44 protein-coding genes (1 of these 44 only partly in view) are annotated in these 51410 nt (G+C 72.0%); 24 read left to right on the top strand and 20 right to left on the bottom strand.

Annotation, left to right across the window (positions count from 1 at the left end; genetic code table 11):
* Positions 1–571 precede the first annotated feature (571 nt).
* From IEJ02_RS33510 to IEJ02_RS33480, 7 genes are all read right to left on the bottom strand, one after another.
* Positions 572–1237 (bottom strand): CBS domain-containing protein, encoded by a 666-nt coding sequence (locus IEJ02_RS33510; protein WP_191068280.1) that lies wholly within the window; start codon positions 1235–1237, stop codon positions 572–574.
* A 36-nt stretch (positions 1238–1273) separates the two neighbouring features.
* On the bottom strand, positions 1274–2632 hold the full coding sequence (locus IEJ02_RS33505; protein WP_191068272.1) for a nicotinate phosphoribosyltransferase: 1359 nt from the start codon (positions 2630–2632) through the stop codon (positions 1274–1276).
* A gap of 106 nt (positions 2633–2738) precedes the next feature.
* Positions 2739–3557 (bottom strand): universal stress protein, encoded by an 819-nt coding sequence (locus IEJ02_RS33500; protein ID WP_191068271.1) that lies wholly within the window; start codon positions 3555–3557, stop codon positions 2739–2741.
* A 17-nt stretch (positions 3558–3574) separates the two neighbouring features.
* A complete protein-coding gene (locus tag IEJ02_RS33495) occupies positions 3575–4642 on the bottom strand; it encodes a zinc-dependent alcohol dehydrogenase family protein (protein ID WP_191068270.1) in 1068 nt (355 codons plus the stop codon).
* A 157-nt stretch (positions 4643–4799) separates the two neighbouring features.
* The gene (locus tag IEJ02_RS33490; RefSeq protein ID WP_191068269.1) at positions 4800–5654 is read right to left on the bottom strand and encodes a universal stress protein; all 855 of its coding nucleotides are present in this window, start codon (positions 5652–5654) and stop codon (positions 4800–4802) included.
* 365 nt (positions 5655–6019) lie between these two features.
* Positions 6020–6925, bottom strand: a complete 906-nt coding sequence (locus tag IEJ02_RS33485; RefSeq protein ID WP_191068268.1) for a universal stress protein — start codon at positions 6923–6925, stop codon at positions 6020–6022.
* The gene (locus IEJ02_RS33480; RefSeq protein ID WP_191068267.1) at positions 6922–7524 is read right to left on the bottom strand and encodes a CBS domain-containing protein; all 603 of its coding nucleotides are present in this window, start codon (positions 7522–7524) and stop codon (positions 6922–6924) included. Before IEJ02_RS33480 ends, IEJ02_RS33485 begins: the two co-directional genes overlap by 4 nt.
* 213 nt (positions 7525–7737) lie before the next feature.
* Here IEJ02_RS33480 and IEJ02_RS33475 point away from each other — a divergent pair, with 213 nt between their 5' ends.
* Together IEJ02_RS33475 and IEJ02_RS33470 are read left to right on the top strand one after the other, a co-directional pair.
* Positions 7738–8625 carry a universal stress protein gene (locus IEJ02_RS33475; RefSeq protein WP_191068266.1) on the top strand — a complete coding sequence of 296 codons (888 nt, stop codon included), beginning with the start codon at positions 7738–7740 and terminating at the stop codon, positions 8623–8625.
* 88 nt (positions 8626–8713) lie between these two features.
* The gene (locus tag IEJ02_RS33470; RefSeq protein ID WP_191068265.1) at positions 8714–11107 is read left to right on the top strand and encodes a phosphoketolase family protein; all 2394 of its coding nucleotides are present in this window, start codon (positions 8714–8716) and stop codon (positions 11105–11107) included.
* 19 nt (positions 11108–11126) lie between these two features.
* On the opposite strand, the gene IEJ02_RS33465 is transcribed toward IEJ02_RS33470, so the two are convergent.
* Positions 11127–12398, bottom strand: coding sequence for an FAD-binding protein (locus IEJ02_RS33465; protein ID WP_191068264.1), 1272 nt, complete (start codon positions 12396–12398; stop codon positions 11127–11129).
* Between the two features lie 172 nt (positions 12399–12570).
* On the opposite strand from IEJ02_RS33465, the gene IEJ02_RS33460 reads away from it, so the two are divergent.
* The 14 genes from IEJ02_RS33460 to IEJ02_RS33395 all read left to right on the top strand — a co-directional run bounded on the left by IEJ02_RS33460 (position 12571) and on the right by IEJ02_RS33395 (position 22934).
* Positions 12571–13413 carry an MIP/aquaporin family protein gene (locus IEJ02_RS33460; protein ID WP_191068263.1) on the top strand — a complete coding sequence of 281 codons (843 nt, stop codon included), beginning with the start codon at positions 12571–12573 and terminating at the stop codon, positions 13411–13413.
* A 38-nt stretch (positions 13414–13451) separates the two neighbouring features.
* On the top strand, positions 13452–14969 hold the full coding sequence (glpK, locus tag IEJ02_RS33455; protein WP_191068262.1) for a glycerol kinase GlpK: 1518 nt from the start codon (positions 13452–13454) through the stop codon (positions 14967–14969).
* Positions 14970–15130: 161 nt separating this feature from the next.
* Positions 15131–16276 carry a glutathione-independent formaldehyde dehydrogenase gene (locus IEJ02_RS33450; protein ID WP_191068261.1) on the top strand — a complete coding sequence of 382 codons (1146 nt, stop codon included), beginning with the start codon at positions 15131–15133 and terminating at the stop codon, positions 16274–16276.
* Positions 16277–16419: 143 nt separating this feature from the next.
* Entirely contained in the window at positions 16420–16950 is a 531-nt protein-coding gene (locus tag IEJ02_RS33445) for a hypothetical protein (RefSeq protein WP_191068260.1), read from the top strand.
* Positions 16951–16955: 5 nt separating this feature from the next.
* Entirely contained in the window at positions 16956–17996 is a 1041-nt protein-coding gene (locus tag IEJ02_RS33440) for an SRPBCC family protein (RefSeq protein WP_191068259.1), read from the top strand.
* Between the two features lie 30 nt (positions 17997–18026).
* Complete coding sequence (gvpJ, locus tag IEJ02_RS33435; protein WP_137981312.1) at positions 18027–18470, top strand: gas vesicle protein GvpJ; 444 nt, start codon at positions 18027–18029, stop codon at positions 18468–18470.
* Positions 18470–19255, top strand: coding sequence for a GvpL/GvpF family gas vesicle protein (locus IEJ02_RS33430; protein ID WP_137981313.1), 786 nt, complete (start codon positions 18470–18472; stop codon positions 19253–19255). The genes gvpJ and IEJ02_RS33430 overlap by 1 nt, the downstream gene beginning before the upstream one ends.
* Positions 19256–19257: 2 nt before the next feature.
* Positions 19258–19509 carry a gas vesicle protein GvpG gene (locus IEJ02_RS33425; RefSeq protein WP_191068258.1) on the top strand — a complete coding sequence of 84 codons (252 nt, stop codon included), beginning with the start codon at positions 19258–19260 and terminating at the stop codon, positions 19507–19509.
* A 3-nt stretch (positions 19510–19512) separates the two neighbouring features.
* On the top strand, positions 19513–19980 hold the full coding sequence (locus IEJ02_RS50545; protein ID WP_191068257.1) for a gas vesicle protein GvpO: 468 nt from the start codon (positions 19513–19515) through the stop codon (positions 19978–19980).
* Entirely contained in the window at positions 19977–20369 is a 393-nt protein-coding gene (locus IEJ02_RS33415) for a gas vesicle protein (protein ID WP_191068256.1), read from the top strand. Before IEJ02_RS50545 ends, IEJ02_RS33415 begins: the two co-directional genes overlap by 4 nt.
* Positions 20366–21205, top strand: coding sequence for a GvpL/GvpF family gas vesicle protein (locus tag IEJ02_RS33410; RefSeq protein WP_317985987.1), 840 nt, complete (start codon positions 20366–20368; stop codon positions 21203–21205). Before IEJ02_RS33415 ends, IEJ02_RS33410 begins: the two co-directional genes overlap by 4 nt.
* On the top strand, positions 21202–21420 hold the full coding sequence (locus tag IEJ02_RS33405) for a gas vesicle protein (RefSeq protein WP_191068255.1): 219 nt from the start codon (positions 21202–21204) through the stop codon (positions 21418–21420). The genes IEJ02_RS33410 and IEJ02_RS33405 overlap by 4 nt, the downstream gene beginning before the upstream one ends.
* On the top strand, positions 21417–21722 hold the full coding sequence (locus IEJ02_RS33400) for a gas vesicle protein K (RefSeq protein WP_020866465.1): 306 nt from the start codon (positions 21417–21419) through the stop codon (positions 21720–21722). The genes IEJ02_RS33405 and IEJ02_RS33400 overlap by 4 nt, the downstream gene beginning before the upstream one ends.
* A 120-nt stretch (positions 21723–21842) precedes the next feature.
* Positions 21843–22934: a DUF5937 family protein gene (locus tag IEJ02_RS33395; RefSeq protein WP_191068254.1), complete on the top strand. Its 1092-nt coding sequence runs from the start codon at positions 21843–21845 to the stop codon at positions 22932–22934.
* Positions 22935–22955: 21 nt separating this feature from the next.
* Here IEJ02_RS33395 and IEJ02_RS33390 read toward each other — a convergent pair whose 3' ends face one another.
* The 9 genes from IEJ02_RS33390 to IEJ02_RS33350 all read right to left on the bottom strand — a co-directional run bounded on the left by IEJ02_RS33390 (position 22956) and on the right by IEJ02_RS33350 (position 34650).
* Positions 22956–24857 carry a CocE/NonD family hydrolase gene (locus IEJ02_RS33390; RefSeq protein WP_223864894.1) on the bottom strand — a complete coding sequence of 634 codons (1902 nt, stop codon included), beginning with the start codon at positions 24855–24857 and terminating at the stop codon, positions 22956–22958.
* Positions 24858–24865: 8 nt separating this feature from the next.
* On the bottom strand, positions 24866–25810 hold the full coding sequence (locus tag IEJ02_RS33385) for a transporter substrate-binding domain-containing protein (RefSeq protein WP_191068253.1): 945 nt from the start codon (positions 25808–25810) through the stop codon (positions 24866–24868).
* A gap of 53 nt (positions 25811–25863) precedes the next feature.
* Positions 25864–27117 carry a dipeptidase gene (locus IEJ02_RS33380; protein ID WP_191068252.1) on the bottom strand — a complete coding sequence of 418 codons (1254 nt, stop codon included), beginning with the start codon at positions 27115–27117 and terminating at the stop codon, positions 25864–25866.
* Complete coding sequence (locus IEJ02_RS33375) at positions 27114–27884, bottom strand: amino acid ABC transporter ATP-binding protein (RefSeq protein WP_165556363.1); 771 nt, start codon at positions 27882–27884, stop codon at positions 27114–27116. The genes IEJ02_RS33380 and IEJ02_RS33375 overlap by 4 nt, the downstream gene beginning before the upstream one ends.
* A 14-nt stretch (positions 27885–27898) precedes the next feature.
* Positions 27899–28807, bottom strand: a complete 909-nt coding sequence (locus IEJ02_RS33370; RefSeq protein WP_191068251.1) for an amino acid ABC transporter permease — start codon at positions 28805–28807, stop codon at positions 27899–27901.
* A 177-nt stretch (positions 28808–28984) separates the two neighbouring features.
* Entirely contained in the window at positions 28985–29503 is a 519-nt protein-coding gene (locus tag IEJ02_RS33365; protein WP_191068250.1) for a GNAT family N-acetyltransferase, read from the bottom strand.
* Positions 29503–30636: an LLM class flavin-dependent oxidoreductase gene (locus IEJ02_RS33360; protein ID WP_191068249.1), complete on the bottom strand. Its 1134-nt coding sequence runs from the start codon at positions 30634–30636 to the stop codon at positions 29503–29505. The genes IEJ02_RS33365 and IEJ02_RS33360 overlap by 1 nt, the downstream gene beginning before the upstream one ends.
* Positions 30637–31481: 845 nt before the next feature.
* The gene (locus IEJ02_RS33355; protein ID WP_191068277.1) at positions 31482–32924 is read right to left on the bottom strand and encodes an MFS transporter; all 1443 of its coding nucleotides are present in this window, start codon (positions 32922–32924) and stop codon (positions 31482–31484) included.
* 118 nt (positions 32925–33042) lie between these two features.
* Positions 33043–34650 (bottom strand): fatty acyl-CoA synthetase, encoded by a 1608-nt coding sequence (locus IEJ02_RS33350; RefSeq protein ID WP_191068248.1) that lies wholly within the window; start codon positions 34648–34650, stop codon positions 33043–33045.
* Between the two features lie 254 nt (positions 34651–34904).
* Here IEJ02_RS33350 and IEJ02_RS33345 point away from each other — a divergent pair, with 254 nt between their 5' ends.
* Positions 34905–35570 (top strand): TetR/AcrR family transcriptional regulator, encoded by a 666-nt coding sequence (locus IEJ02_RS33345; protein WP_191068247.1) that lies wholly within the window; start codon positions 34905–34907, stop codon positions 35568–35570.
* Between the two features lie 57 nt (positions 35571–35627).
* Here the strand turns inward: IEJ02_RS33345 and IEJ02_RS33340 are convergent, their stop codons facing one another.
* Entirely contained in the window at positions 35628–38294 is a 2667-nt protein-coding gene (locus tag IEJ02_RS33340) for a PA14 domain-containing protein (protein ID WP_223864893.1), read from the bottom strand.
* A 150-nt stretch (positions 38295–38444) separates the two neighbouring features.
* Between IEJ02_RS33340 and IEJ02_RS33335 the strand changes: the two genes are divergently transcribed.
* From IEJ02_RS33335 to IEJ02_RS33325, 3 genes are all read left to right on the top strand, one after another.
* The gene (locus IEJ02_RS33335) at positions 38445–39188 is read left to right on the top strand and encodes an SDR family NAD(P)-dependent oxidoreductase (RefSeq protein ID WP_137981322.1); all 744 of its coding nucleotides are present in this window, start codon (positions 38445–38447) and stop codon (positions 39186–39188) included.
* Positions 39189–39436: 248 nt separating this feature from the next.
* On the top strand, positions 39437–39892 hold the full coding sequence (locus IEJ02_RS33330; protein WP_191068245.1) for a lamin tail domain-containing protein: 456 nt from the start codon (positions 39437–39439) through the stop codon (positions 39890–39892).
* Positions 39893–39993: 101 nt separating this feature from the next.
* Positions 39994–42411 (top strand): glycoside hydrolase family 65 protein, encoded by a 2418-nt coding sequence (locus IEJ02_RS33325; RefSeq protein WP_191068244.1) that lies wholly within the window; start codon positions 39994–39996, stop codon positions 42409–42411.
* 75 nt (positions 42412–42486) lie between these two features.
* Here the strand turns inward: IEJ02_RS33325 and IEJ02_RS33320 are convergent, their stop codons facing one another.
* Complete coding sequence (locus IEJ02_RS33320) at positions 42487–43761, bottom strand: SLC13 family permease (RefSeq protein ID WP_191068243.1); 1275 nt, start codon at positions 43759–43761, stop codon at positions 42487–42489.
* A 232-nt stretch (positions 43762–43993) separates the two neighbouring features.
* On the opposite strand from IEJ02_RS33320, the gene IEJ02_RS33315 reads away from it, so the two are divergent.
* Together IEJ02_RS33315 and IEJ02_RS33310 are read left to right on the top strand one after the other, a co-directional pair.
* Positions 43994–44704 (top strand): FadR/GntR family transcriptional regulator, encoded by a 711-nt coding sequence (locus IEJ02_RS33315; RefSeq protein ID WP_191068242.1) that lies wholly within the window; start codon positions 43994–43996, stop codon positions 44702–44704.
* A gap of 143 nt (positions 44705–44847) precedes the next feature.
* Positions 44848–46041 (top strand): S1 family peptidase, encoded by a 1194-nt coding sequence (locus IEJ02_RS33310; protein WP_191068241.1) that lies wholly within the window; start codon positions 44848–44850, stop codon positions 46039–46041.
* Positions 46042–46109: 68 nt separating this feature from the next.
* On the opposite strand, the gene IEJ02_RS33305 is transcribed toward IEJ02_RS33310, so the two are convergent.
* Entirely contained in the window at positions 46110–47114 is a 1005-nt protein-coding gene (locus IEJ02_RS33305; protein ID WP_191068240.1) for a multicopper oxidase domain-containing protein, read from the bottom strand.
* Between the two features lie 223 nt (positions 47115–47337).
* Between IEJ02_RS33305 and IEJ02_RS33300 the strand changes: the two genes are divergently transcribed.
* Positions 47338–49815, top strand: a complete 2478-nt coding sequence (locus IEJ02_RS33300) for a ThuA domain-containing protein (RefSeq protein ID WP_370467168.1) — start codon at positions 47338–47340, stop codon at positions 49813–49815.
* A 62-nt stretch (positions 49816–49877) separates the two neighbouring features.
* Positions 49878–51410, top strand: partial view of an OmpL47-type beta-barrel domain-containing protein gene (locus IEJ02_RS33295; protein WP_223864904.1) — the 5' portion only. 621 nt of this gene lie beyond the right edge of the window; only the first 1533 of its 2154 coding nucleotides appear in the window; its start codon is at positions 49878–49880; its stop codon lies off the right edge, out of view.

The following is a 51410-nucleotide window of genomic DNA, read 5'->3' as shown; positions in this document are numbered from 1 at the left end:
GGGCGCTGGGGCCGTCCCCGGACGGGTCCCGGCCACGCGGGGAGTCCTGGCGAGGGCGGGGCGCGCCGTGTCGGGCGTCCGGCGCCGGGCGCGTCTCTTGGCGGTGGCCGGGGCACGTGGTCGCGCTCGCCTACTCGCGAATCGCCGTCGCGGTGCGCGCGGCGGCGGGGCGCTGCGGGTCCCGGCCACGCGGGGCGTCCCGGCGAGGGCGGGGCGCGCCGTGTCGGGCGGGCCGGGGCCGGGTGTGTCTCTGGGCGGTGGCCGGGGCACGTGGTCGCGCTCGCCTACCCGCGAATCGCCGTCGCGGGGCGCGTCTTCGTCGTCCCGGCTCGGGTCCTGGGTCTCCCGGCAGCGACGGCCGGGACGTGCCCGCTGCCGCCGCCCGGGCCCCTTCGTCCCCGAGAAGGTGGCGCCCGGGCTGTCGGGCCGTGCTCGGGCGCCCAGGGCCCCGGCGCGGCGCGTGCTGTTGGGCGTCCCGACCGGTCGTGGCTACGGGCGGTGGCTGGTCGGGTGGGCCCGCCGTGCCGGGCCCGCGCCGGGGTGTCCCGGCAGGGGGCGCCGGACGGCGCTCCTAGCGCCGCTGGGTCGTATGGGGCGCGGCCGTGAGTTGGTTGTCGAAGTCGACCACGCCCTCGATCGCGCGGATGAGGCGGGCCGCCGCCGGGATGAGGACGGCCTCCTTGACCCGTCCGGTCAGGGTGACCACACCCTCGTTCACGCTCACCCGGACGGTCTCCCCCTGGGCCGGGAAGAGATGGGTCACCACCTCGCGGCGCACCTCGTCCTCGATGTCGTCGTCCGGCCGCAGGAACACCTTCAGCAGGTCGGCGCGGCTGACGATGCCCTCCAGGCGGCCCTCCTCGTCCACCACCGGGAGCCGCTTGACCCGCTTGTGGGTCATGATCCGCGCGGCCTCGGCGAGCGTGGCGCCCGCGTGCACGGTGATGGCGGGGGACGTCATCAGCTCATCGGCCGTCACCGCGCCCGCCTTGGCGACGCCGGGGAGGTCGGGCAGCTGCGCCACCCGCGCGGGGTCGCTGTCGCGGAACTCCTCCTTGGGCAGCAGATCCGCCTCGGAGACCACGCCGATGACCCGGCCCTCGCCCTCCAGCACCGGCAGGGCGCTCACCCTCCACTGCTCCAGCGTTCTGACGATCTCCTTGAACGGCGCTTCGCGGCCGACGGCGACGACGGTATGGGTCATCACATCGCTCACGATGTGCGCACTCCGGGGCACGGCATCCTCCTTGGTCACGCCTTGGTCATGCCTTGGTCACGCTGCCTGCCTTCCGCTCGCCTCGCCGCCGGCCGCCAGCCGGACCTCGATCCGGCGGCGCACCCGCCCCGCGAGCCGGGCCAGCCCGGCCGAAGTGGCGGGTCGGGGCGGGGCCGGGCGGCGGATCCGCCGGGCGTGCGGCGGCAGCCCCGCGAGATCGGTGTCGAACCGCCGCCGGGCGCGGTCGAGGGTGTCGGGGGCTCCGGTCCGCAACCCCTCCCGCATCACGGTCTCCAGCAGGGGCGCCCCGCCGTGGGGCGGAAGCTCGTCGCGCTCGCCGATCACATCGGCGAAGCCGGAGCGCCGCCACACCTGCTTGGTCCCGGGGGCCGTGGCCTTGGCCGAGGACAGTTTCATCACCGGCCGCCCGTCGTAGGCGACCAGCTTGTACGCGGTGTCGAGGGAGGCGGCGTCGGCGGACACACCCATCCGGGTGCCCACGGCGTAGACATCGATCGGCGCGCCCGAGCGGATCAGCTCCTCGATGGCGTACTCGTCGAGCCCGCCGCTCGCCACGATCCGCACCTCCGGCAGCCCGGCCGCGTCGAGGATCTCCCGGGCCCGCGCCGCCTCTTCGCCCAGGTCGCCGCTGTCCAGCCGGATCGAGCCGAGGGGCCCGGAGTCCAGCTCGCGCAGCACCCGCGCCGCGGTGGCCACGCCGGTCGCCGTGTCATAGGTGTCCACCAGGAAGGTGACCGGGCCGGGATGGGTACGGGCGAACGCGCGGAACGCGGTCTCCTCGTCCGGGAACGCCTCGATGTACGCGTGCGCCATCGTCCCGGTGGCCTCGATCCCGTAGGCCGCGGCCGCCGCCACATTGCTGGTCGCCGTGAACCCGGTCATCGCGCTCAGCCGCGCCGACTGCAGCCCGGACCACGGGCCGTGGGTGCGGCGCAGCGAGAAGTCCACCACCGGGCGCCCCTCCGCCGCGACCACGCACCGGGCCGCCTTGGAGGCGATGGTGGTCTGGTGGCTCAGCTGCCCCAGCAGATACGTCTCGACCAGCTGGGCCTGCGGCAGCGGCGCGGTCAGCTCCAGCAGCGGCTCCCCGGCGAGGACGATCCGCCCCTCGGGCACCGCCCGCACCTCGCCGTCGAAGCCGAGCCCGAGCAGCGGTTCGAGGTCCTCGTACGGACGGCGCGCCGCCGCGGCGTACGCCGCCACGTCCTCGGGCCCCACGCGGAAGCCGGACAGGAAGTCCAGCGCCGGCTCCAGGCCCGCGGCGACCAGGAAGCCCCGCTCGGGCGGCAGGTCGCGGACGTAGAGGTCGAAGGTGGCCGGGGCGGTCATGCCCTCGCGCACATACGACAGGGCCATCGTCACCTCGTAGAGGTCGGTGGTCATCGCCTCCGACACGTCACTCTCGCCTCCCTCCGGCACGTCGCTCTCGCCTCCCTCCGGCACGTCGCTCTCGCCTCCCTCCGGACATCGCTCGCTTCCCCGTGGGCCCTCCCTCCGGGCATCAGCCGCGCGGGACGACCGCCACCGGGCACGGCGCGTGGTGCACCGCCGCCTGGATCACCGAGCCCAGGTGGGGAGCGGGGCCCGGCTCCGTCTCGTCGCGGCCCAGCACGAGCAGTCCCGAGCCCGGTGCGGTGTGCACCACGCCGAGCGCCGGGCGCTCCGTGGTGAACGCCTCCGCCACCGGCACCCCGGGGTACTTCTCCCGCCAGGGGCGCAGCGCCGCGTCCAGCGCGCCCTCCGCCCCCGCCACCGCCTCCTCGTCCCCGGGCCCATTCGCGCCCGCGTGCACGGCCCGCAGCACACCGCCGCGCCGGGCTGCGGCGTCGAAGGCGAACCGCAGCGCCTCCTCGTTCGGCCGCCGCAGGGACACCGCGACGGTGACATCGGCGGTCAGCGGCTTGTCGTCGGCGTGCACCATGATCACCGGGTGATCCGCGTGCGCGAGGACCTGGCGGCCGGTCGATCCGAGGAGGAAGCCGTCGGGGGTGCCGCGGCCGCGCGAGCCCAGCACCAGCATCTCGGCGTCCCGGGCCGCGTCCAGCAGGGCGGGCACGGTCTCGCGCGGCACCAGCTCGGCCGAGACCCGCAGCCCCGGGTGGGCGTCGCGCAACTCGCCCACCAGGTCGGTCAGCAGCCGCTGCGACCAGTAGCCCTGGTCGTCCTCGTGGGGGAGGACCGGGGCCGGGGGCGACGGCGGGTTCCAGGCGTGGATCAGCCGCAGCCGCAGATCGCGCAGCAGCGCCTCGCGCGCCGCCCAGTGCGCGGCCGGCGGGCTCTCGGCGAAACCGTCGATCCCGACGGTGATGGGCGCTCCCATGCGCATCGCCTCCCCGCTCACGTCCGCCGGGCCACCAGCGGTCGGGCGGCCTCGCCGAGCACGATCTTGATCGCGCCGGTGTCGGTGGCGCGGGCGAAGACGTCGTACGCCTCCTCCATCTGGTCCAGCTCGAACAGATGGGTGATCAGCGTGGACGCGGGCAGCCGCCCGGCGCACAGCAGGGAGAGCAGGGTGGGGGTCGAGTAGGTGTCGACCAGCCCGGTGGTGATCGTCACGTTCTTGATCCACAGCTCTTCGAGATGCAGCGTCGCGGGCCGGGCGTGCACACCGACGTTGGCGATCCGGCCGCCCGGCCGCACCATCCGGGTGCAGGTCTCGAAGGACCGCGGGCTCCCCACGGCCTCGATCACCACATCGGCGCCGAGCCCGTCGGTGAGATCGTCGACCAGCCGCTCCGGGTCCTCCGCGGAGTCCGCCACCGCGTCGGCGCCGACCCGCTTGGCGGCGTCCAGCCGGGCCGTGTCCGGATCGACGGCGATGATCCGGCCGGGGGAGAAGAGCTGCGCCGTGGCGATCGAGGCCAGCCCGACGGGCCCGGCGCCCACCACAGCGACCGTATCGCCCGGCCCCACCCGGCCGTTGAGGACGCCCACCTCGTAGGCGGTGGGGAAGACATCCGCCAGCAGCACGGCGTCATGGCCCTCGGCCGACCCGGTCAGCGGATGCGTGGACAGATCGGCGAAGGGCACCCGCACATACTCGGCCTGGGTGCCGTCGACCGTACGGCCCAGGATCCAGCCCCCGCCGTCACGGCACTGTCCGTAGCCGCGCTCCCGGCAGAAGCGGCAGTGGCCGCAGGCCGAGATGCAGGAGATCAGCACCCGGTCGCCGGGACGGATCCCGCGGACGTCGGCACCGGTCTCGACGACCTCGCCGACCCCCTCGTGACCCAGCACCCGGCCGGGCTCGACGTCCGGCACCTCGCCGCGGAGGATGTGCAGATCGGTGCCGCAGATGGTCGTGGTGTCGATCCGGACGATCGCGTCGGTGGCGGCCTCGAGTTCGGGGTCTGGCACCTCCTGCCAGGAGGACCGCTCCGGCCCGTGGAAGACGAGTGCTTTCATGGCCGTTTCCCTTTCCTCCGGTTTCCTCCGATTGCCTTGGGTTGCCTTGAGTTGCCTTGGGCCTTGGGTTGCTTTCGGTTTACGCCGCTGTTCTCCGTCGCCTCGTCACGCCGCCCGTCGCCTCGTGACGAGCCGGGGCGGGGGCGGGCGCGGGGGCTCATCGCTGCGGCACGACCGCGACCGGGCAGGCGGCGTGGTGCGCCACGGCCTGGGTGACCGGCCCCAGCCGGGGGCCGAACCCCACCCGGCGCGGACCGCGGCCCACGACCATCAGCGCCGTGCCCGCCGCCGCGGTCACCAGCCGCCGGGCCGGGCTGTCCGACGCGACCTCCTCGAAGACCCGCACCTCGGGGAACTTGTCCCGCCACGGCGCCAGCACCTCGCCCAGCGCGTGCTCGGCCTCCTTGCGCGCGTCGCTCAGCCCCACGTCCACCACCCAGGGGGCGTCGCCCCGGATGGCGGGGACCCGGTCGGCGTGGACGGCCCGCAGTACACCGTCGCGCCGGGCCGCGGCGTCGAAGGCGAAGTCCAGGATGTCGTCGCACGGCTCGTGCGGCTCCACCCCGGCCACCACATCGCCGTGCCGCTCCTCGTGCCCGTCCGCCCGCACCAGGACCACGGGGGTCATGGAGCGCGCGGCGAGTTCCAGGCCGACGGAGCCGAGGAAGAAGCCCGCGACCGCGCCGATCGAGCGGGACCCCACCACCAGCAGCTGGGCCCGCTCCGCCTCGGCCAGCAGGACCGGCGCGGGCAGGCCGGAGATCTGGGCGGTGAGGATCGTCGTCTCCGGGTGGTCGGCGTCCAGCTCGGCGCGCGCCGAGCGCAGGGCGCGCTCGGACCAGTACTGCCAGGCCGCCTCCCGGCCCGGTGTCAGATCCTTCTGCTCGGGCCCCGGCCACGCGTTCACCAGCCGCAGTGGCGCGTCGCGCGAACGGGCCTCACGGGCCGCCCAGCCGGCGGCGGCCAGACTCTCGTCGGAACCGTCCAGCCCGACGGTGACGGGGCGCGCCATCGCTGTCTCCTTCCCGGCAGGCCCACTCGGCACCTCGGCTCGCCCCCGGGGCGTGCGCGCGGCCTCGCGCGGGCCGCGGGGAGGTGCCCGGGCCGAGGCGCGGCGCCGGGGGCGCCCACTTCTCGCGGGCCCTGATTGCGCGGTGCGCGGTAGTGGGACGTCCGCTTCTCCGCGTCTGCCGGTTGCCCCCGGTGCCATCTCCAGCGGACCATGACCGGGCCCCGGCCGACAGGGCCGACCGGTCCCGGGGAGGTCCCGGGGACCAGGTCTTACGGCCCTTTCCGCCGCCCGGAGCAGGGACACGACCCGGCGTCTCCTGGACATCGCTCGATGAACCAGTTGCCCGGGTTCATGGGGATCGGTGGCTACTCGACCGGCACCAGCACCACCGGGCAGTGCGCATGGTGCAGTGCCGCATGGGTGACCGGGCCGAGCTGCATGCCGAGCCGGGGTGTCCGCCGGTGGACGGCCAGCACCAGGACGTCCGCCGCCCGCGACGCCTCCACCAGCGCATGGGCGGGGGCGCTGTGGGTGGTGTGCTCCCGCACCCGGATCTGCCCGAACTCCTCGCGCAGCCCGGCCACCATCCCGTGCGCCACCGTCCGCTCCCGCTCGGCGCGCAGCGCCACCACCTCCCGCGCGGGCAGCGCGTGATCGCCCGCGAAGACCCGCGGCTTCGGCCAGGCGTAGAGCACCCGCAGCCGGGCCCGGCGCCGGGTGGCCTCCTCGAAGGCGAAGCGGGCCGCCGCCGCGTCCGCGCCGCTCTCCACCCCGACCAGCACCTTGCCGTGGCCCTCGGGCCCGTACGCCACCGTGGACCCGCCGCGCACCACCAGCAGCGGGCGCCGGGTGTGGGCGGCCAGCCGCAGCCCGACCGAGCCGAGCAGCAGCCCGGTGAAGCCGCCGAGCCCCCGGGTGCCGATGACGATCAGCGCGGCGTCCTCGCCGATCCGCAGCAGCTCGGGCACCGCGTCCTGGGCCGTCAGGGTGGGCACGATGCGCAGCCGCGGATCCTGCTCCTGGGCCCGCGACATGGCCAGCCGCAGCACGGTCCTGGCGATCTCCACCGCGGGCCGCCGCGGTTCGCTGTCCGGGTCGAAGGCGAGCGGGTCGGTCCGGGCCCACGGCCAGGCGTGCACGATCTCCAGCGTGGCGTCACGGCGCCGCGCCTCGGCCACCGCCCGGTCCAGCGCGGCCCAGGCGCTGTCGGAGCCGTCCAGGCCGACCACCACCCGGCCGTCCCGCACCGGCTTGCCGGCCGGGCGGGTCATCGCCGCGCACCTCCCCGGCCGGCGGAGTCGTCGACCCGGTAGCTGAGCCGGTCGACCACGGCCACCACGCCGTCCACCTGCCCGGTCATCCGGATCGCGAGGGGGATCTCGCTGTGCCGGTCCAGCTGTCCCTCCAGCCGTACGACCCCGTCGGTCACGGTGACCGTGACGGACTGCGGGCCGAGCCACAGCGAGCGGACCAGCACCTCGTCGATCACCTCGGCGCGGATCTCGTCGTCCGGGCGGAGGAAGACCCGCAGCAGGTCCCGGCGGGTGACGATGCCGATCAACCGGTCCTCCTCGTCGACGACGGGCAGCCGCTCGACGCGATGGCGGTCCATCGCGCGGGCCGCGTCCACGATGCTGTCCTGGGGGCGCACGGTGACCGCGGGGCGCGACATCAGCTCTCCGGCCGTCGGGGCGGGCTCGCTGAGATCGGTCCCGGTGATCATGCCGACCACCTTGTCGTCCTCGTCCACCACGGGCAGCCCGTTGAAGCGGTGCCGGGAGAGCAGCGCACCGACCTCGTCGAACGACGTCTTGGAGCGCACCCGGACGACGTCGTCGGTCATCACATTGCCGATCTTGCGGTGCTTCATCCGTGCCTCCCCGGTCCGCTCCCAGCGTGGGACGGCGCTCCGGCCCGCCTCTTGGGCTGCCCGGGGTCCGCCCGGGACCGTTCGGCCCGCACGGGTGCCCTGGGCCGAACGACCCCCGGCAGGGCCGAAACGCCCCTCGCGCGGCATCCCGCACGGGCGCCAGGGTGAAGGCGTCGGGACGGCGGCGTTGGCGCGCGGAAGGCGGTGGGAAGGGTGGAGCTCCCCCTCGTGGTGGGCGTCGACGGCTCGCACCACAGCCTCCAGGCGGTGGACTGGGCGGTGGACGCGGCGGCCCGGCACGCGGCGCCGCTGCGGCTGGTCCACGCCTCGCTGTGGGAGCGGTACGAGGGCATCGCCCCCGCCACCGACCCCGAGCGTCCCTGGGAGCAGATCAGGGACGAGGAGATCGCCGCGTCCGCCGCCGAGCGCGCCCGCCGCCGCGGCCCCGATGTGAAGGTCGCCGCCGAGGTCGTGCCGGAGGACCCGGTGTGCGCGCTGCTGCGCGCCGGCTGGGAGGCCTCGGGCGTGGTCGTCGGCTCCCGCGGCCGCGGTGAACTCGCCGGGCTGCTGCTCGGCTCGGTCGGCCTCGCGGTCGCCGCCCGCGCCACCTGCCCGGTGACCGTCGTACGCGGCGGCGAGCCCAACCGGGGCGGCGCCTTCGGCCGGATCGTGCTCGGCGTGGGCGAGCCCGGCGCGGCGGGTGGTCCGTCGGCCGCGACCCGGTTCGCCTTCCACGAGGCCCAGGCGGGCGGCCGCACCCTGGAGGCCGTACGGGCCTGGCGCGCGCCCGCCGGTGAGGTGACGGATGATCTGCTGCTGGAGGGGGACCCGGTGCGTGCCCACTGGGCACGGGCGGAGCGGACGCTGGAGGACGCCCTGCGGATCCCCCGACGGGACCACCCCGAGGTCACCGTGGACCGCGCGACGGTCGAGGGCACGGCCCGCAAGGCGCTCCTCCACGCGGCCGCCACCGCCGACCTGCTGGTCCTCGGCGCCCGCCGCGGCCACGGTCACACCGCCGGGTTGCAGCTCGGCCGCATCACCCACGCGGCCCTGCACCACGCGCCCTGCCCGGTGGTGATCGTGCCGGAGCGGGACTGATACGGCAGGCGGCACGACCGGCGGGTACGCCACTGGACACCACGGGACGGGCACGTCAGTCACCGGAGACCACGAGGGAGAGAGGTCCATGCCAGACGCACCGACCACGACGGGCTCGCCGGGCGGCGGGCTCGCCGACGACCGGATCCGCGCCCTGGACGCCCACTGGCGCGCCGCCAACTACCTCGCGGCGGGCCAGATCTATCTGCTGGCCAACCCGCTGCTGACCGAGCCGCTGCGCCCGGACCACATCAAGCCCCGGCTGCTGGGCCACTGGGGCACCTCACCCGGACTCAACCTGGTCCACACCCATCTGAACCGCGTCATCAAGGACCGCGACCTGGACGCCATCTGCGTCTGGGGCCCCGGCCACGGCGGCCCCGCGGTGCTCGCCGGCTCCTGGCTGGACGGCAGCTACTCCGAGGTCTACCCGGACGTCGGCCGGGACGCGGCGGGCATGGCCCGGCTCTTCCGGCAGTTCTCCTTCCCCGGCGGGGTGCCCAGCCATGTGGCCCCCGAGACCCCCGGCTCGATCCACGAGGGCGGTGAGCTCGGCTACTCCCTCGCCCACGCCTACGGGGCCGCGCTGGACAACCCCGGGCTGCTGGTCGCCTGCGTCATCGGCGACGGCGAGGCCGAGACCGGTCCGCTGGCCGGCTCCTGGCACGCCAACAAGTTCCTGGACCCGGTCCACGACGGCGCCGTGCTGCCGATCCTCCACCTCAACGGGTACAAGATCGCCAACCCCACGGTGCTCGCCCGGCTCCCGGAGCCCGAACTCGACGACCTGCTGCGGGGGTACGGCCACGAGCCGATCCACGTCGCCGGGGACGAACCGCTTCAGGTGCACCGGTCCATGGCCCGCGCCCTGGACGAGGCGCTGGACCGGATCGCCCTGCTCCAGCGCACCGCCCGCGAGGAGGGCGTCGCCGAGCGGCCGCGCTGGCCGGTGATCGTGCTCCGCACGCCCAAGGGCTGGACCGGGCCCGAGGAGGTCGACGGGCTCCCGGTGGAGGGCACCTGGCGCGCCCACCAGGTCCCCCTGCCGGGCGTCCGGGAGAACCCGGAGCATCTGCGGCAGCTGGAGCGCTGGCTGCGTTCGTACCGCCCCGAGGAGCTCTTCGACGCCGACGGGCGGCCCCGGCCGCAGCTCCTGGCCGAGGTCCCGGAGGGCGACCGCCGCCTGGGCGCCAATCCGCACGCCAACGGCGGACTGCTGCTGCGCTCGCTGCCCGTGCCCGCCCTGGAGCGGTACGCGGTCCCCGTGGACAAGCCCGGTGCGACCCTGCACGAGCCGACCCGGGTCCTCGGCGGGCTGCTGGAGAGGGTCATGGAGGACACCTCCGACCGCCGCGACTTCAGGGTGGTCGGCCCCGACGAGACCGCATCCAACCGGCTGGAGGGCCTCTACCGCGCCACCGGCAAGGCGTGGCAGGAGGCCGTCGTGCCCACCGATGAGCACCTCAGCCGAGGCGGCCGGGTGATGGAGATCCTTTCCGAACACCTCTGCCAGGGCTGGCTGGAGGGCTATCTGCTGACCGGGCGGCACGGCCTCTTCTCCTGCTACGAGGCGTTCGTGCACATCGTGGACTCCATGGTCAACCAGCACATCAAATGGCTGAAGGTGTCCCGCTCACTGCCCTGGCGGCGCCCGGTGGCCTCCCTCAACTACCTGCTGACCTCCCATGTGTGGCGCCAGGACCACAACGGCTTCTCGCACCAGGACCCCGGCTTCGTCGACCATGTGCTCAACAAGAGCCCGCAGGTGGTGCGCGTCTATCTGCCGCCGGACGCCAACACCCTGCTCAGCGTGGCCGACCACGTCCTGCGCAGCCGCGACTACGTCAATGTGGTCGTCGCGGGCAAACAGCCCTGCTTCGACTGGCTCGATCTCGACCAGGCGCGCGCCCACTGCGCCCGCGGCGCCGGGACCTGGGACTGGGCCGGTACCGAGAACGGCGCGGGGGAGCCGGACGTGGTGCTGGCCGCCGCGGGCGATGTGCCCACCCAGGAGGTCATCGCGGCCGCCGGGATCCTCCGCCGCCATCTGCCCGATGTGGCCGTGCGGGTGGTCAACGTCGTCGACATGACCCGGCTGCTGCCGAAGGAGGAGCATCCGCACGGGATGACGGACCACGAGTTCGACGCCCTGTTCACCCGCGACCGGCCGGTGATCTTCGCCTACCACGGCTATCCGTGGCTGGTGCACCGGCTGTCCTACCGCCGGGCCGTCCACCCCAACATCCATGTGCGCGGCTACAAGGAGATGGGCACCACGACCACGCCGTTCGACATGGTGGTCCGCAACGACCTGGACCGCTACCGGCTGGTGATGGACGTCATCGACCGGACCCCCGGGCTCGCGGTGCGCGCCACGGCCGTACGGCAGCGGATGCAGGACGCCCGCACCCGCCACTCCGCCTGGATCCGCGAGCACGGCACCGATATGCCCGAGGTCGCCGAATGGTCCTGGACCGGCTGAACACCGGCCGGTGCCGCTCTCACCCGGTGGGGAAGTAGCCCTCCAGATAGGCGTTGCGGAACTTCCCCGCCGGGTCGTGCTCGGCCAGCAGCCGCGCGAAGTCGCCGGCCCGGTCGTACGAGGAGAGGATCCGCTCCGGCGCGGCCGCCGTCAGCTTGCCCCAGTGCGGCCGCGCCCCCAGCGGCAGCAGCGCCTCCTCCATCGCGGCCACCACCTCGATCACCGCGTCGTGGTCGGGGACCCAGGTGAAGTGGAAGGCCACGCTGTCCCGGCCGTACGCGGGGCTCAGCCACAGCTCGTCCGCCGCGACCGTACGGACCTCGGACACCTGCACCACGGGCGCGATCAGGTCGCCGAGGCCGCGCAGCGCGGCGAACGCCGCCGAGGCCGCCTCGCGCGGCAGCAGCAGCTCCGACTGGAGCTCATCGCCGTTGCTCGGGGTGAAGTCCGGGCGGAAGTGCGGCAGCCGCTCATGCCACGGCCCGGGCACGCCCAGCTGCTCGGTGCAGTGCAGCGGCGGCATCGCGGGCACCGGGTGGTGGTGGCGGTTGGCCGGGCGGGCCCCCAGCCACGGCTGCCCGGGCTCGGGGGGATCGGGCAGATCGGTGCGGCACTTCAGCCACACCACGCCCTCGCCCGAGCGCCAGTCGGTGAAGACGCTGACGCTGTAGGCGGCGCCGAAGATCTCCTCGAAGCTGTCGTCCAGCCGGTCCAGCGGCAGCCCGGTCCACACCCACTGGGCCACGTCGAAGGTGGGCTCGATGTCCAGCGTCATGGCGGTGACCACGCCAAGGCCGCCGAGCCCGACCACGGCCCCGTTCAGCCGGTCCGGGTCCTCGTCCCGGCCGATGTGGGTCACCTCGCCGTCCGGGCCGACGATCTCAAGACCCGCGACCGCCGCCGCGAGACAGCGCTGGTCGCTCCCCGAGCCATGGGTGGCGGTGGCGCAGGCCCCGGCGACCGTGATGTGCGGCAGCGAGGCGAGGTTGGCCAGCGCGAAGCCCTCCGCGTGCAGGGCCTGGGCCACATGGGCGTAAGCCATGCCGGCAGCGATGGTCGCGGTGCGCTTCCCCGGGTCTATCTCCACCCGGTGCGGCAGCCGGTCCAGGTTCACCAGATCGCCCTCGGTGTCGGCGATGCGGTTGAAGGAGTGGCCCGTGCCCAGTACCCGTACCCGGTCGGCGGAGCTGACGATCCGCCGCAGTTCGTCGGCGCTGTCCGGGTGGTGCAGCCGGGCGGCGGAGAAGGTGATGTTCCCGGCCCAGTTCGTCGGGGCTTGGGTGGTCGGCATCCGTGTCGTCCTGTTTCGGCTGGAGGGCGATGGGTGATGTTGTCAGCACCTTCGTACAGGTCCGCACCCTGATCCGTACAGACCCGGTTTCGCCGTCCATGACCCGGTCGGCCCAGACCCGGACGGCCCAGCAGGACGGGCCGCCGTGCCGCGGCGCGCCCACGATGGGCGCATGACTGCCCCGAAGCCACGGCGTCCGAGGTCGGTGCTGCTCGGCGAGCTCTGCGCGGAGTTCGCGGGCACCATGGTGCTGATCCTCTTCGGCTGCGGTGTGGTGGCGCAGGTCGTGGCGGGCGGTGACCTCACCAAGCCCCCGGGCGCGCTCGGCGATCACGACTCCATCGCCTGGGCCTGGGGACTGGGCGTCACCTTCGGTGTGTATGTGGCGGCGCGGCTGAGCGGGGCCCATATCAACCCGGCGGTCACCCTCTCCCTGGCGGCCTTCAAGAGCTTCCCCTGGAGCAAGGTCCTGCCGTACACCGTGGCCCAGACGGTCGGCGCGTTCGCCGGGGCGCTGCTGGTGCGCTGGAACTACACCGAGGCACTGGGCCACGCCGACCCGGGGCACACCGTCAAGACCCAGTTCGTCTTCTCCACCCTCCCCGGCAACGGAGTCCTTCCGGTGAGCGAATGGGGCGCGCTGCGCGACCAGATCATCGGCACCGCGATCCTGGTGCTGCTCATCTTCGCCGTCACCGATGTGCTGAACTCGGCCCCGAAGGCCAATCTGGGGCCCTTCGTCATCGGGCTGATCGTGGTCGCGATCGGAATGGCGTGGGGCGCCGACGCGGGGTACGCCATCAACCCGGCCCGTGACTTCGGCCCCCGGCTGGCCAGCTATCTCACCGGATACCGCAGCGCGTGGCGGGACCAGTACGGGGATCTGTACTTCTGGGTGCCGATCGTGGGCCCGCTGATCGGCGGGCTCGCCGGCGCCGCCCTCTACCAGGCGCTGATCAGCCGCTTCCTCCCGACCGCCGAAACGGAGGTGGGCCGCACCCCGACCCCCGAGTAGCCGATCCGGGCCGTACCCCACCCACGAGAGGCGGCAGCATGCCGGAATTCATCGGTGCGGTGGACCAGGGAACCACCAGCACCCGTTTCATGATCTTCAACCACGACGGTGACGAGGTGGCGCGGTACCAGCTGGAGCACCGCCAGATCCTGCCGCGCGCGGGGTGGGTCGAGCACGACCCGGTGGAGATCTACGAGCGCACCAACTCGGTGATGCAGAACGCCCTCCGTGCGGGCGGGCTCTCCCCCGCCGACCTGGCCGCGATCGGCATCACCAATCAGCGCGAGACCACGGTGATCTGGGATCCGCGCAACGGCCGCCCGTACTACAACGCCATCGTGTGGCAGGACACCCGCACCGACGCCATCGCGGCCGCCCTCGAACGGAACGGGCAGGGCGAGGTGATCCGCCGCAAGGCGGGGCTGCCGCCCGCCACCTACTTCTCCGGCGGCAAGATCAAGTGGATCCTGGACAACGTCGAGGGCGTGCGCGAGGCCGCGGAGGCCGGCCACGCGCTCTTCGGCAACACCGACGCCTGGGTGCTGTGGAACCTCACCGGCGGCCCGGGCGCCGGCATCCACGCCACCGATGTCACCAACGCCAGCCGCACCATGCTGATGGACCTGGAGACGCTGGACTGGGACGACGAACTGCTGGAGATCTTCGGCATTCCGAGGGCGATGCTGCCGACGATCAACCCCTCCTCCCACCCCGAGGCGTACGGCCAGGCCCGCACCTCCCGCCCGCTGCGCACCGCCACCCCCATCACCGGCGTCCTCGGCGACCAACAGGCGGCCACGGTCGGCCAGGTCTGCTTCGCCCCCGGCGAGGCCAAGAACACCTACGGGACCGGCAACTTCCTGCTGCTCAACACCGGAGCCGAGCTGATCCGCTCGGCCAGCGGGCTGCTCACCACCGTGGCGTACCAGTTCGGCGACAGCCCTCCGGTCTACGCCCTGGAGGGCTCGATCGCCGTCACCGGCTCGGCCGTCCAGTGGCTGCGCGACCAGATGAAGATGATCGATGACGCCCCGGGCAGCGAACGGCTCGCCCGCACCGTCGAGGACAACGGCGGGGTGTACTTCGTGCCCGCCTTCTCCGGGCTCTTCGCCCCGTACTGGCGTTCCGACGCCCGCGGCGCGATCGTCGGCCTCACCCGCTTCAACACCAATGGCCACATCGCCCGCGCCACCCTGGAGGCCATCTGCTACCAGAGCCGGGACGTGGTCGAGGCCATGGAGCGGGACGCCGGCATCCACATGGACGTCCTGCGGGTGGACGGCGGGGTCACCGACAACGATCTGTGCATGCAGATCCAGGCCGATGTGCTGGGCGTACCGGTCAGCCGCCCGGTCATCGCCGAGACCACCGCCCTGGGCGCCGCCTACGCCGCGGGGCTGGCCACCGGGTTCTGGCGGGACACCGACGAGCTGCGCTCCCACTGGAGCGAGTCCAAGCGGTGGGAGCCCCAGTGGGACGAGAAGACCAGGAAGGAGGGGTACACCGGCTGGAAGAAGGCCGTCCAGCGCACCCTGGACTGGGTCACGGTCGAGTAGGCCCGGCGGGGCCCGCGGCGGGACGACCGCGTGGGACCCGGTTGCGCCGGGCGTCCCGCGGCGGTTCGCTGGAAGTACCCGGTGGTGGCCGAGACACCCTGGGACCGCGCCGTGTCCGCCACCACCGCGGCTCATCAGCGATCGACGCGGAGGTGATCCAGGTGAAAGCCGTCGTCTATGAGAAGCCCTATTCGGTGGCGGTGAGGGACGTCGACGATCCTCGGATCGAGCATCCGAGCGATGTGATCGTGCGCGTCACCTCCAGCGCGATCTGCGGCTCCGATCTGCACATGTACGAGGGCCGGACGGCGGCCGAGCCCGGCATCGTCTTCGGGCACGAGAACCTCGGCGTGGTCGAGGAGACCGGTTCCGGCGTCGTCTCGCTGTCCAAGGGCGACCGCGTGGTCATGCCGTTCAACGTGGCCTGCGGATTCTGCAAGAACTGCCTCGCGGGGGACACCGGCTTCTGTCTCACCGTCAACCCCGGCTTCGCGGGCGGCGCCTACGGCTATGTGGCGATGGGCCCGTACAAGGGCGGCCAGGCCGACCGGCTGCGGGTGCCCTTCGCCGACTTCAACTGCCTGAAGCTGCCCCAGGGCGATGAGCTCGAGACCGACTTCATCCTGCTCGCCGACATCTTCCCGACCGGGTACCACGGCTGTGAGCTGGCCGAGGTCTCCCCGGGCGAGAGCGTGGCCGTCTACGGCGCGGGGCCGGTGGGGCTGATGGCCGCCTACTCGGCGCTGCTGCGCGGCGCCGCCACGGTGTTCGTGGTGGACCGGGTCCCCGAGCGGCTGGAGAAGGCCAGGGAGATCGGCGCCGTCCCCATCGACTTCAGCAAGGGCGACCCGGTGCCGCAGATCATGGACCGCACCGGGGGCGAGGGCACCGACAAGGGCATCGACGCGGTGGGCTACCAGGCCCAGGCGCACGACGCCAGCCATGAGGAGCCCGCGTCGGTGCTCAACTCGCTGGTCGACACGGTGCGGCCGACCGGGCGGCTCGGGGTGCCGGGGCTGTACGTGCCCTCCGACCCCGGCGGCCCCGATGAGCACGCCAAACACGGTCAGCTGCTGGTCTCCATCGGCCGGATGTTCGAGAAGGGCCAGCGCATGGGCACGGGCCAGTGCAACGTCAAGCGCTACAACCGTCAGCTGCGCGACCTGATCATCGCCGGGCGCGCCCGGCCCAGCTTCGTGGTCTCCCACGAACTGCCGCTGGACCAGGCCCCGCAGGCGTACGAGAAGTTCGACAAGCGGGTGGAGGGCTACACCAAAGTGGTGCTGCATCCGGCGCTCGCCGCCTGACGGCCCCTCGGCCGTGATCCGGGCTCCTGTGCTCCTCAAGGCCGCCGGTGATCCAAAAGGTCACTGAATGGGGTGATATGCACCATAATTGGTTTTGTGCACCCGAACGGCTGTCTCGTTCAGCTCCGGGAGGAGGAGCGATCATGAAGAACTCCCGGGTGGCGCTGGCCTTCGTCAGTGGCTATCTCTTCGGGCGCGGCCACAGGGGGACCTTGGTCCTCGGCCTCGCCGGTCTCGCCGCGGGCAAGCGCCTCAGTTCCGGTATCAGCCCACCGGGCGCCCAGCAGCTGAAGTCCTCCGAGCTCGGCAGGCTCGGCCAGGAGATCGGCGGCCGTCTGGTCTCCGCGGGCCGGGAGGCGGCCATGTCGGCGGCCAGTCACCGCATGGACGCCCTGAGCGACCGGCTGGAGCGGCGCGCCGAGACCCTGCGCACCGGCGGTGCGGGGGGCCGGGGACCGGAGGCCGGGGAGCACGAGGAGCCGGAGGAGCACGAGGAGCGCGGGGAACGCGGCGAGCGCGGGGAGCGTGGCGAGCGCGAGCGCGGGAGCGCCGCACGGTCCCGCGAGGGCGGGGCGCGTGAGCGCACCAGCAGACAGCGCAAACCGGCCGACCGCCCGGCGCAGACCAGGAAGCGGACCGGCTCCGAAGGGCCCGCGCGGCGAAGCCAGAGGTGAGGGCCATGACAGAGGACATCAAGGGGCGCACCGGTGGGCGGGGCGCGCTCGCGGATCTGCCCACTGAGCGCCTGCTGAAGGAAGCGCAGGGCCTGCTCGCGGCGCTGGGCGAACGTGCCCTGGAATCGGTCACCCACCTGGGCAACCCCGGGCCGGGCGCGCTGAAGGGCGGTCTGGAGCAGGTGAAGGACAAGGTCGTCGACACGGCCAAGGAGCAGATGAAGGACCAGGTCAAGGGAAAGGTCAAGGACCAGGTCAAGGAGAAGGTCGTCGACACGGCCAAGAGCGTCATCCCGGGCCTCGGCGGCGGTGACGGCGATGGCGGCGGCAAGGGCGGCAAGAAGCTCAAGGTCACCAACATCGTGGAGCAGATGGACGTGGGCGCGCCCCTCTCGCTCACCTACAACCTCTGGACGGAGTGGGACAACTTCCCCTCGTACATGAAGAAGGTCGAGGACGTCCGGAACGAGGACGAGGACGAGATCGGGATCGAAACCGAGTGGAAGGCCCAGGTCTTCTGGTCGCACCGCAAGTGGCGGGCCGAGATCATCGAGCAGGTGCCCGACAAGCGCATCATCTGGAAGTCCAGGGCCGACAAGGGCCATGTGGACGGCACGATCACCTTCCATGAGCTGGCCCCCGACCTCACCCGGATCCTGTTCGTCCTGGAGTACTGGCCGCAGGGCTTCATGGAGCGCACCGGCAACCTCTGGCGCGCCCAGGGCCGCCGGGTGCGCCTGGAGATGAAGCACTTCCGCCGCCACCTCATGCGCGAGGTGCTGCTCGCCCCGGACGAGGTCGTGGGCTGGCGCGGCGTGGTGCGCGACGGCGAGATCGTGGAGGACGACGAGCGAGAGGGGCGGGAACGCGAGGAGGAGCCCCCGGAGGAGGAGCCCGAGGAGCCCGAGGCGGGCGAGGAGCGCGAGAAGCCGGGGGACGAGTACGAGTACGAGGAGCCCGAGGAGTACGAGGACGAAGAGCCCCGGGAGGCATACGAGGAGGAGTACGAGGACGAGGAGCCCGCACGGCGCCGAGCGCGCCGCTGACGGACCCCGCCCCCGGAACGGGTGAGCGCGGTGACCGTAGCACGGCAGCAGCAGAGCCAGTATCTGGACCGGGCGAGTTCCAGCGCCCTGGTCGACGTGGTCGACCTCATCCTGGACAAGGGCCTGGTCATCGATGTGTATGTGCGGGTGTCCCTGGTGGGCATCGAGATCCTGACCATCGACGCCCGTATCGTCGTCGCCAGCGTGGACACGTATCTGCGGTTCGCGGAGGCGACCAACCGACTCGACATCGCCCGCAGCGGCACCGAAACCCATGGTCTGCCCGGCCTCATGGACCAGATCCAGGAGGGCGGCGGCAAGAAGAAGACCAAGGGTGCCCTGGAGGGCGTCAAGGAATCGGTCTCGGACCTGCTCCAGGGCGATGACCACGAGGACCGGGAACCCGAGGCCGAGGAGCGGACGAGGCCCCGGCACACCAGGGGTTCCCCCAGCCACAGGGAGCGCGAGCGGTGATGGCCGAGGACGGACGTGCCTGCTATGTGTACGGGGTCGTCACGGGCGACCGGCCCGATGAGTCGGTCAAGGACCTGCCCGCCGTCGGGGACCCGGAGGCCCCGGTGACCCTGGTCCGCCAGGGCGGCCAGGCCGCGGTGGTCAGCGAGGTGCCCGTCGACAAGCCACTGGGCACCCCCGAGGATCTGCGCACCCACGCCAGGGTGCTGGACCACCTGGCCGCGCAGGGCTCGCCGGTGCTGCCGTTCCGCTTCGGCACGGTGGTGCGGGACACCGCGGCGGTCACCGACGAGCTGCTGACCGAGGGGCATGACGACTTCGCCCGCGGCCTCGACCGGCTCCGCGGCCGGACGCAGCTCACCGTGCGGGCCCGCTATGACGAGGACGCGGTGTTGCGCGAGGTGGTGACCGAGCAGCCGGAGGCCAGACGGCTCCGCGACGAGCTGCGGGGGCTGCCCGAGGACGCCGGCTACGAGCAGCGGATCGAGCTCGGCCAGCTCGTCATGGACAGCATCGCCGCGAAGCGGAGCGTGGACGCGCTGGAGCTCGACCGGCGGCTGGCGCCGTACGCGCTGGCCTCGGTGTCGGAGGAGCCGGCGTCCCCCGAGGGGCTGGTCAACGCCTCGTTCCTGGTGGAGGACGCGAAACGGCAGGCGTTCGAGGAGGCGGCCGAGGAGCTCGCCGCGCACTGGCACGGCCGGGTCCGGATGCGTCTGCTCGGCCCGCTGGCGCCGTACGACTTCGTGGCCGACGCGACGCTCGAGGGGAAGGAAGGCGACGAGTAGCCATGGGACTGTTCACCGGCCTGGCCACGCTGCCGCTGGCCCCGGTGCGGGGCGTCGTCTGGATCGCCGAGCGGATCCATGACGAGGCCCATCGGCAGCTGTACGACCCCGAGGTGATCAAGCAGCGGCTGGAGGAGGTCGCGGAGGCCCGGGAGAGCGGGGAGCTCACCGAGGAGGAGGCGGCCCGGGAGGAGGACGAGCTGGTCCGCAGGCTGATGTCCCACGGTCCGCCCGACGGGGGCCTGGAGGTATGAGCCGTGCCCCGCGAACGGCCCCGCGAGGAGCGCCACCGCGAGGAGCGGCCACGCGCCCGGCCCCGTGAGGAACGGGACCGGAGCGAGCGGGAGCCGGAGCGGGACCGACGCGATCGCGAGCCGGAGGAGCGGGACCGACGCGAGCGGGAGCCGGAGCCGGAGCGGGACCGGAGCGAGCCCGAGCCCGAGCGGCCCCGCACCCGGCGCCCCGCCCTCGTGGCCCGCGACGCCGCGCGCAGCGCGGCCCACCATGTGCAGGGGCTGACCGGGCGGGCCCCGGAGGGCGTCACCTCGCTGGAGCGCACGGAGGACGGCTGGACCATCGGCATCGAGGTCGTCGAGACCCACCGGATCCCGGACTCCACCGACCTCCTCGCCGAGTACCAGGTCGAGCTGGACGACAGCGGCGAGCTCGTCTCCTACCGCCGCACCGAGCGCTACTACCGGGGCAGGGCGGAGAACCGGACATGAACCAGAGCTCCGACTGGAACCCGCCGGTCCGGCGCACCGGCGGCGCCCGCGAACCCGCCCGCCGGGGCGCCGAGCCGTCCAGCCTGGCCGACATCCTGGAGCGGGTGCTCGACAAGGGCATCGTCATCGCGGGCGACATCCAGATCAATCTGCTGGACATCGAACTGCTGACGATCAAGATCCGGCTGCTGGTCGCCTCCGTGGACCGGGCCAAGGAGATGGGCATCGACTGGTGGGAGCACGACCCCTCGCTCTCCTCCGGCGCCCGGGACGTCCTGGAGGAGAACGAGCGGCTGCGGCGCCGCGTCGGCGAGCTGGAGGACGGCCGCGGCGCGCGCCGGGAGGACGACCACGGGACCCAAGGCGTGGAGCGGGAGGACGAACGGTGAACGGTTCCCTCGCCATCTGGCTGTACGCGGTGACGGCCGCCCCCGGGGAGGCCGCTCCCGGGGAGGCCGCTCCCGGGGAGGCCGCCCCGCCGCGCGGGCTCACCGGTGTGGCGGACGAGCCGGTGCGCCTGGTGGAGAGCGCTGGGCTGGCCGCCGTCGTGGGCTCCGTACCGCTGGCGGACTTCGACGAGGACGCGCTGCGCGACCATCTGGAGGACCTGGAGTGGCTGGAGCGCACCGCCCGCGCCCACCACCGGGTGATCAACGGCGCGGCCCGCCACGGTCAGGTCATCCCGCTGCGCTTCGCCACCCTCTACCACGACGACGACCGGGTCCGCGCGATGCTCCGGGAGCGCCGGGACGACTTCACGGCCACGCTGCGGCGGGTGGCGGGCCGCACCGAGTGGGGCGTCAAGGCGTATGTGGACCCCAGGTCCTTCCTGCCCGACCCGGACGAGCCCACTGGCGGCGAGGGGAGCCCCGGAACCGCCTATCTGATGCGGCGGCGGGCCCAGCGGCAGGACCAGGAGACCGCGCATCTGCGCGCGACCGAGCGGGCGGAGGAGATCCACGCCTCGCTCGCCGCGCTGGCGGTGGCCACGGCCGCCCATCCACCGCAGGACACCGCGCTGGCCGCGTACGAGGGGTGGATGGTGCTGAACAACTCCTATCTGGTGCCCGACGCCCTCAGCGAGGAGTTCACCGCCCTGGTGACCGACCTGGGGGCGCGCTACCCCGCCGTCACCCTGGAGGTCAGTGGCCCCTGGCCGCCGTACTCCTTCACCGCCCCGCCGAAGCGGGCGGAGGACGCCCAGCCGGAGGAGACGCCGTCGTGACCCGTGCGATCGAGCGGCGGGAGGTGGCCCTGGTCGACCTGCTGGACCGGGTGCTCGCCGGGGGCGTGGTGATCGCGGGGGAGATCACCCTGAGCATCGCCGACATCGACCTGGTGCGGATCTCGCTGCGCGCCCTGATCGCCTCCGTACGGGTGGAGAACGAGGAGGGGTGGGAGGGGGATCGCCATGACCGCCGCGAAGGGGGGCCGCCATGACGGATGACCGCGCTCCCCGGCGGCCCGGCCGGCGGATCGAGGTGGACGAGGAGTCGGTCCGCCGGAGCCTGGCCGGTCTGGTGCTCACCATCGTCGAGCTGCTGCGGCAGCTCATGGAGCGGCAGGCGCTGCGCCGCGTCGAGCAGGGCGGCATCAGCGATGAGCAGATCGAGGAGCTCGGGCTGACGCTGATGGCCCTGGAGCGGAACATGGCCGAGCTGCGGGAGCACTTCGGGCTCACCGAGGACGACCTCAACCTGGACCTGGGCCCGCTGGGCCCCCTGCTGCCCCGGGACCGCTGACCGGCCCCGCCTGACCCCCGGCCCCGGCACAACCCCCCGACCCGGCCCTGACCAGGCAGTCCGGCACCGATTCGCGAGACACCCGGGCCGGGCCCGGCGGCCGCCGAGTAATGTGCGGGTGTGGGGATCACGCTCAACCTCCAGCGCGCCCAACCGGCCGATGTGCACGTCGGCCGGTCACCGCTGGCCGAGCTCATGTCGGTGCTGCACATCATGGCCGAGCCCGACCACCACCCCGAGGCCCAGCGCTGGACGCGGCGGCTCGGGACGGCGCTCGCCCCCTCCCTCGCCCATGAGATGAGCGCCCTGTCCCCGCTGTGGGCCCGGCTCCGCTGCCGGCTGCTGTTCCCGCTGGCGCTCCCGCTGGACCAGCCCTTCGAGGACGAGCTGCGCCATCTGGAGAAGCTGCCGCTCGAGGAGTTCGTTGGCCTGTGCTCACAAGGGGTGCTCGGCTTCCGCGAGGCCGTGCCCCCGGCCACAAGCCTGCTCACCGACCCGGAGGCCGCCGAGCGCTATGTGGAGCAGTGCGAGCGGCGCTCCTTCCGGCGGGGCGAGCTGGCCCACGACCTGGTGGCCTCGCCCGAGGGGCTGCGCGACCGGCTGCTGTGCTTCCTGGACTCCTGCGCCGAGGCGTTCTTCGCCTCCGAGTGGCGCACGGTCCGCGACCGGCTGGAGTCGGCCGCCGCCCGGGTCCGTACCGACATCCGGCGGCGCGGTCTGGCCGAGGTGCTGGCCGGGCTCAGCCCCACCGCGGTGGTCTCCCGGGGCGGCTCGCGGGTGCGCTACGACAAGCTGGCCGTCGCCGAGATCGAGATCGGCCCGCGCCCGCTCTTCCTGCTCCCCTCCGTCCATGTCTGGCCGCATCTGACCGTCAAGGACGAGGAGTGCCACCCGGTGGTGCTCCAGTTCGCCGCCCAGGAGGACGGCACGGCCGACCAGCTCACCCAGGCCGAGCTGCGGGCCCGGATGTCCGCGCTGGCGTCCCTGGGCCGGATGGAGCTGTGCCGCCATCTGCTGGGCGAGCCCATCACCACCTCGGAACTGGCCCAGCGGCTGGGCCTCGCCGATACGCAGGTCTCCCGCACCCTGCGCCAGCTCAGGGAGGCCGGGCTCATCGAGTCCGAGCGCGAGGGCAAGTACGTCTACCACCGGCTGGCCACCAGCACCCTGCTCCGGCTGGGGCAGGACGTGCTGGCGACCATCATGCGGTGACGGCCGTACGCCGACGGCTCGTCAGCCCGGCTGGGTCCACAGCAGCACCGCCGAGGGGTGGTCCGTGTCCATGTGGACGCGGTTGGTCGCCACCACCTTGCGGCGGCTCACCGCCTCCGGCACACCCGTATTGGAGTTGACGTCGAACCGGGGGAAGTCACTCGAGGAGATGTCCACCCGCAGCCGGTGCCCGGCCTCGAAGCGGTTGGCCGTGTCCGGCGCCGGGATCTCGATCTCGTAGACCTCGCCCGGCTCCAGCGGCTCCGGGCGCTCGAAGGACTTGTGGAAGCGGCAGCGGAAGATGCCCTCGGTGAGGTTCATCGCGAAGCCGTGCGGATAGTCCTCGTTCGGCGGGTGCACATCGACCAGCTTCACCGTGAAGTCGGTGTCCGGCGCGGACGAGGAGATGAACAGCCGGGCGGTGACCGGCCCGGCCACCACCAGCGGCTCCTCCAGCGGCGGGGTGGCCAGCGAGATCACATCGGGCCGGGAGTTCAGCGGCAGATACGGCGGGCGGGCACCGTAGAACCGCTCGTCCGGCACCTGGTCGAAGGCTCCGCCGACCATCACCGGCTCGCCCGAGGTGACCTGGCCGCCGAGCGTCGGCACCGGGTCGTTCGGGTCGAAGTCGTACTCCACCCAGGCCCGTGCCGACGTCGGCCGCTCCCGGCTCAGCTCGCCCGAGGTGTGGCAGTAGAACGCGGTCTCCCGGGTCCCGGCCGGGGGCCACTGGGTGTCGGTGTGCCAGCGGCCGCCGTGCCGCATCCGCCCGGCCCCGTCCCGCCGGCCGTCCCCGCCGCCCATCAGGAAGTACTGGACCCGCGGGATCGACTCCGGGTCGCCGTCCCCCAGCACCGCGTCGAACCAGCGCTGCCGGAAGGACAGATACGAGGTGTCGACGTTGCCGCTGAAGGTGGCGGCGGGCCCGAAGTCCACATCGCCGGCGAAGGTGACACAGCGCAGCCCGTGTTTCCACGGCCCCATCACCAGATACGCCGGGGACCGCTTGAGCCGGCCCATGGCGGTGAAGTTCTCGATGGTGGAGCGGACGTACGGGTCGTACCAGCTCGACATGTGCAGCGTCGGCACATCCGGGAAGCGGTCGTAGTGGCCGCGCCCGTAGATGGCCGGCTGGCGCCAGTACGCCCCGAAGGCGTCATGCCGCCACTGGTCCAGCAGATAGCGCTCGTAGCTGTCCACCTGGCGCAGCGGTGAGACACCGGTCCGCCACGGCAGCACGGTGAACCAGTCGCGCAGGTCCGTCCCCGCGAACGCCTTGCGCACCAGCGGGTCCCGCTCCGCCTCCGGGCTCTCCTCGCCGTGCCGGAAGGCCCAGGTGATCTGCTTGAGCTCGAAGGCGCCGCCCATCCGCATCCCGGCCTCGTAGGCGCTGGCGAAGCCGCCGGAGTCCATGAACATCGCGGACAGCCCGGCGGGGGACTCGGCCGCGGCGGCTGTCTGGGCGTGGGCCGAGTAGGACACGCCCATCATGGCCACCCGGCCGTCGCACCAGGGCTGGGCGGCGATCCAGTCGATGGTGTCCGCCCCGTCCGGCCCCTCGCCGAGGTACTTCACGAAGGTGCCCTCGGAGTCCCCGCGGCCCCGGCAGTCCTGCCGCACCACGTGGTACCCCGCGCGGACGAAGAACGCCGAGGTCTCCTCCGGCGTCGGCACCGGCTCGTCGTGGCGGCTGCGGTCGGAGTCGCGCATCTGCCGGCGGCCGTACGGGGTCCGCTCCAGGATGACCGGGCGGGGCCCCGGCCGCTCCTGGTCGGTGAAGAGATCGGCGGCCAGGACGATCCCGTCCCGCATCGGAACGCGCAGGGTGCGTCGCCACACCCGCTCGTCCAGCAGGCGGGCGGGCTCCTCCCGGGCCGCCCACCCTCTGCCGCCGGTCGTTTCGGTCTGACTGGTTCGTGCCATGGAAGGTCTCACTGGGTCTGGGATTGCTTGGATCCGTTGAGGGCGATCTGGTCCCGGGTGACGGTGGACAGCGGCAGCCCCCACTGGCCGAAGAGCTTGGCGTAGGTGCCCGATTCGTACAGCTTCCGCAGCCCCTTGACGATCACGGGCGCGAGCCCGGCGTCCTTCTTGGCCTGGATGCCGTAGATGGCCGTCGCGGCGGGCAGGTCCAGCATGTCCTTCAGCTCGAGCGTCTCGAAGCGGTCGTGCGAGTTCTGGCTCACCGAGGTGTTGGAGGCGCTGGGCGCGGCCACCGCCTCCACGCGCTTGCTCTGCAGGGCCAGCGAGGCGGCGGGCAGATCGGTGTAGAGCTTCACGTCCACCGACGGCTTGCCCTTGGCCGCACACCGTTTGTTCTGCGCCGCGAGCACGTTCTGCGTTCCGGCGCCCTTCTCCACGCCGACCTTGTGGCCGCAGACCTCGAGGCCGTTCTTGGGGCGGAAGGAGCCGTCCTTGAGCACCATCATCGTCACACTGCTCTGCGCGAAGTCGGCGAAGTCCACCTCCTTCTGGCGCTCGATGAAGTCACCGGAGGGCGCGCTGAGGTCGATCCGGCCGGACTTCAGCCCCGGGATGACCGCGTCGAAGTTGGTCCGCTCCATCTTGATCTTTATGTCCAGCAACGAGGAGAGCTGCGCGGCCAGGTCGGGGACCAGACCGGTGATCTTCCCGTCGGACTCGAAGGTGACGTAGGGCGCGTACTCGCTGACGCCCATGATCAGCGTCTTCTTGGTGTAGGCCTGGGGCACCTCGGCGGCCAGCGCGCCGTCCTTGGGCTCGGGGGCGAGCGTGACCGCCGGACGGCTCTTGCTGTCCTTGCCGTCATCGGGGGTGTCGTCCACCGAACAGGCCGACAGGCCGAGCGTCAGAGAGACCAGCAGGGCGCATGCGGCGACATGGGGACGGTTGCGCATGGGTGCTCCATTCCGGGAGGTGGGGGGTGGCGGATGCGGAAGTACGGGACCGGTCAGCGGCCCCAGACGGTCTCGGCGACGCGCCGTACGTTGCCTCCGGCCAGCTTGGCCACGTCCGCTTCGGAGTAGCCGCGGTCGAACAGCCACCGGATCATGTTGCCGACGGCCTCCGCGGGGTTCTCACAGCCCCGTACGTACTCGACCTCCTCGTGCGGCGGCAGTTCGGGGGCCTTGCCGTCGTGCGCGTCGTCCTTGCCGAAGAGCGGGGCGAACGTCCGGTGCCAGGCCGTGTGATCGCCGAAGTTGGTGTCCGGGCCGAAGGCCACGTGGTCGATGCCGACCAGATCGATACAGCGCTCGATGTGCTCCATCACCGAGTCCAGATCGTGCCGGGGGTGCCGGGCGGTGACGGTCGTGTGCGGCGCCGCCTCGACACCGATGAACCCGCCGGACCCGGCGCAGGCCCGGATCACGTCGTCGGGCTTCATCCGCGGGGTCGGCCACAGCGCCCGGGACCCGGCATGGGTGATCACCACGGGGGCGGTGGAGCGGCGCACCGCGTCCAGGGCCGTGGCGTCCCCGCTGTGCGAGACATCGACGATGATCCCGAGGTCGTTCATCCGGCGCAGCGCCCGGCGGCCGAGCAGGGTCAGACCGGTGTCCCCGGCGTCGGCGAGCCCCGAACCCAGCTGGTTGCTCTCGCTGTAGACCAGGCCGAGCAGCCGTACGCCCAGACCGTAGAGCAGATCGAGCCGGTCGATGTCATTGCCGATGGGGGAGGCGGACTCCAGGGTCAGCACCACCCCCACCTGGTGGCCGGCCCGTGCCCGGTCGGCCTCCTCGAGGGTGCGCACGGGCGCCACCAGCCGCTGATGGGCGAGGTCCGCCTGGCGCATGGCCAGATCGCTGATCGCGTCGTCCCAGTCCCAGGGGGCATGGGAGCGGATCATGCTCACCGCGGCCGGGCCGCCGTCGAAGAACAGGTCCACCCCCGAGTGGGCGATGCCCTCGTAGGGGATCGACTCCCGGCCCTGGCGGCGGTACGCGGCGAAGTCCCCGGGGTCGGCGGGGCGCAGCGAGAGGTGGTCATGGGCGGAGATCACCAGATGGCGCTCCTCGAAGTCCCGCGCGCGGACCTCGACCTCCTCGCTCCACTCCAGCGCGGCCCCGGGGACCCGGCCGAGCGCGGGCGCCAGCTCGAAGGCGCGGTAGTCCTCCCCGGCCTCCAGGTACTGGTACGAGCGGTAGGAGTCCCACAGCTTCAGGCGCCGGGCGGTCTTGGCGGGCAGGGGGAGTTCGGTGCTCATGGGCTGACCTTCGAGAGGAACATGCGGGTGCGGTCGTGTGAGGGAGCGCGCAGCAGCGCGTCCGGGGTGCCCTCCTCGACGATCCGGCCGTCGTCCATGAAGACGATCCGGTCGGCCACATCGGCGGCGAAGCGCATCTCATGGGTGACGACGACCAGCGTCATGCCGTCTCGGGCCAGGTCCTTGATGACGCTGAGCACCTCCTGCACCATCTCGGGGTCCAGGGCGGAGGTCGGCTCGTCGAAGAGCATCACCTTGGGCCGCATCGCCAGGGCGCGGGCGATGGCCACCCGCTGCTGCTGGCCGCCGGAGAGCTTGTCCGGATAGCTGTCCAGCTTGTGGGCGAGCCCCACCCGGGTCATCAGCTCCACGGCCCGCGCGTCGGCCGCGGCCTTGGAGAGTCCGAGCACCCGGCGCGGGGCCTCCACGATGTTCTCGCGGGCGGTGAGGTGCGGGAACAGATTGAAGCTCTGGAACACCATGCCCATCGCCGAGCGCTGGGAGGCCAGCTCCCGGGCACCCAGCTCATGCAGGGTGCGGCCGCGCAGCTGATAGCCGATCACGCTGCCGTCGACGACCACCACGCCCTGGTCGGGCACTTCGAGGTGGTTGACGCAGCGCAGCAGTGTGCTCTTTCCGGATCCGGAGGGACCGATCAGGCAGACCGTCTCACCTCGGTGGATATCCAGGGAGATGCCATGCAGCACCTCGGTGCCGCGGAACGACTTGCGGATCCCGCGCAGGGAGACGATGGCCTGCGATTCCATTTGCGATGCCGCGGTCATACCGAGTGCTCGATCCTCTTCACTTTCCCGGCCTTGTCGGCCGAAATCAGGGTGTGTCGTCCCAGACGTCGCTCCAGGCGCTGCTGAAGGATAGTAATGGCGCCAGTGATGATCATGTACCAAATGGCGGCCACGATCAACAGTGGAACGGTCTGGAAGTTCTTGGCGTAAATCAGCTGTACCGAGTAGAGCAGGTCGGCCAGGGTGATCACGCTGACCAGGGAGGTGGCCTTGAGGAGAGATATCAGCTCATTTCCCATCGGGGGGACGATCACCCGCAGCGCCTGGGGGAGGGTGATGCGGAAGAAGATCTGAGCTGGCGTCAAACCCAGTGCGGACGCCGCCTGACGCTGTCCATCGGGCACGGCCAGCAGCCCGGACCGGATCAACTCCGCGATGTAGGCGGTCTCGTGGAGGGTCAGTCCGATGATCGCGGCGGTCAGCGGGCCGATGACGCTGTTCGAATCGAAGGTGACGAAACGCGGCCCCCAGGGAATGCCGAGGGACAGCGTCGGAAAGAGGGCCGCGAGGTTGTACCAGAAAAGCAGCTGCACCAGCATCGGAATGGAGCGGAAAACCCAGATGAAGGCGGCCGCGACCGTGGACATGAGCCGGGAGTCGCCCATGCGCATCAGCGCGACCAACGTGCCGCACACCAAAGAGAGCGCCATGGTCGCCGCGGTCATTCCAATGCTGACCCCGATGCCCTTCATCACCCGGATCTCGAAGAAGTATTTGCCGACGGTTTCCCACTCGAAACGCGGATTGGTGAATATCGTGGTCACCGCCATCGCGGCCAGTACCAGCACGATCGCATTGGCCACCAGAAGTCCGGGACGCCGTCGCTTCGCGCGTTTGAGCACGGACGGCTCGGGTAGTGCGTCGACGTTCAGGACTTTGGTCATGGCATGCCTTCGGGCGGTCGGGGCGCGGCAGAATTACCGCATCCTAAAACCGCACCCATGAACACCCGGCAACAGTTGACACAGAACGGTCAACCGTAAACGGGGGAATGCGTCCGTCCGCCCGGAGCGGCCGGGCGGACGGACGGACACGCGTCGGCGGAGGGCGTTCCGCCGGGCCTACAGCCCCTTTTCGAACGGAAGCGGGCCGATGGTCTCCGGATCGGCCGAGACATCGAACAACGGGGTGTAGCCGGTGGCCAGATACAGCCCGCGCGCCTCCGGCTGGCGGGGGCCGGTGGTGAGGTAGATCCGCCGGTAGCCGCGTTCGGCGGCCGACCGCTCCAGCTCCGCCACCACCCGGCGGGCCAGCCCGCGCCGCCGGTGGCCCGAGTGCGTCCAGATCCGCTTGAGCTCCGCCGTCCGCTCGTCGTACCGCCGGTACGCGCCCCCGGCGACCGGCTCACCGCCCTCCAGCAGCAGAAGCAGCTCCCCGTGCGGCGGGGCGAACTCCTCGGCCGGATAGCGGTTCAGCTCACCGTCGGCCGCCCTGCCGTAGCGGGTGGAGTACTCATGCGCCAGCTCGCGCAGCAGCGGCTCGACCCGCGGGTCGTCCACGGTCACCCGGACCACCGTCAGCTGTGGCTGGGACTGGGGCTGGGGCTGTGACTGGGGCCGCGGCTCGGCCACGGAGGTCATCAGCGCACCGCCGCGAGGGTCTGCTGGCCCCGCGCCGCGCGCTCGGCATCCCGCTTGGCGACCTCTTCCCGGACGATCGGGATGACATGGCGGCCGAAGTCGATCGCGTCGCCCAGCAGGTCGTAGCCGCGCGCGGAGAGGATGTCCACGCCCAGGTCGTAGTAGTCCAGCAGCGCCTGCGCCACCGTCTCCGGCGTGCCCACCAGGGCGTTGGAGTTGCCCGCGCCACCGGTGGCGGCGGCGGTCGGGGTCCACAGCGCCCGGTCGTAGCGCTCGCCCGCCTCGGCGATGGAGATCAGCCGCTGTGAGCCGGTGTTCTCCGGGGCACCCCTGCGGTGGTGGCGCACGGTCGTCGCCTCGCCCCGCTCCTTACGGGCGCGGATGGCGTCCACCGTGCGGTGCGCCTTCTCCCAGGCCAGCTCCTCGGTCGGGGCGATGATCGGCCGGAACGCCACCTGGATCCTCGGCACATCGCTCCGCCCGGCCGCGGCGGCGGCCGCCTTCACCGCCGCGATCTGCTCGGCGGTCCGCTCCAGCGGCTCGCCCCACAGGCAGTAGATGTCGGCCTCGGCCCCGCCGGCCGCGTAGGCCGCGGGGGAGGAGCCGCCGAAGGAGACGCCCGGGCGCGGCTGCTGGACCGGGAAGACATCGCTGACGAAGTCGTGGAAGCGGTAGTGCTCGCCCTCGTGGTCGAAGGGCTCGTGGGTGGTCCAGATCTTCTTGACGATCCGTATGTACTCACGGGTGCGCGCGTAGCGCTCGTCCTTGGTGAGGGTGTCGCCCTCACGCCGCTGCTCGTGGTCGTTGCCGCCGGTGATGAAGTGCACCGTCAGCCGGCCGTCGCTGATCTGGTCGAGCGTGGCGAACGTCTTGGCTGCGTACGTCGGATAGGAGACGTTGGGGCGGTGGGCCAGCAGGATCCGGAGCCGGTCCAGCCTGGCGGCGATGTACGCGGCGGCGGGCGCGGGATCGGGCGAGCCGGAGCCGTAGGCGAACAGCACCCGGTCCCAGCCGTGGTCCTCATGGGCGCGGGCGAGCCGCAGGGTGTACTCCTTGTCGAAGGCCGCGCCGGAGCGCGGCCCGGTCTCGGAGCCGTCGTTGGTGGCGGCGATGCCGAGGAACTCCACGGGCATGGGGGAACCTTTCGGAAGGCGAAGGAGGCGAAGGAGGTGAGGAAGGCGAAGAGAACGCGACGCTGGAGACGCGCCCGGCCCCGGAAAGCGGCATTGGCCTACCGGGGGCGATGGCGCGTCAGGCGAGGGGCCCTGGATGGATCAGAGGAGGGCGGCCGGTCGGACGGCCCGCTGCCGGGTCAGCCGGAACAGGAGGCGGACCACACCCGACCGAAGTCGATGTGGTCGCGGGTGACCAGGGGCAGCTCAGTCCTCACTCGCATCATTCAGCACCGCGGGGGCTCGTTTCGTCAACCACTGTCCACATGATGGCCCGTATGCGCCCTGTCACGACAAAGCCGCCCGTATCCCCCGCCACGGTATGGGCGTGCGGGGGATACGGGCGACTGCGGCGGATTGTTCCCCTCCCCGCCCCTTCCCTCAACTGGGGCTCCGCCCCAGACCCCGCTCCTCGAGCTCCCCCAGCTACCGCTGGGAGGTGCCCCCTGGAGGGGCTGGAAGGTGGGGCTCCGCCCCAGACCCCGCTCCTCGAGCTCCCCCAGCTACCGCTGGGAGGTGCCCCCTGGAGGGGCTGGAAGGCGGGGCTCCGGCCGGATCTCGCTCCTCAAGCGCCGGAGGCGGGGCTCCGGCCCAGGCCCGGGGCCTGGGGCGAAGCCCGCGCCACGCTGCGGAGCCGCGTACCGATGCCGCGGGCAGGGGCTACCCGCGCCTGCCTGGGGATGTCCGGCGGATCGTGCCGCCCGGGGCGGGGAGTGGAGCCCCCGCCGCGCGGCGGAGGCGCATATCGATGCCGCGGGAAGGGGGGAGAGGGCGCGTGGTCTGTCGGGCGCCCCGTGGGTTCGCTTTCAGCGGCCCGCCACCGGCTGCGGTGTGGCGGGGCGCTCCGAGGTGGCCGTGAGCCGGTTCGGGCCGCGGCCCGGCAGTAGCGAGGCGACCGCGAGCGCCACCAGCGCGGCGCCGCCGCCGATCGCGAAGGCGGTGCGGAAGCCGCTCAGGGACGGGAGCTCGACGGGCCCGAACGCGGTGGTCATATGGGCGAGGACGACGCCCACCACCGCACTGGCGGTCGAGGTGCCGATGGACCGCATCAGGGTGTTGAGGCCGTTGGCCGCGCCCGTCTCGGACACCGGTACCGCCGACATGATCAGCGCGGGCATGGCGGAGTACGCGAGGCCGATCCCGGCGCCGATCACGCACGAGATGACCACGATCTGCCACACGGCGTCCATCAGGAAGATGCCCATGCCGTATCCGACGGCGATCACCCCGGCGCCGAGCATCAGCGATGTCTTGGGGCCCCAGGTGGCCGTGATCCGCGCGGACAGCGGGGAGATCGCCATCATCACCAGACCGGACGGGCCCAGGCACAGACCGGCGGTCATCATCGACTGGCCCAGTCCGTACCCCGTGGCCTCGGGCATCTGGAGCAGCTGCGGCAGCACCAGCGACATCCCGAACATCGCGAAGCCGATGACGATGGAGGCCAGATTGGTCAGCAGCACCTGACGGCGCACGGTGGTGCGCAGATCCACCAGCGGCCCGCTCACCCGCAGCTCCCACCGGCTCCACAGCAGCAGCACGACCACCGCCGCGGCGAACAGCCCGGTGGTGACACCGCTGGCCCAGCCCCAGTCGGCGCCCTTGGAGATGGCCAGCAGCAGACAGAGCAGCCCGGCCGACAGCCCGACGGCGCCCACCAGGTCGAACCGCCCGCCGCCGCGCACCGGGGACTCCGGTACGACCGCCAGCACCAGTGCGATCACCACCGTGCCCAGGCTCGCCGAGACCCAGAACAGCACATGCCAGTCGGCGTGTTCGGCCAGCGCCGCGGCCCCGGGCAGGCCGAGGGCGCCGCCGACGCCCAGCGAGGAGCTCATCAGGGCCATCGCCGAGCCGAGCCGTTCGGCGGGCAGTTCATCGCGCATGATGCTGATGCCCAGCGGGATCACGCCCGCGGAGAAACCCTGGAGCGCACGGCCGACGATCATCGGCGCGAGTGTGTCGGAGAGCGCGCACACCACCGATCCGACCACCAGCATCGACAGGCTGAGCAGCAGCGTCCGCCGCTTGCCGTACATGTCGCCGAGCCGGCCCAGCACCGGGGTGGCCACGGCGCCGGCGAGCAGGGTGGCGGTGATCGCCCAGGAGGCGTCCGAGGCCGAGGTGTGCAGCAGCTCCGGAAGGTCCGGGACCAGCGGCACCACCAGGGTCTGCATCAGGGAGACGACGATCCCGCCGAACGCCAGGACGGCGACCACGAGGCCGGAGCGTGGCGGGTGGGCGGTCATCGCCGCTTCGGGGGCGTCGGGGGTCGGAGGTGAGGAATTCACGGTGGTCCTTTGTCGGGGCATGGCCGATTCACATCAGTGCCGCAGCAGTGTCGCACAATTTTGTGTAACGGGTACGTCAAATATGGCCGCCCCGGTCGGCCCGCGGTTCCCCGGCCATGTCGCGGTAGATCTCCCGCAGTTCACGCTTGAGGATCTTGCCGCTGGGATTCTTCGGCAGCGCCTCGGCGAGCCGGACGAACTTGGGCACCTTGAACCCAGCGAGCCGCGCCCGGCAGTGCGTGAGGATCTCCTCCTCCGTCACCTCATGGCCCGGTTTGGCCACCACCACCGCGGTCACGGCTTCGATCCAGTACGGATGCGGCACCCCGAACACCGCGACCTCCGCGACCGCCGGATGGGCGTGGACGGCCTCCTCCACCTCGCGCCCCGAGACGTTCTCCCCACCGCTGTTGACCATGTCCTTCTTGCGGTCGACGACCGTCAGGCACCCCTCCTCGTCCAGCACCCCGAGATCGCCGCTGTGGAACCAGCCGCCGCGGAACGCCTCCGCGGTGCGCTCCGGGTCCCGCCAGTAGCCGAGCATGGTGTGCGGGCCCCGGTGGACGATCTCGCCGACCGTGCCCGGCGGCACCGGCCGGTCCGCCTCGTCCACCACCCGCGTCTCGACGTTCAGCGCGGCCCACCCCGCCGAACCGGCCTTGCGCTCCTGGTCGGCCGGGCCCAGCACGGTCGCGATCGGGGACATCTCGGTCTGGCCGTAGAGGTTGTACAGCGCCAGCCCCGGCAGCCGCCTGCGCAGCTCGGCCAGCACCGCGACCGGCATCGGCGCCGCCCCGTAGTACCCCTTTCGCAGCGACGACAGATCGCGGGTCCCGAACTCCGGATGGCGCAGCAGCGCGATCCACACCGTGGGCGGGGCGAACAGCTTGGTCACCCGCTCCGCCTCGATCGTGGCCAGCAGCGCCGCCGGGTCCGGACCCGGCAGCACCAGACAGGTGGCGCCCAGCTGGATGTCGGGGGTGAGGAAGGCGTGCAGCTGGGCGCAGTGGTAGAGCGGCAGCGCATGGATCTCGACATCGTCGGCCGACATCCCACCGTCCACGATCGCCGTCTGATACTGCGCGATCAGATTGCGGCTCGTCATGATCGCGCCCTTGGGCCGCGACTCGGTCCCCGAGGTGTACATCAGCTGCACCGGATCGTCGTCCTCCAGGGCGGGATCGGGCACCGGATGCCACCGCTCCGCGCCCAGCGCGGCGAAGTCCTCCCACCCCGCGCGCCCGCCTCCCAGCGCCGCGCGCAGCGCGATCCGGGGCGGTGCCGCCTCGGCCAGCGCGGCCTCGGCCACATCCACCAGATCCGTGCCCGCGACGATCCCGACCGCTCCCGCATGGTCCAGGACATACGCCACTTCGGGCGCGGTCAGCATGAAGTTGACCGGCACCGACACCGCGCCGAGCCGGGCCAGCGCGAAGTACGCCACCACGAAGCCGTGGGAGTTGCGGGCGAGGAGCACCACGCGATCGCCCCGGGCGATGCCCCGCGCCGCCAGGGCCCCGGCCGTCCGGCTCACCAGCGCGTCCAACTCGGCGTAGGTCAGGCGCAGCGGGCCGTCGACGACCGCCGTCCTGGCGGGCAGCCGGGCCGCGGTGCGCGCCAGCAGATCGGCGATGCCGTGGCGGCGGGCGCGCACGATGTCCACGGGCAGGTCGGATGCGGTCATCGTCAGGTCTCCCGGGGCTCGGACGGGCCGGACAGGGCGCCACGCTGGCACGGCGCGGGGCGCCGTTCAAGGAGTCGGACGGCCAGGGGTTCAAGGCCTCGGACGGCGATGGGGGTCACGGCGTCGGACGGCCGTGGGGCTCAAGGCCTCGGTCGGCCACGAGGTTCCCGGCCTCGGACGGCCACGAGCGGCGCCCGAGCGACCTTGCGTAGCCTTGGGGCCTGGTACGACGGGGGCGAGCGAAAGGACACCGGATGGCCGGGACCGCCGAGGGGACCGTCCGCAGAGGACGTGGGCGCCCGCCCCGTCTGTCGCGCGAGCAGATCGTCCGCAGCGCCGCTGAGCTCGCGGTCCGCGAGCCGGAGACCGCACTGACCGTCAAGCGGGTCGCCGAGGCGGTCGGCTCCGCCCCGATGGCGCTCTACCGCTACTTCCCCGACCGCGACGACCTCCTCCAGGCCGTGGCCGACCGCGTCCTGGCCGAGGCCCAGCACAAGGACCCGCCGGGGGACACCTGGCAGGAGCGGCTGCGCGCCTGGATGCACAACAGCCGCGACTATCTGCTGCCCTACCGTCAGCTGCTCCCCTATATGGCCGCCACCCAGCAGCCCGCCCGGATCTCCTCCCTGGTGACCCTCACCCGGATGCTGCGCCCCCTGAAGCTGACCGATGACGATCTCGCGCTGGCCGTGGCCCTCATCGGCTCCACCGTCATCGGCCACGCGGTCTACGAGACCCACCGCGGCCCGGTCTCCGCCTACAAGCTGGACGCCCTGAGCGAGGCGCTGGCCCACTACCCCCAGGGCGAGCGGGAGGCGGTGGCCCCGCTGCTGGCGCGGCTGCCGCGGGCGCACAGCAGGCTGTACGACGTGGTGGTGGACCGTACGGTGGCCGCCGTCGAGGCGCTGGCGGCGGAATGACCCGCCCCGGGGACGCGCGCCCCGGAACGGGTCATCACCCTGGGCCGAGCCGTGCGGTCAGCCGGTGGCGCACTCCATGGACGCCGGGTCCGCCGCGTCGCGGATCAGCGCCTGATGGGCCTGGCGCAGCCGCTCCACATCGGGCTTGATCTCCTTGCGGTCATAGGTGAGCAGCCCGTTGAGCTCGCCCTCCACATCCGTGATCTGGGTGTAGACGGCCCCGCTGCTGCCGTTGCACGCGACCAGCCCGCGCACCTTGTCCAGCAGCTTCAGATACTCGTCGGTGTACTGGTCCTTGTCCACGCCGACATAGGTGTGCTGCACGGGCCAGGCGTGCCCCGGGACGGCCAGGCCGAGACCGCCGTACTCGCCGGTGACCCCCGCCCGTGAGGCGTCCGGGCGCGGATCGCCCGGGCCGGGGTAGGCGTGGATGTCGGCGAGGTCGCCGTTGCCGGTGTCGTTCCAGCCGCTGGCGCCGTTGATGAGCCGGCTGGGGTCCCAGCCCTTCGCGAGCGCCGGCACCTTCGGGCCGCCGTACTGGCCCCAGCCCTCGTTGAAGGTCACCCAGATGACGATCGACGGACTGCTGATGTGCTGGTCGATCATCCGCTTCATCTCGTGCTCGTACTGCGCCTGCGCCTTCTCGGACGGGGTGACCGTGTTCATGGCGGGCATGTCCTGCCACACCAGCAGGCCCAGCCGGTCGGCCCAGTAGTACCAGCGGTCGGGCTCGACCTTGATGTGCTTGCGCACCGAGTTGAAGCCCATGCTCTTGTGCATCTTCAGGTCGTACGCGAGGGCCTCGTCGGTCGGCGCGGTGTGCAGCCCGTCGGGCCAGAACCCCTGGTCGAGGGTGGCCATGGAGAAGATCGGCTTTCCGTTGAGCACGGTGCGCTGCTTGCCGTCCACCTCCTTGACGGCGATGCTCCGCATGCCGAAGTAGCTCTCCACCCGGTCCGCCGAGGCGCCCCGCCCGACCGTCACCTTCAGCCGGTACAGATGCGGATCGTCGGGGGACCACAGGTGCGGGGAGGGCACGGGGACGGTCAGCGGCTTCCCGGTGCGCCCGGTGGCGGTGCCGACCACGCGCCGTCCGTCGTAGGCGGTCGCGGTGACCGGGACGCCGTCCCGCACCCCGCGGACCTCGGCGGTGAGGGCCTTGCCGGGGACGTCCGGGGTGAGCTTGAGGGTGTCCACGTGGTCGGTGGCGACCGGCTCCATCCAGACGGTCTGCCAGATCCCGGAGGAGGGGGTGTAGAAGATGCCGCTGGGGTCGAGGCGCTGCTTGCCCATCGGCGGGTTCTCGCCGTCGGCCGCGTCCGTCGGGTCGTAGACGCCGACGATCAGCTCCTGGGTGCGGCCCGGCCGCAGGGCGTCGGTGACATCGGCGCTGAACCGGTCGTAGCCGCCGCGGTGGTCGGCCACCCGGGTGCCGTTCACATACACCTCGGCCTGCCAGTCGACGGCGTCGAAGTTCAGCCGCAAGCGCTTACCGTCACCGACCTTCCAGTCGGCCGGGACGGTGAAGGTCCGCCGGTACCACATCCGGTCCTCATGGCGCTCCACACCGGAGAGCTTGGACTCCACCGGGTACGGCACCAGGATCCGCTCCTTGAGCTTCTGCCCGACCGGGGGCTTCTGCCCCTCCTTGGCGGCGGCGAACTCCCAGCTGCCGTTGAGGTTGCGCCACTGATCGCGGGTCAGCTGGGGGCGCGGGTACTCGGGGTGGGCGTTGTCCGGGCCGACGTCCTTGGCCCAGGGCGTGCTCAGCTGATACGTCGACTTGTTGCCTCCGAAGGAGACGTACGGGTCGATGGCGCCGTCGCCGTCCTCGAGGCCGCCCTTGCCGTCGTAAGCCACGACGGCCTCGCCGCCGCGGCCGACCACCGGCTCCTTCAGGGAGAGCAGCAGCCGGGACGGATCGGCCGCGTCCAGCCGGGCGCGCCCGAGCGGCCAGGCCGCGCCGCCGATGACGGCGGACAGATGCGACGTCAGATCGGCCGGCGGAGTGGTCAGGGGCTGGGCGAAGTCCAGCAGCAGTGTCCGGCCGTCCGGCTGGACGGCGCTGGCCACCGGGCCGTCGTAAGTGAAGTCGGCGGGCAGCCGGAAGGCGGACGCGGGCACGGGCGCCTTGGCCGCGCCCGGCGGGGTCCAGGACAGGTGGAAGTTGGAGCCGCCGTAGTGCTCGAAGTACTCGACCTTGATGTCGTACGCCTTGCCCGCGGTGAGCTCGACGGGCTGGGAGGTCTGCTCCTTGTCCCAGTCGTCCACCCAGTGGTCGATGACCGGTTTGCCGTCGATCCACAGCCGGAAGCCGTTGTCGGCAGTGATCGAGAAGGTGTGCGCACCGGAGCGCTCCGGTGTGATCTGACCGGTCCAGCGGACGCTGACGTCGTCGGACCGTCCGGTGGTGGCCTGCAGCCGCGGCTCCAGATTGCCGAAGTCGAGGGCGGGGTCGAGGCTGGTGGCCTTGAGCTCGTGGAAGTCGAAGGCCCCCGGGGCGGACTGGAGGTAGTAGTCGCCGCGGAGGCCGTGGACGACCGAGGGGTCGTCGGAGGGGGTGTCGGCCGCGGCCGGACCGGGAGCGGTCAGCAGACCGAGCGCGCCAAGCGCCAAGGTCACGGTCGCGACCACGGATCTGGCGAAAGTTGAACGAAAACGCACATGTCCTCCTTGCTGGAGCAGCTCTTGTGGCTGCTGCTGGGACAAGTGGGGCGCCGCCATTGCGCCATCTCCAACAGAACCTGTCAATAGCGAACGCAAGGCAACAGAGCGGCTGTTGGGTACCGCGCCTTGACGGGAATGCGCTTTCTTCCTAGCGTGCTTGTTCATAGATGTGACCGATATTCAACAACCTGCATGAGGAGGCCCGTGATGGGGCGACGGATCGTGGTGTCGGGCGGCGGTACCGGCATAGGACTGGCGACCGCGGAGACCTTCGCCGCCGAAGGCGACCGGGTGGTCATCCTCGGACGCCGCGCCGAGGTGCTGCGCGCCGCGGCGGACAAGCTCAACGCCGCCCACGGCGCCGACCTGGTCACCTGGACCAGCGCGGACCTCAGCGACCCCGAGCAGACCCGGCGCGCCGCCGAGTTCATCACCGCGGACGGTGATGTCGATGTCGTCGTCACCAACGCCGGCGGCAATGTCGCGCCCTCCAACGACGGCACCCTCGAGGGCATCGCCGGCCAGTACCAGCGGAACTTCGAGGCCAACGTGCTGACCGCCGTGCTGCTCACCGAGGCGCTGCTGCCCCACCTCACCCGGCCCGGCGGCCGGATCGTCCACCTGTCCTCGGTCGCGGCGCTGCGCGGCCCCGGTTCGTACGGCGGCACCAAGGCCGCGCTGCACACCTACACCTTCGAGCTGGCCAAGCGGCTCGGCCCGGAGGGCGTCACCGCCAACGCGGTGGCCCCCGGCTACGTCGAGGACACCGAGTTCTTCGGCGAGCGCGGCACCCCCGAGTTCATCGCCCAGCAGATCGGGCAGACGCTCACCGGACAGCCCGGGACGCCCGTCGAGATCGCGGCCGCCATCCGCTATCTGGCCTCCCCGGAGGCCGCGTACGTCACCGGCCAGGTGCTGCACATCAACGGTGGGGCGCAGTACGGCCGCTGACCGCACCTCACCCTGGACAGGCGGCGGGGAATCGGATCCGCGCTAGGGCCGTACGGCCCTGGAGGGAGGGCCGCGCAGCCCTGCCGCCGCGTTCCGGCCATGGTTCACTCTGGTCCTCCACACAGGTGGGGGGAAGACGGACGGACGGCCGCGCCGAAGGAGTCAGCTCGCTGACTCCAAACCATCTTCGGGCGCGGCCGCCCGTCCGTCCTGCGTTATTCACCACGCACCAACGCAAGGGGGGACTCATGTCCGCACACACCGCCCGCATCGGCACGGCGCTCGCCGCCGGCTGCGCGATCGCCCTGCTGTACCCGGCCACACCGGCCGGTGCCGCGGGCTCCGTACACCTTTCCAAGATCTACTACGACTCTCCCGGCACGGACAACCGGAGCAACTCCAGCCTCAACGGCGAGTACGTCCAGATCAAGAACTCCACCTCGCGCGGGGTCAGCCTCAAGGGGTGGGTGCTCGTCGACGCGAGCAACCACAAGTACACCTTCCCCGGCTACACCCTCGGCGCGGGCAAGACCGTGACCGTACGGACCGGCTCCGGCTCCGACACCTCGGCCACCAAGTACCAGGACCGCCGGGCGTACGTCTGGAACAACGACCGCGACAAGGCCACCCTCCGCAAGACCGGCGGCTCCACGGTCGACACCTGCTCGTACAACAACAGCCGGGTCGACTACACGAACTGCTGAGCGCGCGCCGCGCGGGGGGGCGCGAGGGCGCGGCGCAGCCGGTGAAGCACTCCGGCCGGGACCACAATGGTGGTGTCGAGGAGGAGAGCCGGTGAGCGGCCGTGTCGGACTGGGTGTGGGAGTACGAGGGCTACGAGCCCGGCGAGGAGCGGTTGCGGGAGTCGCTGTGCACGCTCGGCAACGGCTATGTCGCCACCCGGGGCGCGGCCCCCGAGGCGGCCGCCGATGACACCCACTACCCCGGCACCTATATGGCGGGCTGCTACAACCGGCTGACCTCGGTGGTCGGCGGACGCCAGGTCGAGAACGAGGACATGGTCAACCTGCCGAACTGGCTGCCGCTGCGCTACCGCGTCCGCGACCCGGACCGGCCCGCGGGCCCCGGCGGCTGGCTCACCCCCGACGGGGACGAGCTCACCGGCTACCGGCAGACCCTCGACCTCCGGCACGGCACCCTCGTGCGGCGGCTGCGGTTCACCCACGGCCACGGCCGGGTGCTCCACGTCGAGCAGCAGCGCCTCGTCCACATGGGGGATCCGCACCTGGCCGCCTTGCGCACCACCTTCCGGGCCGAGGGCTGGTCCGGCACCGTCGAGCTGGAGTCGGGGCTCGACGGTGCCGTGGCCAACACCGGCGTGGCCCGCTACGACGCGCTGGCCGGCCGCCATCTCGTCGACCACCGCACCGGCGCAGCGGGCCCCGACACCGTATGGCTGAGCTGCCGCACCACCAGCTCCGAGGTGCGGGTTGCCATGGCCGCGCGCACCCTGGCCGTGCGCGGCGGGACGCCCACCGGCACCGGGCAGCGGCTCACCCACAGCGCGGCGCTGCGCACCCTGGCCGTGCCGCTCGCGCCGGACGCTCCCGCCACCGTCGAGAAGACCGTGGCGCTCTACACCTCCAAGGACCCCGCGGTCAGCGATCCGGCCCAGGCCGCCCTCGACGGGGTGGCCCGGGCGCCGGAGTTCGGGAAACTGCTCGCCTCCCACCGCACCGCATGGGAACACCTGTGGCGCGAGGCGGCGTTGGAGGTCCCCGGCGAGCCCGGCCACATCCTGCGGCTGCACCTGTTCCACATCCTCCAGACGCTCTCGCCGCACACCGCGGAGCTGGACGTGGGCGTCCCCGCCCGGGGCCTGCACGGCGAGGCGTACCGCGGACACGTCTTCTGGGACGAGCTGTTCGTGCTGCCGTATCTGAACCTCCACTTCCCCGAGGTGGCCCGGGCCCTGCTGCGCTACCGCCACCGGCGGCTGCCCCAGGCGTGCCGCGCCGCCGCGGACGCCGGCCGGGCCGGGGCGATGTACCCGTGGCAGAGCGGCAGCGACGGGCGCGACGAGACCCAGACGCTGCATCTGAACCCGCGCTCCGGCCGCTGGCTGCCGGATAACTCCCGGCTGCAGCACCACGTGGGCTCGGCGGTGGCCTACAACGTGTGGCAGTACTGCCAGGCCAGCGGCGACACCGAGTTCCTGCACACCAAGGGCGCGGAGATGCTGCTGCAGATCGCCCGCTTCTGGGCGGACTCGGCCGTGTCCGATCCGGACCGGGGGCGGTACCGCCTCCGCGGGGTGGTCGGGCCCGATGAGTACCACGACGGCTATCCCGGCGCCGACCGCCCCGGCATCGACGACAACGCCTACACCAACGTGACCGCCGCCTGGGTGCTCGACCGGGCCCTGGAGCTCGCCCGCACCCTGCCCGAGCCGCGCCGCCGCGAGCTGTTCGAGCGGGTGGGCCTGGACCGCGCGGAGCCGGAGCGCTGGGAGGACGTCTCCCGGCGGTTGCTGGTCCCCTTCCACCGGGGCGTCATCAGCCAGTTCGACGGCTACGGGGAGCTGGCCGAGCTCGACTGGGACGGCTACCGCGCCCGCTACGACGACATCCGCCGGATGGACCGGATCCTGGAGTCCGAGGGCGACTCCGTCAACCGCTACCAGGTCTCCAAGCAGGCTGACGCGCTGATGCTCGGCTACCTCTTCGGCCCCGCCGAGCTGTCGGGCCTCTTCCGGCGGCTCGGCTACGTGCTGGACGACGACATCTGGCGGGCCACGGTGGCGTACTACCTGTCCCGGACCAGCCACGGCTCGACCCTCAGCGAGCTGGTGCACGGCTGGGTGCTGGCGCGGGCGCGCCGGGCCGAGGCGTGGCGGTACTGCCAGGAGGCGCTGCTGGGCGATGTGGCGGACGTCCAGGGCGGCACCACCGGCGAGGGCATCCACCTCGGCGCCATGGGCGGCACCCTCGATCTGGTGCAGCGCGGGCTGACCGGTCTTGAGACCCGCGAGGACGCCCTGTGGCTGGACCCGGTGCCGCTGCCCGAGCCGTCCGGTCTTTCGGAGTACCGGTTCTCGATGCGCTACCGCGGCCACTGGGGCGTCGCCCTGCGGGTGCGGGCCGGGCGGCTGTGGATCAGCGTGCCGGACTCCGAGGAGTCCCCGATCGAGGTGCGGCTCGCCGACCGCTCGCTGACCGTGGCCCCGGGCGAATCCCACTGGGTTCCGCTGCCCCCGGGCTGAGTCCGCGTTTCCGCCCGGCCGGCTGCCTGTCGGCTGAGTCCGCGTTTCCGCCTGGCCGGCTGCTCGTCGGCCCGCTCAGCCGAGGCCGGGGACCACCATCGCCAGCCAGACGACCGGCGGCACCGCGACCACCATGATCCCGCCGTAGACCATCAGCTGCCGGAAGAACCGGTCCCGGTCCACATCCGGCGCGTTGGCCAGCACCAGCGCCCCGTTGGTCGAGAAGGGGCTGACGTCGACGACGGTCGCCGACACCGCGAGGGCCGCGATCATCCCCACCGCGCCGATGTCGCCCTGGGCGAGGAAGGGAACGGCGAGCGGGATCAGCGCGCCCATGATGCCCACCGAGGAGGCGAAGGCGGAGACGATCGCGCCGATGTAGCAGAGCAGCAGGGCGGCGAGCAGCGGAACCCCGATGTCGCTGACGGCCTTGCCTGCGTAAGTGATGGTGCCCATCTCGTCCAGCACCCCGACATAGGTGAGCACACCGCAGATCAGCAGCACGGTGGGCCAGGTGACCTCGTTCACCGCCTTCTTGCCGTGGTCCGGCCAGAAGACGCTCAGGGCCACGGCCAGGGTGATCGAGGTGAGCCCGGCGTCCAGGTCGAAGGCGAGCACCGCGACCACCAGCGCCACCAGCGCGGCCAGGGTGGCGATACGGGCCGGGGTGAGACGGTCCTCCGCGTCGGCCGGCGCCTCCCGCGCCCCGTCTTCCCGCTCCTCCCCGGCGGCGGCGACGGCGGTCCTGGGGAGCTTCAGCCCGCCGCAGACGACGAAGACGACGGCGGCGATGATCAGGTTGACCACCAGGCTCGCGAGGAACAGCGTGATCTCGTTGCCGGGGAGCTTCTCCCGGTCCACGATGCCGTTGACGATCGATCCGTAGATGCTGATGGGGGAGAAGCCGCCGCCCTGGGAGCCGTGCATCACCATGGCACCCATCAGCAGCGGGCTGATCCGGTAGCGCGCGGCGAAGGAGAGCGCGAGCGGGGCGACGATCGCCACCGCCGCCGGGCTCACCGCCCCGATCGCGGTCAGCGTCCCGCTGACCGCGAACATCACCCACGGGATCAGCGCGACCCGCCCGCCCACCAGCCGGATCGAGGCGTGCACCAGCCAGTCCGTGGTGCCGTTGGCCCGGGCGAGGGCGAACAGATACGTCACCCCCACCAGCACCACGAACAGATCGCCCGGGAACCCGGCGAAGATGTGGTCCGCGCTGAAGTCGGCGACCAGCTCGCCCACGCCGAAGGCGGCGGCGAAGGACAGGGCGCCCATGTTGATCGACCGGGTGGTGGCGATGACGAAGACCACCACCAGCACGAGTATCGAGATCAATTCGTCGGACATCGAGCGCTCCCGTCACGGGGACCCGGTCGGCGGACCGGGGACGGTCGGGCCAAGTGGCCTGCTGGCTGACTCACGTTGAGGGCCGGGCGGTTCGGCCGTCAAGACATCGGTGGCAGATTGGCTCAGCCAATTGACCAATGCTCCACCGGACCGCACAACCACCACACCAACCGGCCACCCGGTGCTACGCTGCGAATCGGGGCCATCACAAACCGCGATGGGGGGAGCCCGTATGGCCGAGGACGCGCTGCGCCCGATGAGCCGTCAGCGCCTGTACGAGCAGGTGCTGGAGAGGCTGCGCGCCTACGTCGAGGAGGGCGGCCTGAAGGCGGGCGACCGGCTGCCCACCGAGCGCGAGCTGGCCCAGCGCCTCGGCATCAGCCGCGCCTCCGTCAAACAGGCCATCGTCGTCCTCGAGGTGCAGGGGCTCGTCGAGGTGCGCCAGGGCGGCGGGATGTGCCTGCTGCGCGACAGCCTCGACACCGAGCCCGTCGAGCGGCTGGTGGAGCGCCGCCGCCGGCTGCCCGATGTGCTCGACGCCCGCGAGGCGCTGGAGACCAAGCTGGCCGAACTCGCCGCCGAGCGCCGCACCGACGACGACCTCATCGCCCTCCAGCGGGCCCTGCACTGGATGGAGGACGAGATCGAGTCCGACCGCCACGGCGTCGAGGGCGACCGCCGCTTCCACGCCGCCGTCACCGCGGCCGCGCACAGCCCGCTGCTCGCCGAGTTCATGCGCTCGATCGCCGACCAGATCGCCGAGAGCCGCGAGGAGTCGCTGCGCCAGCCCGGCCGCCCCAGGCGCTCGCTCGCCCAGCACCAGCGCATCCTGGACGCCATCGCCGAGCGCCGCCCCAAGGCCGCCGCCGCGGCCATGCGCCGCCATGTCCGCACGGTCGCCCAGGTGCGGCTGCTCAACTGGAATCCGGACGAAGCCCCTTGAGCCCGTCGCGGCATCCTGCCCGACCTCTTGCCCGACCGTGACCGATCACGGCTTTGGTCTGGACTTTTCCCAGTGGCTCGCTAGGCTCTGCGCGATCCACCCGTGAAAGCGCTCTCACCCTGCCCAGCAGAAGGGGAACTTCCATGAGACGGAAGCCCGTTGTCCGTGCCGGACTGTCCGCACTCCTCGTCCTCGGCGCCCTCTCGGGCGCCGGCGGGGCCTTCTCGACCGCCGCCGCGGCATCCGGCGCCGACGCCCCCGCGGCGAAGCCAGCCGCCGTGTCGGCGCCGTCCGCCACCCTCGTCCGCGCGCTCGGCCGGGACCTCGGCCTGACCGCGGACCAGGCGCGGGAGCGGCTGGGCCAGGAGGCCGCCGCCATGCGGCTGGAGCCCAAGGCCAAGCGCGCCGCGGGCGCCTCCTACGGCGGCTCGTGGTTCGACACGGGCAGTGGGAAGCTGGTCGTCGGCGTCACCAGCGCCGAGCGCGCCGCGTCGGTACGGGCCACGGGCGCCACCACCCGGATCGTCAAGCACAGCGCCGACGCGCTCGACGCGGCCAAGGCGCGCCTGGACGAGAAGGCCCGCAAGCAGGCCGCTCCGGCCGGGGTGAGCAGCTGGAGCACCGACTCCCGCGAGGGCGCCGTGGTGGTCCGGGTCCGGCAGGGGAGCGAGGGCGACGCCGCCGTCCGTGCGTTCCTCCGCGAGGCGAAGCGCTCGACCTCCGTCCCGGTCACCGTCGAGAAGGCGCCCGCCCAGGCGCCGACGACCTTCGCCGCCGGCACGGTCGGCGGCGACCCGTACTACACCGGCAACGTCCGCTGCTCCATAGGCTTCTCCGTCCAGGGCGGCTTCGTCACGGCCGGGCACTGCGGCCAGGCGGGGGGCTCCGTCAGCGGCTGGGACGGCTCGTACATCGGCAACTTCCAGGGCTCCTCCTTCCCCGGCAACGACTACGCCTACGTCAGCGTCGGCAGCGGCTGGTGGACCGTGCCGGTGGTGCTCGGCTGGGGCACCGTCCCCGACCAGTTGGTCCGCGGCTCCGCCGAGGCCCCGATCGGCGCCTCCATCTGCCGCTCCGGCTCCACCACCCACTGGCGCTGCGGCACGGTGCTGGCCAAGAACGAGACCGTGAACTACAGCCAGGGCGCCGTGTACCAGATGACCAAGACCAGCGTGTGCGCCGAGGGCGGCGACTCCGGCGGCTCGTTCATCAGCGGCGACCAGGCCCAGGGCGTGACCTCGGGCGGCTGGGGCAACTGCTCCAGCGGCGGTGAGACCTGGTACCAGCCGGTCAACGAGATCCTGTCGGTGTACGGCCTGCGGCTGCACACCGCCTGACGGGGGAGGGCGGCGACACGGCGACGGGGCGGGCCCGGTGGCCCGCCCCGTCCCTGTCGCTCCGGCGGCTATCCCGAGCGGTGCGCGGACAGCCGGTGCGGGTCGTAGCCGGGGATGGTGCCATCGGCCTTGGCGACCAGGAACAGCCCGGCCATGCCCATGTCGGAGTGGCTCTGGACATGGCAGTGGTACATCCAGGCGCCCGCGCCGACGTTCTCCCCGGCGATCACCTGGAAGCCGAAGGAGTCGGCGGGCCCGGTGATCTTGTTGTCGATGACCCGGCTCACATCGTCCGGGCCCTCCAGTAGCCCGGTGCGGTTGTCCGCCCAGCGGTGCCCGTGCATATGAAAGGTGTGATAGTACTCGCCGTGGGTGATCATGATGATCTCCACACGGTCGCCCACCGTGGCCCGGAACTCGGGGGCGTCATGCCCCGCCTTGTTGTTGATCGTCATGTCGTTGAAGACGATCGTGAACTGCTTGTCCGGCAGGATGTCACCCGCCCGCCGCACCACCACCGGCCCGTACAGCCCCTTCCGGAGGCCGCCGGTGCCGTGCGGGGTGCCCACCGCGTGGTCGTGGTAGTGCCAGTAGCCCGCGCTGCCCGGCCGCCAGGTGCCGTCGGCGCGCTTGCCCGGGGCGTGGGTGCGCCAGGTGTAGGTGCGGGTGCCGCCCGGCTCCACGGCGCTGCGGTTGAGCTGGGTGCCGTCGCTGGCCACGTCGTAGTCCAGGCCGTGGACATGGAGGCTGGCCGTGACGTCCATGGTGTTCTCGAACTCGATGTGCAGGGTGTCGCCCTCGGTCAGCTCGATCAGCGGACCGGGGATGCTGGCCTTGCCCTTTTCGAGCCCGTACCCCATCGATCCGTCCGGCAGCTTCTCCGCGTAGAGCTTGAGATGGCGGACCGCGCCGCCCGCGGCCGCCGTTCGGACCCCGTCGGACGGGGTCTTCGGCGCCTTCGCGGCGGCGGGGGAGGTGAGGGCCAGCGGTCCGACGGCCGCGGCGGCCGCGCCGCCGGTGAAGAGCCGTCTGCTGAGACCGCGTCTGGAGGTGAAGCCGGGTGCGTCGCTCATCGTTCTCCCAAATCGCTGTGGATCCCCTGCCGTTGACGATGCGCAGATGCCCCGGGGTGCTTTCACGGTAGCCGGGGGATCCCCGTTCATCCACACTCAGGACAAAGTTCGTTGAGTTGCGGTCATAGCTATTGGCGACTTGCGAAAAGCCGTCTAGCTTCCTTCAGCGGTGTTATCGGTACGTGAGAGGGATGGGTGACCAATGCGGGACATACCGTACCAAATGCCCTCAAAGAGGAGAGGGCTGACAGTCGGTCGGCTGCGAAGGAGACGCGCGGGGATGGCGGCACTGCTCTTCGGCGCCCTCACCGCGACCCTGCTCGGCGGGACCCCCGCCAGCGCCCGGCCCGAGGATCGTGCGCCACTCACGCTGCCGTCGCCGCCCGGCGGTGACAACGTCCGGGTCCTGGTGTTCCACGGCTCGGCGGGGGACGAGCCGGCCACGGTGAACGCGGGCATCGAGGCCATCGAGCGGATCGGCAACCAGGGGCCCGCGGCGACCCGGTTCACCGTCGACGCCACCGCCGACGCCTCGGTCTTCACCAAGCCCCGGCTCGGCAAGTACAACGCCGTGGTCTTCCTGACCGGCGCCGGCGATGTGCTCGACCCCGAGCAGGAGGCGGGGCTCGAGGCGTACATGGAGGCGGGCGGCGGCTTCCTCGGCATCCGTGACGCGGCCCGCAACGAGCCGTACTCCGACTGGTTCAGCGGGCTGATCGGCGCCCGCCCGGCCACCACCAGCCCGGCCACCGCCCAGCGCGCCGTGGTGGAGGTCGGCGACCGCGTCCACCCGGCCACCAAGGAGCTGCCGCTGGAGTGGAAGCGCACCGACACCTGGCTCAACTGGAAGAACAACCCCTCCGGCACGGTGCACACCGTGGCCCGGGTCCGCGAGTCCAGCTACCAGCCGGGCGCGGGTGCCAACGGCGCGGACCACCCGATCTCCTGGTGCCGTGACTACGACGGCGGCCGCTCCTTCTACACCGGCATGGGCGGCACCGTCTCCACCTTCCAGGAGACCGACTTCCGCGCCCATCTGCGCGGCGCGCTGCTGTGGACCACCCGTCTCTCCCGCGCCGACTGCAAGGCGACCATCAACGCGAACTACAAGGCCGAGCGCGTCACCAAGCCCAATCAGCCGGGCCAGTCCGACCAGATCGGCGAGCCGCACGGCCTCGTCGTCGCGGGGGACGGCCGGGTGCTGTACATCGGCCGGGGCGGCGGCGACAACAGCGCGCCCGTGGTCACCGACTGGAACGACCCGGAGATCGGCAAGGGCCAGGGCCAGATCCATGTCTACGACCCGGCCACCGGCAAGGTGACGCTCGCGGGCGCCCTGACCGTCTTCGGCAACAAGGGCGGCGGCGATGAGCTGATCAAGAACGAGGAGGGGCTGCTCGGCATCGAGCTGGACCCGGACTTCCTCACCAACGGCTGGGTGTATCTGCACTACACCCCGCACTCCCGGATCAACCGGGACACCCAGATGGCCGAGCGCCGCGTCTCCCGGTTCACCCTGGACCTGAAGACCAACAAGCTGGACCTGGGCTCGGAGAAGGTCCTGCTCTCCTGGCCGGTCCAGATCCACAGCTGCTGCCACGCGGGCGGCGGGATGAGCTGGGACTCCAAGGGCAACCTCTACATCGCCACCGGGGACAACAACTCCTCCCAGTTCAGCGACGGCTACTCCGGCAACAACCCACAGCCGAACTACAAGGGCGTCTCCTTCGCCGACGCCCGCCGCACCGCGGGCAACACCCACAACCTCAACGGCAAGATCCTGCGGATCCACCCCGAGGACGACGGCACCTACACCCTCCCCGAGGGCAATCTCTTCACCGGCAAGGAGCCCGACGAGGGCGGGGGCAAGACCCGTGGCGAGATCTATGTGATGGGGGTGCGCAACCCGGCCCGGATCTTCGTGGACCAGAAGACCGACATCCTCTACGCGGGCTGGGTCGGCCCGGACGCGGGCGAGCCCAGCACCACCTGGGGCCCGGCCAAGTACGACACCTTCGCCGCCATCACCAAGGCGGGCAACCACGGCTGGCCGTTCTGCATGGGCAACAAGCAGCCCTACCGGGACCGCAATCTGCCCGACCCCAGCAAGCCGCTGGGCTGGTACGACTGCGACCACCCCAAGAACGAGTCACCCAACAACGACGGTCTGGTGAACCTGCCGCCCATCACCGCGAACACCATCTGGTACTCGCCCCAGGGCGGCGCCCCCGACTACCCGCGGGACGCGAACGGCATCCCCAGCTACAAGACGTCGGAGGCCACGTACCTGCTGCCGTGGCTCAAGGGCGGCGGCCAGGCCACCATGAACGGCCCGGTCTACCGGTACGACGCCACCAGTGACAGCACCACCAAATGGCCCCAGTACTGGGACGGCAAGTGGTTCGTCGGCGACTTCTACGACGGCGACCAGCCCCGCCACGCGGTGCTGACCGACCCCAAGACCGTCGGCAAGGGCGGACTGCCGGTGCACGCCGAATCCCTCAAGAAGATCATCCCGGTGGGCGCCGACGGCATCCGCAACCTCATGGACTGGAAGTTCGCCCCGGACGGCTCGCTCTACGTCCTCGACTACGGGCGCGGCTTCTTCACCTCCGACTCCAAGTCGGCGCTGTGGCACATCACGTACACCGGCGGCGAGCCCACTCCGCTCGCCCAGGATCTGGCCAGGAAGGCGGAGTGACCGTGAAACGAAGGCGCCCCAAACCCATCAGACCCTGGCTGCCCCTGCTCGCCGCGCTGCTCATGGTCCTCGGGCTGAGCTCGGCGACGGCGACGGTGGCCTACGGACAGGACGACACCCGGCAGGCCGTCCAGCAGACCCTCACCTGGACCGCGGGTGACGACATCACCAAGTACTCCTCGGCGCCCACCACGGCGGTCGCCGGGAAGGCCACCATCGTCTTCGAGAACAGCACGGCCACCGGCAACACGATGGGGATGCCGCACACCCTGACCTTCGATGTCTCCGACCCGGAGTACAACAACGACGTCCCGCTGAACATCCTCGCCAACCCCTCGGACGACAGCGGCGGCAAGCACACCGCCGAGGTCACCCTCAGCCCCGGCCGCTACCGCTACCACTGCACCATCCCCGGCCACGGCCAGATGCAGGGCATCCTGGTGGTCACCGACGGCGGCGGGGGCGAGGACACCACCGCGCCCGAGGTCTCGGCGAAGGTCGAGGGCGAGAAGAACACGGACGGCGCGTACATCGGGATGGCCACCGTCAGCGTGTCCGCCACCGACGAGGGCTCGGGCGTGGACCGGATCGAGTTCGCCGAAGGCGACGGGGCGTTCCAGCCGTACACCGCCCCGGTGATGGTCCACCAGGTCGGGCAGCACACCATCCGCTACCGGGCCGTGGACAAGGCGGGGAACGTGTCGGAGGTGAAGTCGGTGGACTTTACCGTGGTGGCGCCGCCGACGGACGACTCCACCCCGCCGGAGACCTCCGCCACCGTCTCCGGTGAGAAGGACCCGTCCGGTGCGTACATCGGCATGGCCACCGTGACCATCACCGCCTCCGACACCGGATCCGGGGTCAACCGGATCGACTACGCCCTGGGCCAGGGGGAGTTCCAGCCCTACACCGGTCCGGTGATGGTCCATGACGCGGGCGCGCACACGGTGCGCTTCCGGGCGGCGGACAAGGCGGGCAATGTGTCGGCGGTGAAGTCGGTGGACTTCCGCGTCGTGGTCCCGCCCGCCGAGGACACCCTGCCCCCGGTGACCTCCGCGCAGGTCGACGGCACCAAGAACTCCGACGGCGCCTATGTGGGCAGCGCCAAGGTCACGCTCACCGCCGCCGACGACGACTCCGGAGTGGAGAAGGTCGAGTACTCCCTGGACAGCGGCCCGTACCTCGCCTACACCACCCCCGTGGTGGTGGACCGGGTGGGCCGCCACACCGTGGCGTACCGCGCCACCGACAAGGCGGGCAACACCTCCGGGGCCCGGCAGATCGCGTTCACCGTGGCCGAGGGCGGCGGGGTGCCCGCACCCGCGTGTCCGGAGTGGGACGAGCGCCTCACGGTGATCGTCGGCACGGTGGACACCGGCGTCCCCAACCGCATCACCCGCAGCCGCTGCACCATCAATGAGCTGATCGAGGACGAGAAGGACTGGTCCTCCCACGCCCTCTTCCTCAAGCACGTCACCGCCGTCACCGACAAGCTGCTCGCCGACGGCGTCATCGACCAGCGCGAGTACCGGGCGATCAACAAGGCGGCCAGGCAGTCCGGGATCGGCAAGCCCGGTCAGGGCGAGGGCTACCGC

Origin of the sequence: Streptomyces sp. 5-10, assembly GCF_014712245.1 — a bacterium.
GTDB classification, from domain to species: Bacteria; Actinomycetota; Actinomycetes; order Streptomycetales; family Streptomycetaceae; genus Streptomyces; species Streptomyces violaceusniger.
The sequence above is the reverse complement of the archived record's forward strand: the minus strand, read 5'-3'. Positions and strand labels throughout refer to the sequence as shown.

What these genes read in the sequence shown, in the direction of transcription:
- IEJ02_RS33500 (WP_191068271.1), bottom strand. Translation starts at nt 3,557, where the DNA reads ATGGGAGCGCCCATCACCGTCGGGATCGACGGTTTCGCCGAGAGCCCG.
- IEJ02_RS33495 (WP_191068270.1), bottom strand. Translation starts at nt 4,642, where the DNA reads ATGAAAGCACTCGTCTTCCACGGGCCGGAGCGGTCCTCCTGGCAGGAG.
- IEJ02_RS33490 (WP_191068269.1), bottom strand. Translation starts at nt 5,654, where the DNA reads ATGGCGCGCCCCGTCACCGTCGGGCTGGACGGTTCCGACGAGAGTCTG.
- IEJ02_RS33485 (WP_191068268.1), bottom strand. Translation starts at nt 6,925, where the DNA reads ATGACCCGCCCGGCCGGCAAGCCGGTGCGGGACGGCCGGGTGGTGGTC.
- IEJ02_RS33480 (WP_191068267.1), bottom strand. Translation starts at nt 7,524, where the DNA reads ATGAAGCACCGCAAGATCGGCAATGTGATGACCGACGACGTCGTCCGG.
- IEJ02_RS33470 (WP_191068265.1), top strand. Translation starts at nt 8,714, where the DNA reads ATGCCAGACGCACCGACCACGACGGGCTCGCCGGGCGGCGGGCTCGCC.
- IEJ02_RS33465 (WP_191068264.1), bottom strand. Translation starts at nt 12,398, where the DNA reads ATGCCGACCACCCAAGCCCCGACGAACTGGGCCGGGAACATCACCTTC.
- IEJ02_RS33460 (WP_191068263.1), top strand. Translation starts at nt 12,571, where the DNA reads ATGACTGCCCCGAAGCCACGGCGTCCGAGGTCGGTGCTGCTCGGCGAG.
- glpK (WP_191068262.1), top strand. Translation starts at nt 13,452, where the DNA reads ATGCCGGAATTCATCGGTGCGGTGGACCAGGGAACCACCAGCACCCGT.
- IEJ02_RS33445 (WP_191068260.1), top strand. Translation starts at nt 16,420, where the DNA reads ATGAAGAACTCCCGGGTGGCGCTGGCCTTCGTCAGTGGCTATCTCTTC.
- IEJ02_RS33440 (WP_191068259.1), top strand. Translation starts at nt 16,956, where the DNA reads ATGACAGAGGACATCAAGGGGCGCACCGGTGGGCGGGGCGCGCTCGCG.
- IEJ02_RS33430 (WP_137981313.1), top strand. Translation starts at nt 18,470, where the DNA reads ATGGCCGAGGACGGACGTGCCTGCTATGTGTACGGGGTCGTCACGGGC.
- IEJ02_RS33425 (WP_191068258.1), top strand. Translation starts at nt 19,258, where the DNA reads ATGGGACTGTTCACCGGCCTGGCCACGCTGCCGCTGGCCCCGGTGCGG.
- IEJ02_RS33415 (WP_191068256.1), top strand. Translation starts at nt 19,977, where the DNA reads ATGAACCAGAGCTCCGACTGGAACCCGCCGGTCCGGCGCACCGGCGGC.
- IEJ02_RS33400 (WP_020866465.1), top strand. Translation starts at nt 21,417, where the DNA reads ATGACGGATGACCGCGCTCCCCGGCGGCCCGGCCGGCGGATCGAGGTG.
- IEJ02_RS33390 (WP_223864894.1), bottom strand. Translation starts at nt 24,857, where the DNA reads ATGGCACGAACCAGTCAGACCGAAACGACCGGCGGCAGAGGGTGGGCG.
- IEJ02_RS33385 (WP_191068253.1), bottom strand. Translation starts at nt 25,810, where the DNA reads ATGCGCAACCGTCCCCATGTCGCCGCATGCGCCCTGCTGGTCTCTCTG.
- IEJ02_RS33380 (WP_191068252.1), bottom strand. Translation starts at nt 27,117, where the DNA reads ATGAGCACCGAACTCCCCCTGCCCGCCAAGACCGCCCGGCGCCTGAAG.
- IEJ02_RS33375 (WP_165556363.1), bottom strand. Translation starts at nt 27,884, where the DNA reads ATGGAATCGCAGGCCATCGTCTCCCTGCGCGGGATCCGCAAGTCGTTC.
- IEJ02_RS33370 (WP_191068251.1), bottom strand. Translation starts at nt 28,807, where the DNA reads ATGACCAAAGTCCTGAACGTCGACGCACTACCCGAGCCGTCCGTGCTC.
- IEJ02_RS33365 (WP_191068250.1), bottom strand. Translation starts at nt 29,503, where the DNA reads ATGACCTCCGTGGCCGAGCCGCGGCCCCAGTCACAGCCCCAGCCCCAG.
- IEJ02_RS33360 (WP_191068249.1), bottom strand. Translation starts at nt 30,636, where the DNA reads ATGCCCGTGGAGTTCCTCGGCATCGCCGCCACCAACGACGGCTCCGAG.
- IEJ02_RS33355 (WP_191068277.1), bottom strand. Translation starts at nt 32,924, where the DNA reads ATGACCGCCCACCCGCCACGCTCCGGCCTCGTGGTCGCCGTCCTGGCG.
- IEJ02_RS33350 (WP_191068248.1), bottom strand. Translation starts at nt 34,650, where the DNA reads ATGACCGCATCCGACCTGCCCGTGGACATCGTGCGCGCCCGCCGCCAC.
- IEJ02_RS33345 (WP_191068247.1), top strand. Translation starts at nt 34,905, where the DNA reads ATGGCCGGGACCGCCGAGGGGACCGTCCGCAGAGGACGTGGGCGCCCG.
- IEJ02_RS33340 (WP_223864893.1), bottom strand. Translation starts at nt 38,294, where the DNA reads ATGGCGGCGCCCCACTTGTCCCAGCAGCAGCCACAAGAGCTGCTCCAG.
- IEJ02_RS33335 (WP_137981322.1), top strand. Translation starts at nt 38,445, where the DNA reads ATGGGGCGACGGATCGTGGTGTCGGGCGGCGGTACCGGCATAGGACTG.
- IEJ02_RS33330 (WP_191068245.1), top strand. Translation starts at nt 39,437, where the DNA reads ATGTCCGCACACACCGCCCGCATCGGCACGGCGCTCGCCGCCGGCTGC.
- IEJ02_RS33320 (WP_191068243.1), bottom strand. Translation starts at nt 43,761, where the DNA reads ATGTCCGACGAATTGATCTCGATACTCGTGCTGGTGGTGGTCTTCGTC.
- IEJ02_RS33315 (WP_191068242.1), top strand. Translation starts at nt 43,994, where the DNA reads ATGGCCGAGGACGCGCTGCGCCCGATGAGCCGTCAGCGCCTGTACGAG.
- IEJ02_RS33310 (WP_191068241.1), top strand. Translation starts at nt 44,848, where the DNA reads ATGAGACGGAAGCCCGTTGTCCGTGCCGGACTGTCCGCACTCCTCGTC.
- IEJ02_RS33305 (WP_191068240.1), bottom strand. Translation starts at nt 47,114, where the DNA reads ATGAGCGACGCACCCGGCTTCACCTCCAGACGCGGTCTCAGCAGACGG.
- IEJ02_RS33300 (WP_370467168.1), top strand. Translation starts at nt 47,338, where the DNA reads ATGCCCTCAAAGAGGAGAGGGCTGACAGTCGGTCGGCTGCGAAGGAGA.